Origin of the sequence: Agrobacterium vitis, assembly GCF_013426735.1 — a bacterium.
Lineage (GTDB): Bacteria > Pseudomonadota > Alphaproteobacteria > Rhizobiales > Rhizobiaceae > Allorhizobium > Allorhizobium vitis_D.
The window spans coordinates 288,357-346,027 of sequence record NZ_AP023274.1 but is presented as its reverse complement, the minus strand read 5'-3'; the positions used below and the strand labels follow the sequence as shown (position 1 = coordinate 346,027).

At 56.8% G+C, this 57,671-nt stretch carries 45 protein-coding genes and 8 pseudogenes (2 of these 53 cut by a window edge); 29 read left to right on the top strand and 24 right to left on the bottom strand.

Translation table 11 applies throughout. The features are described 5' to 3' along the window. The 3 genes in view from H1Y61_RS23735 to H1Y61_RS23725 are tightly spaced (at most 2 nt apart) and all read right to left on the bottom strand, a layout consistent with a single transcriptional unit that may run on beyond the window. Positions 1–418, bottom strand: partial view of an FAD-binding oxidoreductase gene (locus H1Y61_RS23735; RefSeq protein ID WP_180575324.1) — the 5' portion only. It extends 1,283 nt beyond the left edge of the window; only the first 418 of its 1,701 coding nucleotides appear in the window; the start codon lies at positions 416–418; its stop codon lies off the left edge, out of view. 2 nt (positions 419–420) lie between these two features. Further along, positions 421–1,737 carry a (Fe-S)-binding protein gene (locus H1Y61_RS23730; protein WP_180575323.1) on the bottom strand — a complete coding sequence of 439 codons (1,317 nt, stop codon included), beginning with the start codon at positions 1,735–1,737 and terminating at the stop codon, positions 421–423. Beyond that, complete coding sequence (locus H1Y61_RS23725; protein ID WP_180575322.1) at positions 1,737–3,212, bottom strand: FAD-binding oxidoreductase; 1,476 nt, start codon at positions 3,210–3,212, stop codon at positions 1,737–1,739. Before H1Y61_RS23725 ends, H1Y61_RS23730 begins: the two co-directional genes overlap by 1 nt. Positions 3,213–3,739: 527 nt before the next feature. Here H1Y61_RS23725 and H1Y61_RS23720 point away from each other — a divergent pair. The 3 genes from H1Y61_RS23720 to H1Y61_RS23710 all read left to right on the top strand — a co-directional run bounded on the left by H1Y61_RS23720 (position 3,740) and on the right by H1Y61_RS23710 (position 7,362). Then, positions 3,740–4,228 (top strand): MarR family winged helix-turn-helix transcriptional regulator, encoded by a 489-nt coding sequence (locus tag H1Y61_RS23720; protein ID WP_180575321.1) that lies wholly within the window; start codon positions 3,740–3,742, stop codon positions 4,226–4,228. A gap of 361 nt (positions 4,229–4,589) precedes the next feature. Further along, complete coding sequence (locus H1Y61_RS23715; protein ID WP_071203481.1) at positions 4,590–5,783, top strand: MFS transporter; 1,194 nt, start codon at positions 4,590–4,592, stop codon at positions 5,781–5,783. A 184-nt stretch (positions 5,784–5,967) separates the two neighbouring features. Beyond that, complete coding sequence (locus H1Y61_RS23710; protein ID WP_156555645.1) at positions 5,968–7,362, top strand: carbohydrate porin; 1,395 nt, start codon at positions 5,968–5,970, stop codon at positions 7,360–7,362. A 231-nt stretch (positions 7,363–7,593) separates the two neighbouring features. Here the strand turns inward: H1Y61_RS23710 and H1Y61_RS23705 are convergent, their stop codons facing one another. The 4 genes from H1Y61_RS23705 to H1Y61_RS23690 are packed head-to-tail and all read right to left on the bottom strand — an operon-like array spanning position 7,594 to position 10,587. Then, the gene (locus H1Y61_RS23705) at positions 7,594–8,127 is read right to left on the bottom strand and encodes a MarR family winged helix-turn-helix transcriptional regulator (RefSeq protein WP_180217080.1); all 534 of its coding nucleotides are present in this window, start codon (positions 8,125–8,127) and stop codon (positions 7,594–7,596) included. Then, entirely contained in the window at positions 8,124–9,362 is a 1,239-nt protein-coding gene (locus H1Y61_RS23700; protein ID WP_174113738.1) for an NAD(P)/FAD-dependent oxidoreductase, read from the bottom strand. Before H1Y61_RS23700 ends, H1Y61_RS23705 begins: the two co-directional genes overlap by 4 nt. Further along, positions 9,359–9,682, bottom strand: coding sequence for a 2Fe-2S iron-sulfur cluster-binding protein (locus H1Y61_RS23695; RefSeq protein ID WP_174113739.1), 324 nt, complete (start codon positions 9,680–9,682; stop codon positions 9,359–9,361). The genes H1Y61_RS23700 and H1Y61_RS23695 overlap by 4 nt, the downstream gene beginning before the upstream one ends. An 8-nt stretch (positions 9,683–9,690) precedes the next feature. Continuing rightward, a complete protein-coding gene (locus H1Y61_RS23690) occupies positions 9,691–10,587 on the bottom strand; it encodes a cytochrome P450 (RefSeq protein WP_235680971.1) in 897 nt (298 codons plus the stop codon). Positions 10,588–10,733: 146 nt separating this feature from the next. Here H1Y61_RS23690 and H1Y61_RS23685 point away from each other — a divergent pair. Further along, positions 10,734–11,908, top strand: a protein-coding gene (locus H1Y61_RS23685; RefSeq protein ID WP_235680773.1) for an IS3 family transposase whose coding sequence is annotated in 2 segments (ribosomal slippage) — positions 10,734–11,010 and positions 11,010–11,908 — 1,176 coding nt in all. Because the reading frame shifts where the segments join, the coding sequence is not laid out codon by codon here. A 654-nt stretch (positions 11,909–12,562) separates the two neighbouring features. On the opposite strand, the pseudogene H1Y61_RS23680 reads toward H1Y61_RS23685, so the two are convergent. The 4 genes and pseudogenes from H1Y61_RS23680 to H1Y61_RS23665 all read right to left on the bottom strand — a co-directional run. Next, positions 12,563–12,890 (bottom strand): annotated as a pseudogene (locus H1Y61_RS23680) (transposase); the annotation flags it as partial. 192 nt (positions 12,891–13,082) lie between these two features. Further along, complete coding sequence (locus H1Y61_RS23675; protein WP_180575320.1) at positions 13,083–14,510, bottom strand: aldehyde dehydrogenase family protein; 1,428 nt, start codon at positions 14,508–14,510, stop codon at positions 13,083–13,085. Positions 14,511–14,571: 61 nt separating this feature from the next. Beyond that, positions 14,572–16,074 carry an AMP-binding protein gene (locus H1Y61_RS23670; protein WP_180575319.1) on the bottom strand — a complete coding sequence of 501 codons (1,503 nt, stop codon included), beginning with the start codon at positions 16,072–16,074 and terminating at the stop codon, positions 14,572–14,574. Between the two features lie 347 nt (positions 16,075–16,421). Then, positions 16,422–17,438, bottom strand: coding sequence for an AraC family transcriptional regulator (locus H1Y61_RS23665; protein WP_180575318.1), 1,017 nt, complete (start codon positions 17,436–17,438; stop codon positions 16,422–16,424). Between the two features lie 127 nt (positions 17,439–17,565). Here H1Y61_RS23665 and H1Y61_RS23660 point away from each other — a divergent pair, with 127 nt between their 5' ends. From H1Y61_RS23660 to H1Y61_RS23645, 4 genes are read left to right on the top strand one after another with little or no spacing between them, the layout of a single operon-like run. Continuing rightward, positions 17,566–19,164, top strand: a complete 1,599-nt coding sequence (locus H1Y61_RS23660; RefSeq protein WP_174113743.1) for a carboxyl transferase domain-containing protein — start codon at positions 17,566–17,568, stop codon at positions 19,162–19,164. A gap of 7 nt (positions 19,165–19,171) precedes the next feature. Then, positions 19,172–19,972, top strand: a complete 801-nt coding sequence (locus H1Y61_RS23655; protein WP_180575317.1) for an enoyl-CoA hydratase-related protein — start codon at positions 19,172–19,174, stop codon at positions 19,970–19,972. Positions 19,973–19,983: 11 nt separating this feature from the next. Further along, positions 19,984–21,972, top strand: a complete 1,989-nt coding sequence (locus H1Y61_RS23650) for an acetyl/propionyl/methylcrotonyl-CoA carboxylase subunit alpha (RefSeq protein ID WP_180575316.1) — start codon at positions 19,984–19,986, stop codon at positions 21,970–21,972. 10 nt (positions 21,973–21,982) lie between these two features. Continuing rightward, entirely contained in the window at positions 21,983–22,906 is a 924-nt protein-coding gene (locus H1Y61_RS23645) for a hydroxymethylglutaryl-CoA lyase (RefSeq protein WP_180575315.1), read from the top strand. A 583-nt stretch (positions 22,907–23,489) separates the two neighbouring features. Here the strand turns inward: H1Y61_RS23645 and H1Y61_RS23640 are convergent. Continuing rightward, positions 23,490–24,305: a MerR family transcriptional regulator gene (locus H1Y61_RS23640; RefSeq protein ID WP_180575314.1), complete on the bottom strand. Its 816-nt coding sequence runs from the start codon at positions 24,303–24,305 to the stop codon at positions 23,490–23,492. Between the two features lie 139 nt (positions 24,306–24,444). Here H1Y61_RS23640 and H1Y61_RS23635 point away from each other — a divergent pair, with 139 nt between their 5' ends. Beyond that, entirely contained in the window at positions 24,445–25,725 is a 1,281-nt protein-coding gene (locus tag H1Y61_RS23635; RefSeq protein ID WP_180575508.1) for a 4-aminobutyrate--2-oxoglutarate transaminase, read from the top strand. 486 nt (positions 25,726–26,211) lie between these two features. Here H1Y61_RS23635 and H1Y61_RS23630 read toward each other — a convergent pair whose 3' ends face one another. Both H1Y61_RS23630 and H1Y61_RS23625 read right to left on the bottom strand, forming a co-directional pair. Then, positions 26,212–26,847 (bottom strand): nucleotidyl transferase AbiEii/AbiGii toxin family protein, encoded by a 636-nt coding sequence (locus H1Y61_RS23630; protein WP_235680970.1) that lies wholly within the window; start codon positions 26,845–26,847, stop codon positions 26,212–26,214. Between the two features lie 11 nt (positions 26,848–26,858). After that, positions 26,859–27,122, bottom strand: coding sequence for a hypothetical protein (locus H1Y61_RS23625; RefSeq protein WP_174113750.1), 264 nt, complete (start codon positions 27,120–27,122; stop codon positions 26,859–26,861). A 186-nt stretch (positions 27,123–27,308) separates the two neighbouring features. On the opposite strand from H1Y61_RS23625, the gene H1Y61_RS23620 reads away from it, so the two are divergent. From H1Y61_RS23620 to H1Y61_RS26785, 4 genes and pseudogenes are all read left to right on the top strand, one after another. Then, the gene (locus H1Y61_RS23620) at positions 27,309–28,541 is read left to right on the top strand and encodes a putative DNA modification/repair radical SAM protein (RefSeq protein WP_174113751.1); all 1,233 of its coding nucleotides are present in this window, start codon (positions 27,309–27,311) and stop codon (positions 28,539–28,541) included. After that, entirely contained in the window at positions 28,538–30,016 is a 1,479-nt protein-coding gene (locus tag H1Y61_RS23615; RefSeq protein ID WP_180575313.1) for a UdgX family uracil-DNA binding protein, read from the top strand. Before H1Y61_RS23620 ends, H1Y61_RS23615 begins: the two co-directional genes overlap by 4 nt. Positions 30,017–30,040: 24 nt before the next feature. Continuing rightward, positions 30,041–30,325: pseudogene (locus H1Y61_RS23610) on the top strand (transposase); the annotation flags it as partial. A gap of 6 nt (positions 30,326–30,331) precedes the next feature. After that, a pseudogene (locus tag H1Y61_RS26785) lies at positions 30,332–30,461 on the top strand (IS6 family transposase); the annotation flags it as partial. 182 nt (positions 30,462–30,643) lie between these two features. On the opposite strand, the gene H1Y61_RS23605 reads toward H1Y61_RS26785, so the two are convergent. Next, positions 30,644–31,534, bottom strand: a complete 891-nt coding sequence (locus H1Y61_RS23605) for a LysR family transcriptional regulator (protein ID WP_180575312.1) — start codon at positions 31,532–31,534, stop codon at positions 30,644–30,646. 149 nt (positions 31,535–31,683) lie between these two features. Between H1Y61_RS23605 and H1Y61_RS23600 the strand changes: the two genes are divergently transcribed. Further along, a protein-coding gene (locus tag H1Y61_RS23600; protein ID WP_409364010.1) for an IS5 family transposase occupies positions 31,684–32,518 on the top strand; the annotation gives its coding sequence in 2 pieces (ribosomal slippage) (positions 31,684–31,788 and positions 31,790–32,518; 834 coding nt in all). 219 nt (positions 32,519–32,737) lie between these two features. Then, positions 32,738–33,734 (top strand): annotated as a pseudogene (locus tag H1Y61_RS23595) (IS5 family transposase). 75 nt (positions 33,735–33,809) lie between these two features. Here the strand turns inward: H1Y61_RS23595 and H1Y61_RS23590 are convergent. Then, positions 33,810–34,529, bottom strand: coding sequence for a GntR family transcriptional regulator (locus H1Y61_RS23590; protein WP_174113524.1), 720 nt, complete (start codon positions 34,527–34,529; stop codon positions 33,810–33,812). A gap of 403 nt (positions 34,530–34,932) precedes the next feature. On the opposite strand from H1Y61_RS23590, the gene H1Y61_RS23585 reads away from it, so the two are divergent. From H1Y61_RS23585 to H1Y61_RS23540, 10 genes are all read left to right on the top strand, one after another. Continuing rightward, positions 34,933–35,643 (top strand): GntR family transcriptional regulator, encoded by a 711-nt coding sequence (locus H1Y61_RS23585; protein WP_174113523.1) that lies wholly within the window; start codon positions 34,933–34,935, stop codon positions 35,641–35,643. Beyond that, the gene (locus H1Y61_RS23580; protein WP_180575310.1) at positions 35,640–36,551 is read left to right on the top strand and encodes a dihydrodipicolinate synthase family protein; all 912 of its coding nucleotides are present in this window, start codon (positions 35,640–35,642) and stop codon (positions 36,549–36,551) included. The genes H1Y61_RS23585 and H1Y61_RS23580 overlap by 4 nt, the downstream gene beginning before the upstream one ends. Next, positions 36,544–38,061 (top strand): aldehyde dehydrogenase, encoded by a 1,518-nt coding sequence (locus H1Y61_RS23575; RefSeq protein ID WP_180575309.1) that lies wholly within the window; start codon positions 36,544–36,546, stop codon positions 38,059–38,061. Before H1Y61_RS23580 ends, H1Y61_RS23575 begins: the two co-directional genes overlap by 8 nt. Further along, a complete protein-coding gene (locus H1Y61_RS23570; protein WP_180575308.1) occupies positions 38,058–39,404 on the top strand; it encodes an NAD(P)/FAD-dependent oxidoreductase in 1,347 nt (448 codons plus the stop codon). Before H1Y61_RS23575 ends, H1Y61_RS23570 begins: the two co-directional genes overlap by 4 nt. A 79-nt stretch (positions 39,405–39,483) precedes the next feature. Next, complete coding sequence (locus tag H1Y61_RS23565; protein WP_180575307.1) at positions 39,484–40,335, top strand: glycine betaine ABC transporter substrate-binding protein; 852 nt, start codon at positions 39,484–39,486, stop codon at positions 40,333–40,335. A gap of 91 nt (positions 40,336–40,426) precedes the next feature. Next, positions 40,427–41,518 (top strand): quaternary amine ABC transporter ATP-binding protein, encoded by a 1,092-nt coding sequence (locus H1Y61_RS23560; protein ID WP_180575306.1) that lies wholly within the window; start codon positions 40,427–40,429, stop codon positions 41,516–41,518. Positions 41,519–41,529: 11 nt separating this feature from the next. Beyond that, positions 41,530–42,378: an ABC transporter permease gene (locus H1Y61_RS23555; protein ID WP_180575305.1), complete on the top strand. Its 849-nt coding sequence runs from the start codon at positions 41,530–41,532 to the stop codon at positions 42,376–42,378. Next, the gene (locus tag H1Y61_RS23550) at positions 42,375–43,232 is read left to right on the top strand and encodes an ABC transporter permease (RefSeq protein ID WP_174113517.1); all 858 of its coding nucleotides are present in this window, start codon (positions 42,375–42,377) and stop codon (positions 43,230–43,232) included. The genes H1Y61_RS23555 and H1Y61_RS23550 overlap by 4 nt, the downstream gene beginning before the upstream one ends. A gap of 19 nt (positions 43,233–43,251) precedes the next feature. Next, a complete protein-coding gene (locus H1Y61_RS23545) occupies positions 43,252–44,250 on the top strand; it encodes a 4-hydroxyproline epimerase (protein WP_180575304.1) in 999 nt (332 codons plus the stop codon). A gap of 53 nt (positions 44,251–44,303) precedes the next feature. Further along, complete coding sequence (locus H1Y61_RS23540) at positions 44,304–45,302, top strand: GlxA family transcriptional regulator (RefSeq protein WP_180575303.1); 999 nt, start codon at positions 44,304–44,306, stop codon at positions 45,300–45,302. Between the two features lie 172 nt (positions 45,303–45,474). Here H1Y61_RS23540 and H1Y61_RS23535 read toward each other — a convergent pair. Beyond that, a pseudogene (locus H1Y61_RS23535) lies at positions 45,475–46,122 on the bottom strand (IS6 family transposase); the annotation flags it as partial. Between the two features lie 171 nt (positions 46,123–46,293). Between H1Y61_RS23535 and H1Y61_RS23530 the strand changes: the two are divergent. Continuing rightward, positions 46,294–47,286, top strand: a complete 993-nt coding sequence (locus tag H1Y61_RS23530) for a glycerophosphodiester phosphodiesterase family protein (protein ID WP_180575302.1) — start codon at positions 46,294–46,296, stop codon at positions 47,284–47,286. 232 nt (positions 47,287–47,518) lie between these two features. After that, positions 47,519–48,547, top strand: coding sequence for an IS110 family RNA-guided transposase (locus H1Y61_RS23525; RefSeq protein ID WP_180575301.1), 1,029 nt, complete (start codon positions 47,519–47,521; stop codon positions 48,545–48,547). 411 nt (positions 48,548–48,958) lie between these two features. Here the strand turns inward: H1Y61_RS23525 and H1Y61_RS23520 are convergent. Both H1Y61_RS23520 and H1Y61_RS23515 read right to left on the bottom strand, forming a co-directional pair. Further along, positions 48,959–49,126, bottom strand: a pseudogene (locus H1Y61_RS23520) (IS3 family transposase); the annotation flags it as partial. A gap of 75 nt (positions 49,127–49,201) precedes the next feature. Beyond that, positions 49,202–50,553: pseudogene (locus H1Y61_RS23515) on the bottom strand (IS3 family transposase). 90 nt (positions 50,554–50,643) lie between these two features. On the opposite strand from H1Y61_RS23515, the pseudogene H1Y61_RS23510 reads away from it, so the two are divergent. Next, a pseudogene (locus H1Y61_RS23510) lies at positions 50,644–51,001 on the top strand (SDR family oxidoreductase); the annotation flags it as partial. Between the two features lie 45 nt (positions 51,002–51,046). Further along, entirely contained in the window at positions 51,047–52,681 is a 1,635-nt protein-coding gene (locus tag H1Y61_RS23505) for an FGGY-family carbohydrate kinase (protein ID WP_180575300.1), read from the top strand. An 89-nt stretch (positions 52,682–52,770) separates the two neighbouring features. Here H1Y61_RS23505 and H1Y61_RS23500 read toward each other — a convergent pair whose 3' ends face one another. The 5 genes from H1Y61_RS23500 to H1Y61_RS23480 all read right to left on the bottom strand — a co-directional run. Beyond that, entirely contained in the window at positions 52,771–53,877 is a 1,107-nt protein-coding gene (locus H1Y61_RS23500) for a Fic family protein (RefSeq protein ID WP_180575299.1), read from the bottom strand. A 214-nt stretch (positions 53,878–54,091) separates the two neighbouring features. Beyond that, a complete protein-coding gene (locus H1Y61_RS23495; RefSeq protein ID WP_180575298.1) occupies positions 54,092–54,526 on the bottom strand; it encodes a low affinity iron permease family protein in 435 nt (144 codons plus the stop codon). Between the two features lie 414 nt (positions 54,527–54,940). Then, entirely contained in the window at positions 54,941–55,828 is an 888-nt protein-coding gene (locus tag H1Y61_RS23490) for a ribokinase (RefSeq protein WP_180575297.1), read from the bottom strand. Beyond that, positions 55,825–56,700 carry a MurR/RpiR family transcriptional regulator gene (locus H1Y61_RS23485; RefSeq protein ID WP_156551202.1) on the bottom strand — a complete coding sequence of 292 codons (876 nt, stop codon included), beginning with the start codon at positions 56,698–56,700 and terminating at the stop codon, positions 55,825–55,827. Before H1Y61_RS23485 ends, H1Y61_RS23490 begins: the two co-directional genes overlap by 4 nt. Next, on the bottom strand, positions 56,697–57,671 hold the 3' portion of the coding sequence (locus tag H1Y61_RS23480; protein WP_015918470.1) for an ABC transporter permease. It continues 3 nt past the right edge of the window; 975 of the gene's 978 nt are visible here — the last part of the coding sequence; the start codon falls outside the window, past its right edge — the gene reads right to left on this strand; the stop codon is at positions 56,697–56,699. The genes H1Y61_RS23485 and H1Y61_RS23480 overlap by 4 nt, the downstream gene beginning before the upstream one ends.

Here is a 57,671-nt window from a genome sequence, read left to right as displayed (position 1 = left end):
CGATATGACAGTTGAGCCCCACTTTCATGGCTTCCGCTTGCAACCGGCCTGCTGTGACGTAAGGCTCGATAACAGCCATCTGATTTGCGGCATCCATCTTGATCAGACGGTTCATACGGCAAAGGTCCATCACCACCACATTTTCGCTGGCGCTGAGATAGGTTCCACCATTGCCGGAACTTAACGGACGAAAGGAAAGCCCACGTGCAAGACAGCATTTGATGATAGCTGCCACATCCTCTGCGGAGTTGGGCATAACCACGGCAATCGGCCAGTTTTTAAGAAATTTTGGCCCCGGCATTGAGCCGACACCGCCATTCCAGGCGTAACTGGCGATAAAGCTCGGATCATTGGTGGCATTGTCTTGCCCAACAATGGATTGAAGCGCTTGCAAAACTTCGTTGCGATCGTGAGCCATGGTCATTCTCCAGCCTTATGGGATGCGTCTGGGGCGGATGCGGTCTGCCGGGCGTGGAGATATTCAACCAATCCATAGACCCGGACCGAAGACCCCGCCTCCTGCGCCACCTCTTTCATGTGGCTGCTGCACGCGGTGCAACTGGTCACGAGGAACTCTGCCCCGGTGCTCTCGGCTTCCTGAAGCCGGTTGCGGGCAGCTGCGCGAGCAAAATCGGGGCTTGCCTGTTTGCCACCACCGCCTGCACCGCAGCAGAAGGCGAATTCCCGAATGCGCTCCATTTCCACAATCTCGGCATCCACAGCCCGCAGCAATTGTCGAGGCTCTTCATAGATGCCATTGACCCCAAGGTAGAGCTCGCCTTCCGGCACGCGCATCGGAATGGAATTATAGGCCATCACCGTCTCGCCCTCCCACGGATGGCGCTCTTCGCCCAACCGCCCAAGGCGGCAGGAATCGTGATAGGTGACAGTGTCGCGCTTTTGGCCAGCGGCCACGGTGAGCGGGTTTTCGGCCAGCCACTGCGCGATATGGATGACTTTGATGTTGCCAAGGGAAACACCAAGGCGCGGATAAATATTGCGAAAAGCCGAGAAAGCATCATCGCTATAAACAATAAGCGTGCCTGCCCCGCTCTTGCGGAGCCATTCTGCGGTTTTCCGTGCCAGATCGGCTGCGAGGTTCTGGTCGCCGATATCATAGGCAAGACCACCGCTATCCGGCTCGTCCACGCCGCCAATGACGAAATCGACATCGCGCCGCTGAAGCTCAGAGACGATATGACGGATGAAAGGCCATTCGTCGCGGTCGAAAGCCACATCGCCAACGTGAAAGAGAACGGGTGCCTGATGGGTTTTGGTCTGTTTCAGGGACAGGCCAGCGAACCATTCAACGCGCATTGCGGTGGGCAGACCCCTTGCATTCCCCAGCGTGCGCAGATGCGCCAACATCTCGCGCAGCGGCTCTGGCGCATGCCCGTCTGCCGTCACCTTCTGGCGCAGCGCATAGAGCGAATCGAGCGGCTCAACGAAATCGGCAAGCAATGTCTTGCAGCTGGTATCGCAGCCGCCGCACATGGAACAGGAATAGACATTCTGAATGAAGTCAGGTGTATATTCGACACGGTTATGCAAAAGTGCATAGGCCGCAATGAGCTTGCCACCGGCCGTATGCGAAAAGAATTTGCCGTGCTGAACGCTGGGACAGATTTCCGCAAAATCCTGACTGCGGACTTCCGGGACCCATTTGCAAAAGGTGCAGCGCGTGCAAGAGCCAAGCTTGTCGTGAAGCTTTTCGAGGGTTGGGCTGATATGGGTCATTAGAAGCAAAGCCTCCCTGGATTGAGAATACGGTCCGGATCGAAGATGGATTTCGTCTCGCGCAGCAATGGCTTGACGGTGGGATTGCGGGCAAAGGCCATGTCAGCCCATGCGCCATAGGGGCGGCTGAAAAAGCCGCCCGCAGCGCTACAGGCTTTGGCAAGCTCATCGGCAAGTGCATCAGCTGCCGATGCCTGCTCTATGGATGCCGGATCAAAGGGCAGTACCAATTCCACATGACAGTTGCGGCCATGCAGGCGAGGCTGGACGTAAATTGCAACATTTGCGCCCAAACGTTCCCGCGCCAACGCAATAAATTGCTCTGCACGATCCATTTGGCTGAGAAAAAACACACTGCGATGGCCACCCGCGATGCGGTCCTTGTAGTTGCTGGCCGGCGGATTGGCTTGCAGCTCCGCAATCCGGCTGGCGGAATGCCCGGCCAGATCGGGGCTTGCCGACAGTCCTGCATCCGCGCAGAGTTGGGTGACATCGGCCAGTTGATAGGCAATCTTGTCATCGGGAAAATCACAAGACGCGGTCAGTTGGATGTAGAGCGTGTAAGCGGGCAGGCGCGCAGCAAGATCGGCAATGCGGTCTGGCTCACTCTCCAGCACAGCTGCAAGGTGCAGATTGCTGGCGATAAAACTGGCCATGCCGATACGCCGCCGATGCAGTTCTGCTGAGAGCCGTGCCAGTGGAGCGATACTGTCGGCTCCCACAAAGCGGGCCTCTTCGCGTGCTGGCAGGCGCTCACACAGAATGGCCGCCCAATTGAGAATGGCAAGCGTGCCTTGCGAGCCTTGCACAACGCGCAGAAAATCCGTGCCTGCTGGCCCCATGGCGGTGAGATAGCGCAACCCCGCCTTCCAATGTTCATCAAGGGTACCGCTGATGGCCGCACTGCCGGTGCGAAAGACATCGCCGGTGCCAAACACCAACTGCGCACCGCCGAAGGGGTCCAGCACATCCCATTGCTCAGACGATTGCAGGTTGGGTTCGCGATCCAAATAGCTTGTCAGCACGGATTTTGACGCGCGTGGCAACAGCGGCTTGAAGGCGCGCAGACCCTGGGGTGCCAGCAGCGCATCGATAGCGCCGAAGGTGACGCCCGGCTCAATCACCGCCACCGCATCCTGTTGATCGATCTGTAACAGATGGTTCATGCCACTGAGATCGACAAACACGGTGGGCCGTTCTGCCGTTGCACCGCGCAGCCGCGCGCCGCTGCTGGAGCTGAACGTGGTCAGGGCCGTGCCGGTTTTCCGCGCCCAGCCGATAACGGCAACGATCTCCTCCGTGCTGCGCGGTCGCACGACCGCCAGCGGCGGAGCCTCGCGGCCCGATGGGTTTGCGGGCATGTAGGGTGCGAGGCTGGCCTCCTCGGCGTCAAGCCCAATCGCACGCAGGCTTGCCACATCGGCACGCCGGATAAGCTTCTGCCGCACAGCGGCAAGGCTAGCAGTTGCTGCCATGGTGTGATGTCCTTATATTTTGGATAGGGTGCAGGTGCCCGCCCCGCAAAGGGGAATGATGGCAGGTGCCGCATAAGGTTTGGGTGTCGCGCCGGGCGGGGCTTGCATATTTTTCAGCACACAGATAGCCGCCCGCGTCCCTCGTAAAGGGCCACAGCACATTTGACTCTCCTCCCATTTCAAGCCAATGGCACTCTTTATAATTGTTGCCTCATGATAGGCATGCCGCTTGAATATAGTCAAGTGACTTGACCATAAAATCATCAAAGCATGCGTTGAGATTTCCAATCGAAGCCATTAAAGACGAAAAGGAAAGTACGGCGAGGGTGCGGCCAGCAGCCTTAAATGGCCGAACATCTCCATCATAAAACCGACCCGCTCACCTTAACGCCTTGCAAATCAATGGGAATCACAGAGGACTGACGAAGCAACCTCCAAGCAGGCCACGCAACTTCACCGGCAAAAGCCTCTCGAAGAAGATTCCGACGGCAGCAGCAATGACAAGCAAACAAAGGGTAAATGCACGAATGAATTCGAAAACCCCTCCCTTACTTCCGCGTTTTCTGCGTGCGATCTACTGGTTTGACGAAGCGCTGAGAGCTTCCCAAGAGTTGCAAGGGCAAACACCGGTCACACGGGCGCAGGCCATGCTTCTGATCAATATCGCCCTTGGGGAGCGGCGTCCGACGCGCTTGGCGCGTACCATGGGCGTCACCAAACAAGCGGTCAGCCTTATGCTGGGAGACCTGACCGCAGCGGGCTACATTTTTATCAAGCCAGACCCAGAAGATGCACGCGCATCACTCATTGAGTTCAGCCCGCAAGGTCAGACTGAATTGGAGAATATCTTTGCCACGCTGGAGCACCTCGAAGACCATCTGGCAACGGTTTTAGGTCAGGACCGAATGTCCGTCCTGCGGGCCGCATTGGGGATGGACTGGGGCACGCCACCCGCATTGGGATCCAAAGAGGCCCACACGCCTGATGCGACGGAAAGCGCGATCCAGAAAAAATGATGCCGACCGGCTTCATGGAATTGGGAGCGAATAGGGCTATTGCCGTGAAGTAAATATTATAGTCAATCTAATTGACTATTTTCAAAATGCCGATATCTTCTCTGTGAGATGTTTTTGAAACACACAAAAACATACCTCTGGGAGGAGAAAAAATGTCTGTGTTTCTACGGTATGATGCCGCGCCCTTTGGCGCGGGCGCTAAAGTTTTGATCTGTCCCCGTTTGATATTGCAATGGGCCGGTCTATTCCGAACGCTTGATTTGCGGCAGCTTGGCAAGCGGTTGGCAGCGATGCTCTGTCCCCAGCAGCCTATATTGGCTCAGCGCCCGATTGGTGAACTCTCCGCAGGCGGGAGGATCGCATGACCAATCTTGATACAAAGGGTACCCGCACAGCCCTTATTGTCGGTCATGCGGCCGGTATGATCGATATGGTCTCTCTTCCCATTTGGGTCGGTGGACTGGTCGGTGGCTATGGCTATTCATCCGCTCAAGCCGGAGGACTTGTCACCACATTTCTGATTGGGGTGGTGATTGCCAGTTGCGGCCTTGCGCCGCTTTTCCATCGCTTTTCCATGCGTTGGGTGCCCGGTGCAGGCTTTAGCGGGGCTGCGCTGGCGTTCGCAGCACTCTGGATGGCATCAGGTTTCGGCAATTTTCTCGCACTTCACCTCTGTGCCGGTCTTTGCATCGGCACGGCTTTGTCAGCGGTTCATGGAACCATTGGCCGCACAAGCAATGCTCATCGCACATTTGCTTATGCCACCATTGGCTTTGGCATCTTCAGCGTTATCTTCATGGGCTTTGCCACGCAGGTGATTGCCGCAACGCAGCCACGCAACCTGTTCTTGATTTTTGCCGGGGTTATGGCGATCGCTGCCGCAGTCAATTGGTTGCTTTTCCCCCACAGCGCCACCATGCCGAAGGCGGAGAAAAAACCATCGCCCAATTCCGGTCGCGTGCCGCGTTTTGAACCCGTCGTCTGGTTTCTCATCGCCGCTCTGCTGGGCATGAACTTCAATCAGGCCATGAATTTCAGCTTTGTTGAGCGCATTGCCAGTGACCATGATTGGCCAACATCCACCATCAACGGCATTCTTGTGGGCGTTGCCTTTCTCAGCCTCATTCCGGCCCCGCTCGCAGTGTTTTTTGAAAAAAAGCTTCATCCGGTTTATGTGGGCATAGTAGGCGTGCTGCTTCAGGCCGCTCTTTCGCTGGGCATAACCCATGCGCTCGACGTTCCCGGTTTTGCCGCCTCGGCAATCTTCATTCCCTTTGTCATGATCTTCTCGCACACATTTCTCTTCGGACTCATGTCGCGCGTGGAACCAACTGGCCGAGCAGTGGCGGCCAATCCGGCCATTACCATGGGCGGCGGAGCGCTTGGGCCTCTGGTTGGCGGCATTCTGGTCCAGACAATGGGCTATCATGGCCTCAGCCTTGCAACCGGTCTGGTGGCCACCTGTGTTGTGGCCGGACTAATGCTGGTGCTGATGCGCCTGTTGGCGTCGCACACCAACGCCACACCGGCCATTGTGACCCGTCACGACCAATAGGCTTAAGCCTGCAAGGCAAATGCCGCGTGTCCAAAAGCCACGCAACAACAAAGACATCTGGAGTGAGCCGGGCCGAAGAAAAACCTGACGGATTCCAGACCTGAACTTCACACAAACAGCAGCGTCGAAACGTCCCGGTATAACCCGGCGGCGCATCCTATCCATTTGTCTCTGGGGGAGAAAAATGAAAACCCATCTCAAGCAACTTGTTATCCTCAGTGCTGCATACGGAGTGCTGGCAAGCGGACTTACCGCTGTGGCAGCCGATGCCAATACACCTTCCGATCCGTCCGTCGCGAAGGCCACGGATCCGCAGGCCCCTCCTCCCGGCCCCTTGAGCGGCCTTGGACACACGCTCCATGACGCCGGTTTTGATGTCCGCATCAATTTCGTCAATCTCTATGCAAATGCGTCAGATTTCGGGTTTGATCCGGGCCATTCTGGCAACTTCGGCTTTCTGATGTTCGACACGACATACCATCTATCCGACATGTTCAAGATCAACTGGCAGGAAACGGTTAACATTCCCAGACACAATGCCAATCAGTATCTGTTTCAAGTCTCGAATGCCTTTTACGCTACGGACCCTTCTCTCGATAGTTCAACCGATCTTACACGCCTTACCCTTCAGGGGGATTTTTTTGACGGAAAGCTGGAGGTCGAGGGCGGTCGGCTCAACATGTGGCCGGAGTTTTTCAGGTCAGAGTTCTGCGGTGGCAAGGGGTGCATCTCGCAAACCCGTGCGTTGGTGTTAAGCGCTCCCGGCAACACCGTTGCGCAATGGGGTGGCCGCGTTGGCTACAATTTAACGCCGGATCTCTCCCTCGGTGGCGTCATCACCGAGAACAACACAGAAAACTGGCAGACAGGATCGGGCTGGAACTGGGGGAGAGGCGATTCTGACGGTTATACCGCCGTGGTCCACCTCGCCCAGCGGCAAAATTTTCTGGAGACAGCGAAGCCGCTTAACTATGAAATTGGTGGTTATCGAAGCTCTGCATCCTACACGGACGCGCTATACGGCACAGGCTGGGGCAATCCAACCTTTGGCGCGAACCAGACAGTGATCGAACATGACGGGGGATCAAACGGGGTTTTTGCTCAGGTTCGAAAAGTTCTCTGGAGTGATCCCGATGGAAGCCCCTTCCCCGAAAACATCGCGGTCTCAGGCGGCATCTTCCACACGTTCGGAGACGGTCAATCCTATCCGTGGGAAGCTTATGGCAGCATTGAATATGGCGGCTTCTGGAAAGCTAACCCCCTGACATCGATTGGCGCGACGGTTCACTATATTGGCCTCAGTGAAAAACGTGCCCAATACGAAACCAACGCGCGCCGGTTTTTGACAGGCATCTACGACCGGCAGCCGCGAGATACCTTCCAGTTCGATCTGCACGGGCGCACAGGAATAGGCCCCGCTGGATTTCTTGAGTTTGGGGCATCTTACGTCAAGGATCCCAACACAACCTATCTTGCAGACTATTCCACCTCAAGAATGAAGAACGGCTGGACCATCTATGCAGCCATTGTCTTCGACCTCGGAACCACTCTGGGGCTATCACCCCCGCCCCAACCCTAAACCTTTCCGCTCTCTTCCCAAGCCTGCAACAAGAGGTCGGACTGTCATTTGTCTTCACTGGCAAGTTCACTCGCGGGTTTCTAAGCCAGGCTTAGAAACCCGCGAGTGAACTTGGAGAAGCCGACACATCGTCCGCTCCGAAAACTGCAGGCAATGAACACCTACTTCAATTTGCATCCTTGGCGAAGAACACGGGCGTTTGGGCTCACTATGACCGCAGGGGCTGGGTGCTTACAGGTTCTGCACGTTTTTCAACATGATCCGCATCACCCGGATGGTTGCCTCGAGGTCCTGGGGATCTGCACCCTCAATCAATGTTTCCTCACGCGCGAGCGCGGTCCGCATGATCTCTTCGTGAAGGTCATAGCCCCTCTGGTTCAGGCGCCAGCGCTTCTTGCGCGGGTCCGTCTCCGAGACCTCCGAGTCGAGATAGCCCTGCTCATCGAGCGTCGCTAGAGCGCGGCTTGCGGCGGCCTTGTCAAGATTGATGACATCACAGATGCGCCCCGCCGTGATGTTGGGCTCGATCGCCAGCATGGATACCGCGCGCCACTCGCTGATACCGATGCCGAAGCGCTCACGGTAAACGCTTGAGGCCCCACGCGACAGGGCATTGTTGATGCTGGACAAGAAGAAGGGCGTGTAATTCGAGATATCAAGAATTTCGACGCCATCGCGTGTGGTCGTCGGACTGGATATGCGGTCTTGCGGGCAGCGTGCTCCAGCTTTCACCCGCACGCTTGTTGGCCTCTTGGCAGATGTCATGCGGCGCGTGCTTTCCTCGATTTCGCCAGTGCCGTGATATCATAGTTGCATTGCACAAGCTCATCGGCTGTCACCCCTTCTGGCGACTTTAGAAGCTGACGTGCGGCCATGTGCTCGGCTGCGGCATTGACCGTCTCCACTGCACGCAATTTGCCCGATTTGAAGCGAAATACAAGCCTTCGCCCGTTTTCACCTTCAAGGGGATGATCCTCATCGCCCGATACCGCAAGACCTGCAATCTGCAACTTCCATGGCCCCTGATCGCTCCAGAACCAAGGCAAGGCCTCATAGGGTTCGGATTTTCCCGTGAGCCGGCGGGCTATTGTTCGGGCGTGGTCGGTGGCGGCCTGGACGGATTCAAGCCGCGTCAACTCCCCCGTGACCGGATCTGGAAAGGCTGCACAGGCGCCGAGGCCCGAAATGGCTGGATCGGCGGTGAGAAGATACGCATCCACAGCGATACCGTTGGCAATCTCAAGCCCAGCGTTTCTGGCAAGTTCCACATTGGGTCGCACGCCAACAGCAAGCAGCACCATGTCACCGGGAACAATTGCTCCGCTAAGAAGGCGAACACCCACAACTCCGCCATTCGCACTCCGCAGGATCTCATTGACGGGGTCCCCGAAGTGCAGCGACACGCCGTGCATCTCGTGGAAGGTCTGAAAGAATCCGGACATAGCGCGAGAAACGGCACGAGCCATAAGGCGTTCCGTTGCCTCGACGACGGTGACGGAGTGGCCGATGGATGCCGCAACAGCGGCGAATTCGAGGCCGATAAAGCCGCCCCCGATCACGACAGGGTGGCGACGACCCCGCGCGAGAGCTTCGCGCAGGGCATCCGCATCGGCTGCGGTGCGCAAGGCGAAGACGTCGCTCCCCTCCAGGCCACGGATCGGCGGGCTGAGGTTACGCGCGCCGGTTGCCAGCACGAGCTGGTCATAGCCGATCCGGGCACCGCTCTTGGTCGCTACAGTTCGCGTCACCCGATCGATATGAATGGCCGGGTCCCCGGCTATCAGGCCGATTTTGTTTCGGTGAAAGAAGCTGTCGGGCTTCAGCTCAATGCTCTCGGCACGGCCATCTTTTAAATAAGCCTTGGAAAGCGGCGGACGCTGGTAAGGCAGGCCTGTTTCCTCTCCGATCAAGGTGATCTCCCCGGAAAACCCCTCCTGACGAAGGCTCGCAGCCAACTGGAACCCTCCCTGACCGGAGCCAATGATGACCACCTGGTTCATGTTTGGCTCTCCGGAAGATGGATGACGAGACCATCGAGATGTGGTTGGATGCGAATCTGGCACGAGAGACGGCTGGATGGCCTTACTGCGCAGATGGCGCTCTCCAGCATATCCTCCTCTCCATCAGCGCGAACGCCAACGGTTTCGACCCACCTGTCATCGACATAGCAATGACAGGTTGCGCACATCATGGAGCCGCCGCATTCACCGATGATGCCATCGATATCGTTCGTAAGTGCCACGCGCATGACGCTATCACCGTCGGCGGCATCGACAACCGATTGCGCGCCGTTATGGGAGATGAAAGTGATCCTGGTCATGTGATCTCCTATTTCGCGATGAATTTGAGGGGCATGCGGTCGAGGGCATGAATTGCGTTGTTGGGACGCCAGACAACCTCTCCGTCGAATTCAATGCGGTCCACTTTCGCCGCCATCACCGTGAGCAGTGTTTCGAGTTCCAGCCGCGCGATGTTCTGCCCAACGCAACCGTGGATGCCCGCCCCGAACGCCATATGTCCTACCGGCTTGCGGTCTATGCGGAAGCTTTCCGGGGCCTCCCATTTCTCTGGGTCCAGGTTAGCAGCCCCAAGGACGCAAATGATCTTGCTGCCTTCGGCGATCTTCAAACCTGCGATTTCGGTATCGACAGCGGCGGTCCGACCGAATGTGTGCACCGGAGATGTATACCGCAGAACTTCCTCGAAGCAGGGGCGTGCCAGCGAAGGGTCGGCCTTGAGCCGTTCATATTCCGCCGGATTGGATGCCAGGCACCAAAGGGCATTGCCGATCCCGGTCACGGTCGTGTCGACCCCGGCTGACAGGAACGAGCGGATCAGCAAACCGGCTTCTTCCTGCGTGATGTCTCCGGCATCCGCCGCTTCGTAAATGATCGCCCCCATGCCGTCAGGGCGCAGCCGCGAGCGGGCGCAGGCGGACATGATCCAGGGAACGATTTCGGAAATCATGGCACCAGCCTTGCGGCGCAGCGCGTTGTCCGGCCCCATGGAGTTGAAAACCATCGCGCCGTAATCCACCAGGGGACGCGGGTCGTGATCCACCATTCCGAGCGCCTCGGGAAAAACAGCGGTTGGAAAAGCCTCTGCAAGTTCCACCACCGCTTCGAAACGTCGCTTTTCCAGAAGCGCATCCACGATCTCCACGGCCTTCACGTGGAAATCCTCCTTGAATTTCGAGATGGCCTTGGGGGACAGAGCCCGCGCCATGACCTTGCGTGTGCGTGCGTGCTCCGGCGGGTCCACTTCCAGGATGATTGACGGCGGACGCCAGGGCGTGCCATAGCGGAAATCATTCTGGACTTGCCCGGAAGAAGTGGAGAGCGAATCCCTAACCTTTGATAGGATTTCGCCCTATGACGAACACGAAGAAGAATTCACCCGGCCGCCACGCCAAGTTCACAGATGCTTTCAAAGCTGAGGCTGTCCGACTTGCGCGCACCAGCGGCAGGCCGTTGCGTGCAATATCCGATGATCTTGGCGTTGGGCTCTCGACGCTTGGGAAATGGGTGAGCGCCCACAAGGAAGCCGACCTGCTTTCTGGACCACACGAAGATACTGCCAAGGAACTGGCGCGTCTTCGCAAGGAAAATGAAATTCTGCGTCAGGAGCGCGATTTATTAAAAAAAGCAGCCGCCTTCTTTGCAAAGGAAACCATGAAATGAAATTCAAGGTCATTGCGGCAGAGAAGGCCAATGTTCCTGTTCAGCGTGCCTGCACGCTTCTGGGTGTCAGTGAAAGCGGATATTACGCTTGGGACATACGCAAACCAAGCCTGCGGCAAAGGACGGACATGGTTCTTTTGGCTCATATCCGGGCTCAGTTCACCACCTCACATGAAACCTATGGAAGCCCACGCATGACGGTGGAACTGAAGGAAGACGGGGTTTGCGTCGGTCGCCACAGGGTTGCTCGCATCATGCATGACAATGGTTTGAAGGCATTGCAGAAACGCCGATTCAAGAGAACAACTGACAGCGATCACAAAGGGCCTGTTGCCCCCAATATTCTGGATCAGGACTTTGCCGCCACAGGTCCAAATCAGAAGTGGGGTGTTGACATCACCTACGTTTGGACGACGCAAGGCTGGCTCTATCTGGCCATTGTTGTCGATCTCTATTCTCGACGTATTATCGGCTGGGCCACCAGTGATCGAATGAAGCAGGACCTGGCATTGACGGCATTACGACGGGCCATAGCCATCCGCAGACCGCCGAAGGATGTCATTCACCACTCCGACCGTGGTAGTCAATATTGCGCGACCGACTACCAAAAGCTTCTGAAAGCTCACGGGTTCATCCTGTCGATGAGCGGCAAGGGCAATTGCTATGACAATTCCATGGTGGAAACCGTGTTCAAGACAATCAAGTCAGAACTGGTTTGGCGAACTGTATTCAAAACAAGGACCCAAGCTGAAATCGCCATTGGACAATACATCGACGCCTTCTATAATCCAAAAAGAAGACATTCCTCCTTGGGCTACAAATGCCCAATTCAGTTCGAGAGCATCCCTCTCAAGCTGACACCCTGAAGAAGCCTTCGCTCTCCACTTTTTTCGGGCAAGTCCATTCAGGCCAACTCCCCTTGAGGAGACGAAGCGCTCGTGGTCGGAAAAAATTTCCTTCGTCTCCTCATAGCGGCCGGATGCGAGAATGGAATATTTCGGAATATAGACCAGCGGCCCCTTCGCACGCAGCTCTGCATAATAGGCGTTCGGATCAGCGAGGACCGCCTCGTCGTAAGGATCAATATCCCAGACGGGGATGCCTTCGGCAGGTTCGAAAACGCGATGCCCTTCGATCATGTTCACAGCGATGTCCTCCTCGCGCCTTGGAGCAGCTGCCGCCGACCTTCGAGGGCGTCAATCCAGCTGTTGCTCGCCCATGGCAAGGCTATCGCGGCCGCAAAAACGGCGCGTGTAATCATGTTCATCTTGAAATCCTCCCAAAGTTCGTTGACGCCCGCCTCCTCCTCAGGCGTCAGGGCGTCACGAGTTGTGTTCGCAACTCTCTTAGTGTGCCGTTATGAGTTGTGATGTCAACCAGAAACTTGAGTGCGGGGCCCTCAATGAGTTTAATTCCGAGAGGCGCAGTGCCCCCGGCCGCTTCCGAGCTTTCGACGGTTTGTCGCGCCGATCAGTCACCAAAGGCTGGTGGTCGTTGCCTCTGACTGATGGCTCTCAAATTCTGGCCCTCCGGCTTAGCGTGGTGTGCTCGGGCACAGCCAAATCCGTCGCCATCATGTCCGAAACAGAGTTCAAAAGACCCTTCCCTTGGCGCAAACACAATTCGAATCTCATACCCAGCATCGGCGTGGTTTCGATCGCCAGATCAATATAGCGCGGCTGGCCACCATGCGTCTTGCGGCATCGGGCAGCCAAACCCGCCAGCGCTTCTGGCGCTACCCAAAGGGTTAAACTGCCACGCGGCGAAGGCCGGCTTCATATTCCGCCCAGTTCGCCACTTTCAACTTCATCTTACCGATATGCGGGCGGCGTTATGTTTGTGCGGCATGCTGAATCAATCAACCTATTTTTGATGCTGGCAGCATAGATCCAAAACATTGACATTTGGCCCGTGCGCCAATCCCGCACTTCCTGCAATCAGATCCCACAATGGCCGTGAAATCGACTTCGCTCAATGAATAGACATCGCATAAAGCAGCGCGGCCCTCTTCAAGCCGCGCCTATACCTATGGTGAAACGTTCAGGCGGCTGCGTTGATGACCAGCGTTTGCGAATTGGTATATTCGCTGAGGCCTTCAAGGGCATTTTCAATGCCGATGCCGGATTGCTTGTGACCACCAAAGGCCACATGGGGCGAGAAGCTGTGAATCTCGTTGACCCAGACGGTCCCGGCTTCAATCCGCTCGGCGATGCCGCGTGCCGCAGCAATGTCCTTGCCCCATACGGAGGCGGCAAGGCCATATTCCGTATTGTTGGCGCGATGGATCACATCATCGATATTTTTGAACTTCAGAAGCGGCAGAACTGGGCCAAAGGCTTCCTCGACAACCACACGGCTGTCCTCCGGTGGATTATCAATGATGGTCACAGGCACGAAGAAGCCCTTGCGATCCTCAACTTCACCGCCCAGCAGAAAGTGGAGGCCTTTGTCCTTTGCATCAGCCAAAAGGTTTTTCAGCTTCTCGAACTGCATACGGTTCTGAATAGGGCCGAGATCCGTTCCCTGTTCGGCACCGTCGCCAACCTTCACGGTTCTGGCATAGGCCACCAGAGCTTCCGCCAGTTCATCATAAATGTCTTCGTGGATGTAGAGCCGCTTGGCCGCGACGCAGAATTGGGCGCTGTTCTGGAAGGCCGCCCAGAATAGCTTTTCGGCGGTTTCCTTGACGTTGACATCCGGCAGCACAATGGCCGGGTCGTTGCCGCCAAGCTCCAGCGTGATCCGCTTGAGATTGCCTGAGCATGCCTCCATGATCTTGCGGCCCGTGGCCGTGGAGCCGGTGAAGCTGATTTTGCTGATGTCCTTGTGCTGCGTCAGCCAGGAGCCGAGGTCGTTGCCGCCAGAAACCACGTTAAGCACGCCCGGAGGCAGGATATCGCGGACAATCTCGCCCAGTTTCAGCGTGCACAAAGGCGTATAGGGCGAGGGTTTCAACACCATGGTGTTGCCAGCAACCAGTGCAGGCGCGATCTTCCACACGGCCAGCAGGATCGGAAAATTCCATGGCGTGATGCCGCCGACAACACCGAGCGGAACGCGCCGTGTCTCCACCGTGCGCCCATCGGTTTTCTCAGCCACATGAAGGGGCAGCTCCTGCTTGGCAATTTCCCGGCACCAGAAGGCAGAGCCGCCAACCTCCCATTCAGCCCCCTTGAACGCCTTGCCCTGTTCCCGGGTCAAAAGGCGCATAAACTCTTCCGCATGGGCCTCGATGGCATCGCCAAGGCGGGCAACAAAGGCCTGACGCTCGCTCAATGGGCGGGCAGACCATGCCGGAAAGGCTGCCTTTGCTGCCGATACGGCCGCCTCCAGCTGCTCACGGCTGGCGTCGGGGGCCTTGGCAATCACCTCTTCGGTGGCGGGGTTGAAGACCTCAAAGCTGGATGCCGCACTGACGGCCTTGCCGTCGATGGTCATCGTATAATCCCCATTGAAATTGATGGACATGATGGAACCTCCCGTTTCCAGCGCGCAAAACGCGCAAATATTGACAAATGCCGACCGCCGCTCAGGCGGGGACGTTGGCCTCTCGCAGCGAGCGGCGTAGAACTTTTCCGGTGCTGTTTTTCGGCAGATCTTCGACGAAAATCACCCGTCGCGGAATCTTGTAGGATGCCAGATGCTTGCGGCAGTGGTTGAGCAACGCCTCCTCGCTCAATGTCGTATCGCGGTGAGGCACAACGAAGGCCTGGGCAATCTCACCCTTTTCCTCATCGGCAATGCCCGCAACAGCCACCATGGCCACAGCCGGATGCATGGCAATCACCTGCTCAAGCTCTGCCGGATATACATTATAGCCAGCGGTGATGATCATGTCCTTCTTGCGATCAACCACGAAGATATAGCCATCCGCGTCGGTGCGGGCGATGTCACCGGTCGCAAGCCAGCCGTCAGGGTCTATCGCCTCAATGGTGGCAGCCTCGTTGCGCCAATAGCCCTTTGTGACCATGGCACCACGGACCAGCAATTCACCGGGTCTGCCGGGCGTGGCCTCGCGCGTTGGCTCCTCCAGATCGGCAAGACGCACCTCCAAACCCGGCATCGGCAATCCGATTGATCCGGATCGCGGGCTCCAGTAGGGCGAGTGCGTGATGGCAGGGCCTGCAACCTCGGTCATGCCCCACAATTCCAGAAGCGGGCAACCAAAGCGGCTTGTCACGGCATCAATCTTGGCAGTCGGCATGGTCTGGCCGCCAACGGTGCAGCGCGTCAGGCTTGTCAGGTCGGCGTTTGCAATGTTCGGATGGGCGAGCATCTGGTAGAACATGGTCGGCACACCCTCGAAAAGCGTGGCTTTTTCCGCGCTGATCAGCCGTAAAGCCTCGGCGGCATCGAAGCGCGGCGTGGTAATCAGCCGCGACCCGACGAGGAACGTCGCATTCATGACGATATTGCCGTAAACATGCGGAAACGGCAGAGAGGTCAGCACGGCGTCGCCATCGTGACGCACATGGATGGTGGCCGTGCCCGCAAGACTGGCAAAAAGCCCGGCATGGGTCATTGTGGCACCTTTCGGACGCCCGGTTGTGCCAGACGTATAGCCGATGGTGAAAAGATCGTCCGGGCGGCGCTCGACTGGCGGCCTATACTCTCCATCGAGAAGTGTTGTGAGTTCTTCCGCCTCCGGGGCCTCGCCAAGCGTAAAAACATGGGCTTTGGTTTGGAAGGATGCGCGGTGATCAGCAGGAACAATCAGGGCTGCGGCCTCGGAATTGTCCAGAATAAAGGCGACTTCCTCAGCGCTGAGGAGAAAATTCGCAGGCACGACCACCGCACCCAGTCTGGCAATGGCGTGATAGGCAACCACCCATTGCCAGCCGTTGGGCAAATGCAACACAATGCGATCACCTGCTTGCAGACCGCGCGCCGCAAATGCTCCGGCCATGCGCCCTGCCAGATCGTCTATGTCTTGAAAGCTGAAGGAACGCAGTCCGGGAAGGGTCAAGGCGGTCTTATTGCCAAACCGTTGAGCTGCGTTATACGCCAAATCGCTGATGCGGGATTGTTGCATTGTTCGCCCCCTCTATGCCATGGCTAGAATAGGGACGGCTCTCAGAACAAGCGCTTCGCCTTTTCCGCACACGACTGCGGCATTAAAACGGATCATGCAGGCCTCCCTGTTGCATAATTTTCTCTTTAAACCTGAAACGGCTTAAAGAGAAAATTATGCAACAAATTTAAAATGTTATAGCGACCTTTGCGCACCATGTATGGTGCGCGGCGCTATAGCAGCCGCCCGCTCCTCCAAGCGGCTGTCTTGATCTTCGCAAAAGCTACAACCGAATGAGGATCAAATCCTGCCAAAGAATTGATGCATTCGGACAACGGGAATTCTGCCACACGGGTGAGATACAGCTTTCACGGCTTATGCGATGATGTACCCTGCCTTGCCGCAACAGCGAAGGCTCTTGGGGTCTGGCCACTCCAGGACTTGAACGCACGCACAAAACTTGCCTCGGCGTCAAAGCCGCATTCGCGCGCGATTCGCTTGATCGGCCACGGCGTGGACGCCAGCAGTCGCTCTGCCAGCCGTTGGCGCGAAAGGTCTTTCAGCGCCTGAAACGATGTGCCTTCCTGCTTGATATGGCGGTGAAGGCTGCGGGTTGACAGATTGAGCTTTTCTGCCAGGTCATCGACCCCTGCTGCTGGCATGTCATTCAGCAAGCGGAGAATTTCGCGCGAGAGCAGACGGTCACGCCGATATTGAAGCACCATCAGCGGCAAGGGCCGCCGAAGCATTTGTCGCAAGGCAGCATCATCGCGCAGAACGGGCAGGCCCAGATAGGCTGCATCAAAACGCAGGCTTGCCTGATCTGCGCCAAACGACGCAGGGCCGTTGAAGAGATAGCGATAACTCTCAGCATGCGCTGGTGCGTCGAATGGAAACGCAACATCAACCAAGGGAATGCGCGTATCGCCGAGCCACGAGGCCACGCCCTGAAGATTGCGCAGCAGGCTGACCAGACAAAATTCGCGAAAAGCGCCAAGTTCGCTTTTTTCTTCGATCCGCACCTCAGCCAGATTGCGTCGCGTTTCGAGACTGAACGTCACATCCTGCGTGATGAGGTTATGATGGCGACACCAACGCGCGATGGCAATGCCCAGCGTGGCCGAGGGCAGAGATGCGCGGCACAGCATGCCATAACTTCCCCACGGCAGGCGGTGGGAAAACCAGCCAAGCGCCTCATCGTCCAGCTCGCGCATGGCGTGATCTGACAGGCGTTCGAGTTGGTCTGCGGTGATTCTGCCATCAGCATGCAGGGTGGCGGGATCAATGCCTGCCGCGAGCAGCGCTGGCTGCGCTGTCATCCTGCGCTTTTGATAGGCCAAAACAATAGCCGATGCAAAACCGGACGGCGTTCTCGCCTGCGTCATTCACCTGCCTCCCTCTGGCACTATCCATCAATTCTTTGACGGGATTTGCCCATCTTCAATCGCTAGACTGCCACAAAGTCAATAATGACCGGCGCGGCGGAAACGCTTGCGGTAGAGGAGGCCGGGCGTGAATCCATTGTCAACAAGCATCAATTCCGGCTCGGCAGAATTTCGCGCCAATGCCGAGACGATGGCGGACGCTGTCGCCGATCTCGCCTTGAAAACGGCTGAGGCGGCACTGGGTGGTGGCGAGGTGGCACGCAAGCGCCACACCGGGCGCGGCAAGCTGCTGCCCCGTGAGCGGATTGATCGCTTGCTCGATCCCGGATCGCCATTTCTCGAAATCGGTCAGCTTGCGGCCCACGGCCTTTATGATGGCGAAGCCCCGTCTGCGGGTATCGTCGCTGGCATTGGCAATGTCGAGGGCCGCCGCTGCATGGTGGTTGCCAATGACGCGACCGTAAAGGGCGGCACCTACTACCCGATGACGGTGAAGAAGCACCTGCGCGCCCAGAAAATTGCTGCGGAAAACCGTCTTCCCTGCCTTTATCTCGTGGATTCGGGCGGTGGCTATCTGCCGCTACAGGATGAGTTTTTCCCCGACGAAAATCATTTTGGCCGCATCTTCTACAATCAGGCGCAGATGTCGGCGGCTGGCATTGCACAGATCGCCGTTGTCATGGGCTCCTGCACAGCGGGTGGGGCTTATGTGCCCGCCATGAGTGATGAGACGGTGATTGTGCGCGAACAGGGCACAATTTTTCTCGCAGGTCCGCCATTGGTGAAGGCGGCAACAGGTGAGATTGTCACGGCGGAAGATCTTGGCGGTGGCGATGTGCATACCCGCATTTCCGGCGTTGCCGACCATCTGGCAGAAAATGATTCCCACGCCCTTCACATCGCCCGGCGGATCGTCTCGACATTGCCCGTGCAGGAAGACGCCGCCAACCAGTTCGACGAGCCGATTTATCCAGCCGAAGAGCTTTACGGCATCATCCCATCTGACACGCGAAAGCCTTATGACGTGCGTGAGGTGATTGCCCGTCTGGTGGACGGCTCGCGGTTTGATGAATTCAAGGCGCGCTATGGCACAACACTTGTGACGGGCTTTGCCCATCTTTATGGCATGCAGGTTGGTATCATTGCCAACAATGGCATATTGTTTGGGGAAGCGGCTCTGAAGGGGGCGCATTTTATTGAGCTTTGCGTTCAGCGCCGTATTCCGCTGCTGTTTTTGCAAAACATTACCGGCTTTATGGTTGGGCGCGCTTATGAAAATGAGGGCATTGCCAAGCACGGCGCAAAACTGGTGACGGCGGTGGCCACAGCCGCTGTTCCAAAACTCACACTCGTCATCGGCGGCAGCTTTGGTGCCGGAAACTACGGCATGTGCGGGCGCGCCTACAGCCCCCGCTTCCTGTGGATGTGGCCAAATGCGCGGATCAGCGTCATGGGTGGCGATCAGGCGGCGTCCGTTCTGGCCACACTTCGACGCGACGGCGTTGCCGCCAAAGGCGAAACATGGCCGCAGCAAGAGGAAGATGCGTTCAAAAACGGCATCCGCGCCCAATACGAACGGCAGGGCCACCCCTATTATTCGACCGCCCGTTTGTGGGATGACGGCATCATTGACCCCGCGCAAACCCGCCGGGTTCTTGGCCTTTCCCTGTCAACGGCGCTCAATGCGCCCATCGGTGAAACCCGCTTCGGCCTTTTCCGCATGTGAGATTGCCATGATCTATAAAACCCTTGATCTCGAATTGAACGGTGCGGTCGCAACGGTGTGGATGAACCGGCCAGACCTGCACAATGCCTTCGATGAGATGCTCATTGAGGACATGACGCTGGCCATCGAAGCGCTGTCTGAAAACGATAGCGTGCGCGTCCTTGTGCTGGCGGGCCGTGGGGCCAGTTTTTCCGCAGGCGCTGACCTTGCGTGGATGAAACGCCAAGGTGCTGCCAGCGTTGCGGACAATGCAGCGGATGCCGCCGCCATGGGGCGGATGTTCATGGCACTGCGCAATTGTCCCAAACCGCTGATTGCCCGCATTCAAGGCGCTGCGATTGGGGGTGGAATGGGGCTGGTGGCGGCCTGCGACATTGCCGTTGCCGCTCCCGATGCCGTGTTTGCCACTTCAGAGGTTCGCCTCGCGCTGATCCCTGCGGTTATCAGCCCGCTGGTTGCTGCTGCGATTGGGGAGCGTCAGTGCCGCCGCTATTTCCTCACCGGGGAGCGGATGGGGGTTGAGAAGGCACATGCGCTGGGCCTTGTGCACGAGATTGCCGAAAAGGATGGTCTTGACGCTGCTGTGGCGCGGATTGTTGCCGATGTGCTGAAGGGCGCACCGGGCGCAGTAACAGAGGCGAAGGCGCTGATCACGCAGATTTCCGGCCGTCGTTTCGACGAAGCATTGGTGTCTGAAATGGCAGAGCGGATTGCTGCCCGCCGAGGCACGGATGAAGCCCGCGAGGGCCTTTCGGCCTTTCTGGAAAAACGCAAACCCGGCTGGATCGCGGATCGGAAAGAAGGGTGAAGGATCAAACCATGTTTCAGAAAATCCTGATCGCCAATCGCGGCGAAATCGCCTGCCGCATCATCCGCACCGCACGACGCATGGGCATTGCCACCGTTGCCGTCTATTCGCAGGCCGACGCTGGCGCGCGCCATGTTCGGCTTGCGGATGAGGCCATTCTCATCGGCCCTGCACCGGCGCGCGAATCCTATCTTGTTGCCGAGAACATTCTTGCCGCAGCCCGTCGCACGGGTGCTGAGGCCATTCACCCCGGCTACGGCTTCCTGTCGGAGAATGAAGACTTTGCCGAGGCCTGCGCTGCCAATGGCATCGCCTTTATCGGGCCGCCCGCCGCTGCTATCCGTGCCATGGGATCAAAATCGGCTGCAAAAGAGCTGATGGGCAAGGCCGGGGTGCCGCTTGTGCCCGGCTATCACGGTGTGGACAATGATCCGGCACGGCTGCGGCGAGAGGCTGATCACATCGGCTATCCCGTATTGATCAAGGCCTCCGCAGGCGGTGGCGGCAAGGGCATGCGGCGGGTTGATCGCGCAGACGATTTTGCCGATGCGCTGGCATCCTGCCAGCGTGAAGCGCGCAATGCCTTCGGCGATGATCATGTGCTGATCGAGAAATACATTCTCAAGCCACGTCATATCGAAATTCAGATTTTTGCCGATTCGAGTGGCCACTGCATCCATCTTTATGAGCGCGATTGCTCGGTGCAGCGCCGCCACCAGAAGGTTCTGGAAGAGGCACCCGCGCCGGGAATGACCGCAGAGCGGCGCGCAGCCATGGGTGCTGCTGCCGTGACGGCGGCAAAGGCGGTTGGCTATGTCGGGGCGGGCACTGTGGAGTTCATCGTCAATAGCGATGGGTCTTTTTACTTCATGGAGATGAACACCCGCTTGCAGGTTGAGCATCCGGTTACAGAAATGGTGACCGGGCTGGACCTTGTTGAGTGGCAGCTGCGCGTTGCCGCAGGCCACCCCTTGCCCTTGCGGCAGGAGGATGTGCCGCTGATGGGGCATGCCATCGAAGCCCGCATCTATGCCGAGGATGCAGATGCAGGCTTTCTGCCGTCCATCGGCACCCTCCGACATCTGGGATTGCCAGAGCAGAATGCACATGTGCGCATCGATAGCGCCGTCGATGCAGGCGACGCGATCTCACCCCATTACGACCCGATGATCGCCAAGCTGATCGTGCATGGAGCAAACCGCAAAGAAGCGCTAGACCGCATGAGCGAAGCCCTTGGTGCCATCCAGATTGTTGGCCTGACGGCGAATATCGGCTTTCTGCACCGCCTCATAAAGACCCCGTCTTTCGCTGAGGCCGATCTCGACACCGGGCTGATTGAGCGCGAACAGGAAAGATTGTTTGCCCTATCCCCCGTGCCTGCCGGTGTCTGGTATCTGGCGGCTCTGGAGGAGCTTTTGCGAGACATTCCTGCCGAGCTTGCATCGCCTTGGGCATTGGCTGATGGCTGGCGACTGACCGGCCGGGCGGAACGCCGGATCGCGCTGTGCTGCAAAGGCGAAACGGTGACAGTCACCGCCGTTTTCTCCGGTGAGGGTTGGACTCTGGCCCTGTCCGGCACGGATGAGCCATCGACCTTTGCGCAAGGCCGTGCCAGCCAAAACGGCCCGGCAACGGCGCTTGATGTGCGGATCGGAGAGCGGCGTTACGACGCGACGATCATGATCGATGGGAACCATCGTCATGTGTTCTATACCGGGCAAACCTTTTTGGTGGAACGCTTGCCCGACCTTCAACGTGCGACCGACAGCAACAGTGGTGGCGGTGGCCTTCGCGCGCCGATGCCCGGCGCGATCATCGCGCTGCTTGCCGAACCGGGAGTCTCCTTGAAAACGGGCGAGCCATTGCTGGTTATGGAGGCGATGAAAATGGAGCACACAATTGTTGCGCCATCCGATGGCACGCTTGCCAGCTTCCATTTTGCGGTTGGCGATCAGGTGGTGGCAGGCGCAGAGCTGGTTGATTTCCAGCCCGCCGCATAAGGACAAGATCATGCACCAAACCAGCGACGACAACATCGTCATTGTCGAGGTCGGCCCAAGAGACGGTTTGCAAAACGAAGCCACTATTGTTTCGACCGATGTGAAGATCGAATTGGTGAAACGTCTGGCCAGAGCTGGCCTTGATCACATTGAAGCAACCGCTTTTGTGTCGCCAAAATGGGTTCCGCAAATGGCCGATAGTACCGATGTTATGAGGGCTTGCGCCTCGGCAGCGGAGCTTTCGCATGTCACTTTCTCTGCCCTCACGCCCAATCTCAAAGGTTTCGAGGCCGCCATTGCTGCCGGAAGCCGCGAGGTGGCGGTGTTTGCCTCTGCCTCCGAGACCTTCTCCCGGCGCAACATCAATTGCTCGATTGACAACTCCTTCACACGCTTCGAGCCGATTTTCGAGGCGGCGCGGGCTGTGGGCATTCCGGTGCGCGGCTATGTTTCCTGCGTCATTGCCTGCCCTTATGAGGGCGCGATTGATCCGCGTGCTGTCGCGCGCGTCAGTCGTCTTTTGCTGGAAAAGGGAGCACGTGAAGTCTCCCTTGGCGACACAATTGGCGTTGGAACACCTGCCAAGGTCAAGCGCATGATTGAAGCGGTGGCGACAGAGGCGCCCATCTCGGCGCTGGCAGGACATTTCCACGACACCTATGGCATGGGGATCGCCAATATTCAGGCCGCACTCGATGCGGGCATCCGTGTGTTCGACAGCTCCGTCGGTGGCCTCGGCGGCTGCCCTTATGCCGCAGGCGCGGCTGGCAATGTTGCGACAGAAGAAGTGGTCTATCTGCTGCAAGACCTCGGCCTGTGCCGTGATATAGACCTGCCCAGACTGGCTGAAACTGCCGCATGGATCAGCCACATCACCGGACGAACGGATGTCTCGCGTGTAACAAAAGCTCTGATGGGCAGTTCAAAGAGCTGACATGGCCTCAGCCAGAGAACGATGCACGGACCATCGTTGAATCCGGGCAGACCCACGCATCCATAAATTTCAGAAAAAGCGGACGTCGCGAGCCTTGTTGAACGAATGGTATCGCGAAGTTATCTATAATTACGTCTTGTGCGCTCACGCGACGATTTTTCTACTCCATCCTTCAGAAAACGTCACTCGTTAGCTCGAGTTTGATGGCATTCACAAATGGGGTCGGAACAAGAGCAGTTCAAAACCCTGCGCTAAGGTTCAACGTAGCGTGAACTGCGTTACGAATTCCCAAAAGGGTCCACCCGCGGATCGTAAACTAAAGGCGGCAACGTGCATGGTAATCCCGCCGTTTTTAACGGGGGCTTGAGCCAACAAAGTCAGTCACAGAGCCGTTAGGGAGAAGAAACCTAGTGCACTGACGCATTCACTTCGTTCATGCTGTCGTTCACCCGTCTTTTGGTTATGCATCGATCCAAACGGAGGCTTCAGCCGAGTTTGGATCGATGCACCAGTGGTCCGATTCCGACATTTGCCTCCGTCTCCAGCACCCTCGAGAGCAAATGTCGGAGTCTTAAGGACCCCACTAGAAGGTGGGCGGGGTATTAATCCAGATCAACGTGGCCTGCACGTCCGCCGGATTGCGCCAGGAATGCGGACGGCTGCTCTCAAAGTAAAAACTGTCGCCGGTCCGAAGGTCATAAAACTGGTCTCCGTCGAGAACGATTTGCAGCGCTCCCGCAAGAACGAAGATAAATTCCTCGCCCTCATGCCGGTAAGCACCTTCGCTGGACGCGCCGGGCGCCAAATCAAACCGATGGCATTCCATCTGCCGCGCCCCGGCGGCAAGCGAATGGATGGAAACACCCATCGATGTCGTCGGCCACGTCATCCACTCGCCGTCACGCACCACTGACGCGCTCTGTTGCTGGATTGGATGACCGTTCAGATCGGCAACCGTCGTGCCGAAGTGCTTGGCGAGGTCGTGAAGAACCGTGATGGAAATACCTTGAGATGTGCGCTCGAACGTCGAAAGCTGCGAGACAGAGGCTCCTGTTGCCCGGGCCACCGCGTCCAGGGTTTGGTGTGACAGCCTGCGCATTTGCCGAACTCTCGTGCCAATTGCCGCCGTGTCCGTCACCGGTTCAGCCACGTCTAACCCCTTCTGGCCTGTTTCAGGATTCCCCAGTTCCTCTTTGATGGCAGCCGGGTTCAGCCCTCTTTGGCTCCGCAACCAGGCAATCCTGGCAATGCGCTCCAGAACAGCAGAATCATAAAGCCTCTGCCCCGATGGCGTACGGGCTGGCTCGATCAGCCCCTGCTGTTCCCATAGCCTCAGAGTCGATTGCGAAACACCGGACATCCGGGCAGCCTCGGCGATTTTAAGGTGGGTGTTTTGCATCGTATTTCCAGCATGACTTAAGTGCGTTGTTTTTTCTAACGGCTGTGTGATGGGCATTGCAAGTCTACCGAAAAAATGTAGAGATTTTTCGACATTATCCTTGCAACTTCCGATAACCCCAGGCTCGAAGGTGTTTTCAATGCAGAATTCGCAACTCGCGGCACGCCGCACGAATGCCATCTCCCGCGGCGTCGGCGTGACGACCCAGATCTATGCCGAACGGGCCGAAAATGCCGAGATCTGGGATGTCGAAGGCCGCCGTTATATTGACTTTGCGGCCGGGATCGCCGTCGTGAATACCGGTCATCGCCATCCCAAGGTGATCGCTGCTGTCAAGGCGCAACTTGATTGCTTCACCCATACCTGCCATCAGGTCATCCCCTATGAGAACTATGTGCGCCTTGCCGAGCGCCTCAACCAGGCAGTGCCGGGAAATTTCGAGAAGAAGACAATTTTTGTGACGACCGGCGCCGAGGCGGTCGAGAACGCCGTCAAGATCGCCAGGGCGGCAACCAATCGCTCTGCGGTCATTGCCTTCACCGGCGCCTTCCATGGACGCACCTTCATGGGCATGACGTTGACCGGCAAGGTTACCCCCTACAAGGTCGGCTTCGGGGCGATGATGCCGGATGTCTTCCATGTCCCCTTCCCAGTCGAACTGCATGGTCAGACGGTGGAGGATTCGTTGGCTGTGCTTGACAAGCTCTTTAAGGCTGATGTCGATCCGGAGCGCGTTGCAGCCTTCATCATCGAACCCGTGCAAGGCGAAGGTGGATTTTACGAAGTACCCCGACTTTTCATGCAGAAGCTGCGCCAGATTGCCGACAAGCACGGTATCCTGCTGATCGCGGATGAAGTCCAGACAGGCTTTGCGCGCACCGGCAAGCTTTTCGCCATGGAGCATTTCGGCGTCGTTGCCGATATCACCACAATGGCCAAGGGCCTCGGCGGCGGCTTCCCCATCGCGGCGGTCACTGGCCGGGCGGACATCATGGACGCACCGGGCCCAGGTGGTCTCGGCGGCACCTATGGCGGCAATCCGATTGGCATTGCAGCCGGCAATGCCGTCCTCGATGTAATCGAGGAAGAGCAATTGGCAGATCGCGCCACGTCGCTCGGCAACCGCCTTAAGCAAAGACTTCATTCGCTATCCGATGCCGTGCCTGAGATCGCCGACATCCGCGGTCCCGGCTTCATGAACGCCGTGGAATTCAACCTGCCCGGTTCCAAGACACCGAATGCCGATTTCACCAACAAGGTGCGGACCATGGCCCTGGAAAAAGGGCTGATTCTTCTGACCTGCGGTGTGTATGGCAATGTCATCCGCTTTTTGGCGCCCCTGACGATCGACGAGAAAACCTTCAGCGAAGCGCTCGATATCCTTGAAGAGACATTGCGCGCCTGCTCCAGGGATAGTTGACGCTATGATGTCCGGCAGGCGCCCGTTCAGGCCTGAGGGATCAGAGCTGGCTTGGGAAAACTGAACACCCAGCCTATTGATTTGCATGTGGCAGCTGACCGGAGATCCAAGGTCAGCTGCCAGTGCAAATCAACAGTGTCTGGGCTTGGCACAAATAATAAATAATAAAACAAGGCCGCCAGATTACAAATGAAATGCATCTTCGATGGAAAGTCTGACGCAGAACCTGTTCAATGTACTGACGAGCCGTGTTAACCGGACGCGATAGAGAGGGTGGATGCATCGGTTTTTCCGGTTTCACGTTGGGCTCAACGAAATGGCACTCGAGCACCCAACCTATCCGGCTTGTAACACTATAGCGGCCTGCCTCAATGCAGCGCTCCACCGTTCCCCAGGCCCCTGAGAAATCAGCGCGGGGACGCAGAGGAAGCGGGGACGCAGAGGAAGGAGTGGCCGACGTCGCTGGCGCGTACTCGCTCACCGCTCTCAGAAGCGAGATTGTCGTTGCCTGCGCCGTTTTCGGGATATCCGCATATCCCTCTCTGTACTGAAGTTTCCCATAACCGCGCGAGCGAAACCTGCATCCATTCGCTCCGCCACTGCCAAGGCAGCGGTGGCCTTGTTTTTGAATGGCAGGAGAGCTTCGATAACGTAAGTGTCGCCATATGCCTTGGCGACGCAAGCAATATCAAACATGTCGCGTGGTTGAAGAGAGGCGCCTCGATAGTGAACCTTCTTGACGATAATCTCGCCCGGCGTCTCAAGATCAACATTGCTCCCCCGCACCGTCACACGGGATGCCGGATTGTCGGTCAGGCTTGAGGCACAAATAAAGTTAATTTCACCAATGCCCGCAAACACGATCTTGAGCGCATGCGTCCCATCGGAAACATATTCATCTGGGTTGGCCTGCAGGGTGTAGCCTTGCGTTGTCGGATTGAGATATGGGAGGACCTGCGGATCATCGATGAAAATATCGATGTCGAAGCTTTCACGATGGCGGATCTGGAGCATGAGAGCGGTGCCTCCGCCGAACGTCCAGCTATCGAGGATTTTGAATGACGAATTCGCCTGATTGATAATCGACACGCACTGGTCGAAGAGGCTTTCCCATTGGCTCATCAGCCCAGCCCTCAAGCGGCTAGGGCGAGCGGGTATCCGGCAAGCTGCGAGAATTTTTGGGCGATCTCCGATGCAACTCCGTGATCAATGTCCATCTCATCCAGAAACTGTTGCTGGAGGTCTGCCTTCACTTCGGAATAGAATGAGAATGCGGAAGCATCAAAATTCTCAACACTCGCGAAATCGGAAATCTTGCATGCGAGTTGCGCAGCCGAAAGGTCCGTCCCGTAAGGGGCGTTCACAGTCGACAGTACCTTAAACGCAACGCTCGACATCGTTATCACCACCATTTCCAATCAACTATATAAGACCTATCCGTTAAAAACGCAAGAAACACCGCAAACGCATGGCCTTCGGGCTATCAGTTGTGCAGAAACGGGGTCGGAGCCTCACGCTAGGATATCGAACTGTGAACCGCGCAAATATTGACAGATACGATCAGAACATTTAGTGAACATTCTATGAAAAAGTCACTCAAAGAACGCCTCGCTATCCTCTCGGATGCCGCAAAATACGATGCATCTTGCGCCTCCAGCGGAACGACAAAGCGGAACGCGGCAGCCGCGGGCGGGCTGGGATCGACGGAGGGCTCCGGGATCTGCCATGCCTATGCGCCGGATGGGCGATGCATCTCTCTCCTTAAAATCCTGATGACAAATTTCTGTATTTACGACTGTGCGTATTGTATCAACCGATCGTCCAGCAACGTTGAGCGAGCAAGGTTTTCGGTCGAGGACGTCATCTGGCTGACGCTCGAATTCTATCGCCGCAATTACATCGAGGGTCTTTTTCTGTCCTCTGGCATCATCCGCTCTTCCGATTACACAATGGAGGAGATGGTCCGCATCGCCCGCGAATTGCGCACGATACATAATTTCCATGGCTACATTCATCTCAAATCTATTCCCGAGGCGTCGGCCCAACTGATTGAGGAAGCCGGGCTCTATGCTGATCGCCTTTCGATCAATATCGAATTGCCGACCGATGCGGGCATCGGGAAATTCGCACCGGAAAAGCGGCCCGACAATATTCGCCAGTCGATGGGCAATTTGCGCTTGAAGATCGAAGAAATGGCCGACCCGACCCTACAGACCAAGCGGCGAAAGAGGTTCGCGCCCGCCGGGCAAAGCACCCAGATGATCGTCGGCGCCGACGCTGCCGACGATGCGACCATCCTTGGCACCAGTGCCAGGCTCTATGGCAGCTACGGCTTGAAGCGTGTCTATTATTCCGCCTTCAGCCCGATCCCGGATTCGTCAAAAAACCTTCCGCTGATCAAGCCGCCGCTGATGCGGGAGCATCGACTGTATCAGGCAGACTGGCTCTACCGTTTCTATGGATTCGGCATCGCAGAGATCACGGCGGCACGGCCAGACGGCATGCTCGATCTCGACCTCGATCCGAAACTCGCCTGGGCGCTTGGCCATCGTGATCGATTTCCAGTCGACATCAATCTCGCCGACAAGGAAGCGCTTCTGCGTGTGCCGGGCTTCGGCACAAAGACCGTCACATCCATTCTCTCAACACGGCGGTTCAAGCGGCTGCGGCTTGAGGATATCGGGCGTCTCGGCGTGTCGCTCAAAAAAGTCCAGCCGTTCATCACTGCTGAGGGCTGGACGCCGCATCGCTTGATCGATCGTGCCGACTTGCGGGCGATGTTCATGCCAAAGCCGGAGCAATTATCGTTATTATGACTGAGACCTGCTTTCTCGAAGGCCGCGGTGATCTGCCTGAATGGCGCGAGGCCGCGCGACGGTGCTTGCAAGCTGGCATCGAACCAAAGGCAATCGACTGGCGGCTTATCGGTGATGAGCAGGGGTTGTTTGGTGCGGATGCCAGCCGATCCAAAGAGGGCAGCACGACAAGCCCGGCCGAACACACAGGTGAAACGGCACAGATGTCCGTGCCGGCAACCTTCCTTCGGCTCGCAGAAGCCGTTGTGTGTCATTCCGATCCCGGCCGCTTCGCTTTGCTTTATCGCCTTCTCTTTCGGTTGAGGCGGGAACGCCATCTTCTTGAGGTGAAGACGGATGCCGATGTGGCGCTGGCGTACCGGATGCAGAAGTCAGTGGCCCGCGATTATCATAAGATGACGGCCTTCTTGCGCTTCAAGGAAGTGCCACTGCCTGTTGGTGTTGCAGGTCGGCGGCGCTTTGTCGCCTGGTTTGAGCCTGACCACTTTATCTTAGCGCGCGTCGCGCCGTTTTTCCAGCGTCGTTTCAATGACATGGACTGGATTATTTTGACGCCCCGCGGGTCCGCCTCCTGGGATGGCCAGACACTTCTGACGTCGACCGAGCCAGCAGTAAAGCCCGATATCCGCGATGAAACCGACGGTCTCTGGCGCATATATTATGCATCCATCTTCAATCCTGCCCGCTTGAAGGTGAAGATGATGATGACGGAGATGCCAAAGAAATATTGGAAGAACCTCCCGGAGGCAGAGCTTATTCCCGGCCTGATCGCCGGGACGGAAGCCAAGCTGATCGATATGGCGCGTCGGCAAGCCAGCGAACCGCTCCTTTTCCATCATCGCCTCCAGGACGCCGCTGCGCGCGTGCCGGCAGCGCCAGTGGCCGAAGCGGACACGATAGATGCGCTGCGTCAGGACGCGCGACGCTGCAATCGATGTGATCTCTCCTGCCGGGCAACACAGACCGTGTTCGGCGAAGGGCCTGTCGATGCAAAGATCATGGTCGTTGGAGAACAGCCGGGAGACCAGGAAGATCTCGCAGGCCGGCCATTCGTCGGACCGGCGGGCCGCGTGTTCAACGAGGCTCTGGCGCAGGCAGGCCTGGACCGGCGCGCGCTCTACGTCACCAACGCGGTGAAGCACTTCAAGTATGAGCCACGGGGAAAGCGCCGCATCCATCAGCGCCCGAATATCGCAGAGGTGCAGCAATGCAGATGGTGGCTCACCCAAGAGATCGATATGGTGAAACCCAAGCTGATTGTCGCCATGGGCGCAATCGCGCTGTTTTCGCTCACGGATCGAAAGGACCGCTTGGAGGATGTCCGCAGCCGGCCAATTGTCATGGACGACACGCTACATCTATTCGTGACCGTTCATCCGTCCTACCTGCTGCGTATTCCGGACGAGTTCAAGAGAAACGAAGAACTCGCGCGTTTTCGAGAGGATATAAGCCAGATCGGTAGACTTGTTTGTTGATTTTCACTGAGAACTGCCCCGGTGGGTGCACGTCAGGCTCTCAAAACCGTTCTCAGACGCTGGCCGTGGCTCAGGCACATCTTTGCGGATGGCGGCTATGCCGGTCCGAAGCTGCGGGCCGCATTGAGCAAGGTCGCGAAGTTCACGTTGCAAATCGTCAAGCGAAGAGACAAGGCAAAAGGCTTCGAAGTCGTCCCGCGTCGCGGGGTCGTGGAGCGCACATTCGCCTGGCTGGGCCGATGCAGACGAAGGGCAAAGGATTGGGAAAAATCAATCGCTTCCGCTGAAGCCAGCGAGAGTGGATCATGAAGTGACTTCAAGACAAAACGGCATCTGCAACGCTTCGTTTCCGTCCATGATGCGATTGCCAACCTCTTCCACATCCTGCGCCACGACATACCCCAACAATCATCGCGAACTGCGCACAGCGGCGATGAACCTCTGAACGAAGATCACTCGGGCATGAGCAGTGCACGCGGCGTGCGTAACGCTTTTGCCTCGCGGCTGTCAACTTTACGACGCCGCTCCTACTAAAAAGCTCTTCCTAGTAGAGCTTGGATCGTGGCGAAGTTACAAACTGGGTCAGACTCTGCCGATAATCAACGGCTATATCCTGAGAACTTACACCTAGTACACTTTCAAGGCACGTGACATGAAGTCGATGAACAGACGTGTGCGCCGTGGCAGGAAATTGCTCTGCGGGTACATGGCATATATCGTCAGCGGTTCCATGGTCCAGTCGGAGAGCAGTTCCACCAAGCGTCCTTCCGCAAGCTCTCGGGACACATAGGGGCGCGGGATACGAGCAATGCCCATACCTGCCATGGTCAGCGATTTGATCGCCTCGCTACAATTCGATTTATGCTGAGCACGGACGCTAACATCGCAACTTTCCCCCTGAGCGGAAAAGCGCCATTTCTGGTCGCCGATATTGGCACCGTGCACCACGAGTTGATGATCCTCTAGATCCTTCGGGCTTTTGAGGCTTTGCGATTTCTGCACATAACTGGGCGCTGCGCATATGGCATAGGTCACCGAGCCGATGCAGCGCGACATCAGCGTCGAATCCTCCAGGCGTTGACTGGCCCGCACAGCCACGTCGAAATTTCCCTCAACAAGTTGCTGCCTCTCTTCGCTGAGGCAAAGATCCAGCGAACATTCGGGGTTTTCCTCATTGAACTGCGGAAGGACCGGAAGGATCAGATGCAGTCCCAATGTCACAGGCATGGTCACGCGTAAGGTCCCGCGAAGCTCTGCCCCGCTCTGGCTGGCAACTTCATCGGCTTGTTCGTGACGCCATAAAAGCTCGCTCACAATCTGGTAATATCGCGATCCTGCCTCGCTGGGCATGACACCGCGCGTGGTGCGATTGACCAAGGTCACCCCAACATGGGCCTCAAGCTCGCGAATATTCTTGCTGATCGCGGGACGCGAGAGTCCAATATTATTTCCAGCTTTAGTAAAGCTTCGAGCTTCGATAACTGCGCAAAATACTTTCAACGCGGTAAATCGATCCATTAGCGCATTCCTTGAAAATCTTTATTTTTAAATACAACCGAAAATTTGTTGTGCAATACCACATTTCTTAGAGGCAGCCTCAAAAAGAGGTGGGTGATTTCAAGAGGTAATGCTTCCTTCGGATTTGCGAAGATTCGATGGAGTTCACAATGGCCTGGACAGAAATCACCCGTCGGCACTATGCCCGGCGGACGTCACGCTATGCAAGCGACATGACAGATCGGGAATGGGCACTGGTTGCGCCTTTTCTACCGCCCCCCCCGCCGCCTGGGTCGCCCTCGCACCACTGATTTGCGCGAAGTCGTCAACGCTTTGCTTTACATCGCCATGACCGGCTGCCAGTGGCGCATGCTGCCGAAGGATTTTCCACCCTGCTCGACCGTCCAGCGCTATTTCTATGAATGGCGGGCGTTGGGGCTCTGGCCACGTATCAATCATCGGCTGGTGATGGAGGCCCGCGAGTTGGAGGGCAAGGAGGCAAGTCCGACGGCCGGTGTGATCGATAGTCAGAGCGTCAAAACCACGGAAAGCGGCGGCATCCGGGGCTATGATGCGGGCAAGCGGACCAAAGGCCGCAAGCGCCACATCATTGTCGATACGCTCGGCCTGATGGTCGGCCTCATTGTGCATGGTGCCGATGTCCAGGATCGCGACGGTGCTCCCGATCTCCTGAAATCCATCCGCCACAGGTGGCCATGGTTGCTGCACGTCTTCGCCGATGGCGGCTATGCGGGTGATAAGTTGAAGCGGCGACTGAAGAAGATCGGGCGCTGGACGATTGAGATCATCAAGCGCTCCGACAAGGCGAAAGGCTTTGAGGTTCTGCCGCGTCGATGGGTGGTCGAGCGGACCTTCGCCTGGCTCGGCAGATGCCGAAGACTGGCAAAGGATGTCGAAAAATCCATTGCCTCTTCAGAAGCCTGGATCATGATCGCCCACAGTCGCCTCATAACCAGACGGCTCGCAAGGTATCGATATCCTTGAGGGCTTTTCGAGTCAGACCCTAATTCCAATCCGCGGAGGAGCATTACATATCTTTATGGCGAATACACTGACGAATTCCTCACCCAGGTTGTTGGGCGTTGGAGCGAAACTGTACTTCAAAATACATTTCGTGAAGGGAGTTGGTGCACAGGCCATATTTCAACGTTCTGCATCTATGCGACAAGGATCAAAAATAGCTTGATTGATCCCACACCCAGCATGCTGCACAAACATTACGCCGCCCGCCGCCATCACATCGATAAGATGAAGTTCAAGGTAACGAACTGGGCGGACTGTGAGGCAGGGCTTCGCTGTCGTGGCAGCTTGACCCTTTGGATGACGCCGGAGGCGCTGGCGGGCTGGGCAGCTCCACGTCGCGAGACACCTGGTGGCCAGCCACTCTATTCGGATATGGCGATCGAAACGACGCTGATGCTGGATATGGTGTTCGGATTACGGTTGCGCCAGAGCGAAGGGCTTCTGAGTTCGGTGCTTGATATGATGCGATTGGATTTGCCTGTGCCCGATACCACCACGCTGAGTAGGAAGGCCAGAACATGGAGGCCATCTGACAGAAGCAACGACCGTCAGCCTGTTGCGGACGGAACCATTCATGTGCTGGTGCGACAGCACTGGGCTGAAGATCTATGGTGCGGGCCAATGGCTGGAAGAAAAGCGTGACGCAACGTCCCGGCGTGGCTGGCGAAAACTGCATCTGGCTGTTGATGCCGACAGTGGCGAGATCATTGCCCATAGCCTGATAGATCAGGAGACCGGCGATGCCTCGCAGCTGGAGCCGTTACTGGATCAGATCGAAGATGAAATCGACCAATTCAACGCCGATGGACCTTATGATGGTACTCAAATCTACGACGCTGTTCTTCGTCACAGCCAGGCGCAAGGGTCGTCATTCCACCACGCTCGAACGCGATTGAACGGCCCAACGCCCACGCATGCTGGCAGAGAGATGGTCACATAGCATCCATCCAGATCGATGGTCGGCTGATGGCAGACGTCCACCGGCTATAGCAAACGGGCCATTGTTGAACCAGAGATCGGCCGATACAAGGGTATCATCGGGCTGCGTATGCGTGCTCGTTCACTCTTTGCGCAGCAGACAGAATCTGCGATCGGCGTCGCCATTTTGAACCGAATGCTTGCCTGCGGACGCCCGAAATTGGCTCAACGCCAAGCCTCGGCGGGAGCAATTAAATAAGTGACGCATCAAAGACCGAATGATCACCTGTCGCTGCACAAACGCCATACGACAACGCTAACCTGCATTGGAACTTCAATCCTTTTCTATGCCCATATTTCCCGGCAAGTTACGAAATTTAACAGGTAAATCTGCCTTCATATTATCGGGCACCACATACAGTTCCATATTCTCCCGCGACAATTCCCAATGCTGGAAAACGAGATCAACCACAGCATTTTCATCATGGCTTTTAATGGATGCAATAAAGCCATCATGATGTTGGGTTGCCAACCGAAGACGCTGCTGCATGTCATCATTTCGCGGACGGAAGAAGGTTTGCCCTATCCGGGCATGGTCCACGAGAAGACGTCTTAAGCTCGGTTGCAGGTAAACGTTACCGGACATTTCGCCCATGATGGCGTGGAATCTATTATTCTCCAGAACCATCGCCAGGGTGTCAGCGTTGTGGCTAGCGGCACGAAATCGTTCCTGTGTGTCACTCAGCTCGGACAGTTGCTTGGGTTTGAAATTTTGAACCGCCAGCCGACCGATGGCCGCGTATATCATCGGCGCGACGAGGAAGAAGTGACGCAGCGTCGAATGGTTCAAGGGAGCGACCCGAGCGCCTCTGTTTTCTCGAATGTCGATATAGCCTTCACCCGCAAGACGGCGGAAAATGTCACGCACAGGTGTGCGAGACAGTCCATATTTCTCGCTGATGCTGACTTCGTCCAGATCCTCGTCCGGATCGAGTTCCATCGTCAGAATTTGGCGTTTGAGATCGTCGTAGAGACTGCTCTTCCCGACTTTCATTTCACATCCTCGTCACACGTAAGGTCATTGCAATTCAATCGCTTTGCGACCATTCGGGAGATCAATCAGCGTCCGCCTGCCCGTGCCGACACGCCAACGCACGGACAAATCGCGGTGCAGGCCATGGCATAGCCTCCATGGTTCTGATTGGCAATGTTTAGGGTGCGGATGCAAAGACACCGTTCTCACTGAAACGGTTGCTTCGCATGGCTTTCGCATTGACGGCATCTCAGCAAATTTATCTTCGTCCCTCATGACAGTTTCTGGTCTGTATTCTTTTGTTTGAAAAAATTGTGTACTTGTAAAATACAATATCGTTGACATAACCCGGACGTCATGCAAATTTTGTTGTCATAAACCAACGGCGCCCATTGGGCGGACAAGTTGATGACGGGGAACTGGGATGAAGGGTGGCAAAGGCGAGCTCTATGATGATCTCAAGCGCCAAATTCTGACGATGGAACTCGATCCGGACGAGGATCTGGACGAAGTATCGCTGAGTGAAAAATACGGTCTCTCGCGGACGCCCGTCAGGGAAATTTTCCGGCGTCTGGAAGGGGAAGGCTATGTCGATATCCGCGCCAACAAGGGCGCGCGGGTTATCCCGATGAACCATTCGACGCTACGCCACTTCTTCCTTGTTGCACCGATGATATACGCCGCCGTTGGGCGACTTGCGGTCCAGAACTTCAAGCCCGAACAGCTTTCCGACCTTCAGATCACCCAGGAACGGTTTCGCGAGGCGAGCATTGCGCAAGATGCTCTGGCCATGACGCTTTCGAACAACCGGTTTCACGCGATCATCGGCGAGATGTCGGGCAATGAATACCTTCAGCCAAGCCTTGGCCGGCTGCTGATCGATCACGGCCGTATCGGCCATACCTTCTTTCGACCGCGCAATGCAGACATGCATGAGCGGCTGCAAAAATCAGTCGGACACCATGACGGTTTTATCGCCGCGATCAGCGCGCGTGACGAGGACGCCGTCGTCGATCTCGTGTTCGAACACTGGGAATTGTCACGCGAGAACATGGAAATGTTCATCGCTCCCCAAGCGCTCAAGGCGGACGCATTGGTCGATACGCCAATGCAATCGATGGAGAAATCATCATGAAATTCGAAGGTATCTACACCCCGGCGGTCACACCGCTTGGACCCGATGGGCAGATCGACCGTGCAGGGTTTGCGGCCGTCCTTGAATCGCTCATCGAAGCGAAGGTTCATGGTATCATTGTCGGCGGTTCAACGGGTGAATATTACGCCCAGAGCGCGCAGGAGCGCCTCGATCTTGCGGCCCATGCAAAAGACGTGATCGGAACCAGAATTCCGCTGATCATCGGCACGGGCGCAACCAGAACGGAAGATTCCGTTGCCTACGCCGTTGCTGCCAAAGATATTGGTGCCGACGCCATCCTGGTGTCGTCTCCGCCCTATGCGCTGCCGACAGAACGCGAGAACGCCGTCCATGCGCTGACGGTTGATCGCGCTGCGAACCTGCCGATCATGCTCTACAACTATCCGGCCCGTATGGGTGTGGTGATGGGGGATGAGTATTTCTCCCGGGTTGGCAAATCCAAAAATGTCGTGGCGATCAAGGAAAGCTCTGGCGACATGGCCAACCTTCACCTTCTGGCCCGGAAGTTTCCGCATATCGGCCTGTCTTGTGGATGGGACGACCAGGCGCTCGAATTCTTCGCCTGGGGAGCAAAAAGCTGGGTCTGCGCTGGCTCAAACTTCCTGCCGCGCGAGCATGTCGCGCTTTATGAAGCCTGCGTTCTGGAGAAGAATTTCGACAAGGGCCGCGCGATCATGACCGCGATGCTGCCGCTGATGGATTTTCTCGAATGCGGTAAATTCGTTCAGTCGATCAAATATGGCTGTGAACTGATCGGCCTGAAGACCGGATCGGTACGCGCGCCGCTACGGCCACTGAATTCGCAAGAAAAAAGAATCCTTGAGACCGTCGTCACGACAGTGAAGCGCACGGTTGCCCAGATCACCTCGGGAGCCAACAATGCATGAACCTTTGACCGTGGCCGAATACAAGGCCATCGCTGCCAGTCTTGAATTGCCGACCAATGCTTTCATCGACGGCGCATTTCGTCCGGCAAAATCCGGCAAGACCTTCACCTCGATCAATCCCGCAACTGGCGAGACATTGGCGGAGATTGCCGCCTGTGATGTGAGCGACGTCGATGATGCGGTTGCCAAGGCGAGACAGGCGTTCGACGATGGCCGCTGGCGGCATCAAGCTCCCGGCGATCGCAAGGCTGCCCTGTTGAAGCTGGCAAAGCTGATCGAAGAGAACCGCCACGAGCTGGCTGTCATGGAAAGTCTCGACAGCGGCAAACCGGTGCGCGAATGCCAGACAGTCGATGTGGCCGATACGATCCACACCATCCGCTTCCATGCCGAAGTCATCGACAAGCTATACGACAATACCAATCCGGTCGGGCCAAACGCGCTGGCAATGGTGGTACGCGAACCGATCGGCGTGGTCGGCTGCGTTCTCCCCTGGAATTTTCCTCTGCTGATGCTGGCCTGGAAGATCGGTCCGGCGCTGGCTTCGGGATGCTCCGTCATTGTCAAGCCAGCACAGGAAACCTCGCTCACCACGCTGCGGGTCGCCGAACTCGCAATTGAAGCAGGGATTCCGGCTGGCGTCTTCAACGTCGTCACCGGTGGCGGCAAGGAGGCCGGCGAGCCAATCGGTCTGCACATGGATGTCGATATGGTGGCCTTCACCGGATCGACGGCGACCGGACGTCGCTTCCTGCGCTATGCGGCAGATTCCAACCTGAAGAAAGTGGTTCTCGAATGCGGCGGCAAAAACCCCGCCGTCGTTCTTGCCGATGCCGAAGACCTCGATCTGGTGGCCGAGCAGGTCGTTAACGGTGCGTTCTGGAACATGGGCGAAAACTGCTCCGCGACGTCCCGCCTGATTGTCGACAGAACGATCAAGGACGAATTGCTAGAGCGGATCGGTGCCTATCTGCGCGAATGGAAGACCGGCAATCCGCTCGATCCGGAAAACCGCATCGGGGCGCTCGTCAGCAAAACCCACTTTGAAAAAGTGAAATCGTTTCTCGATGATGCCAAAAAAGAGAAGCTCTCTGTTGTCTATGGCGGGGCGACGCATGGCGGCATTTATATTGAGCCGACTGTTGTCGATGGGGTCACGCCCTCAAGCCGCCTGTTCAAGGAGGAGATTTTCGGACCGATCCTGTCGGTGACCGCCTTCGATACATTGGCCGAGGCCGTCGCGCTGGCCAATGACACCAATTACGGCCTTACCGCATCGGTCTATACCGGCAGCCTGCGTCAGGCGATCCGGTTGTCACGTGACATTCGTGCCGGGCTCGTCACCGTCAACTGCTTTGGCGAAGGTGATGCCTCCACACCGTTTGGTGGCTACAAGGAATCGGGCTTCGGTGGCCGCGACAAGTCAATCTTCGCGCATGACAATTATTGCGAACTGAAGACAATCTGGATCGATATTTCCGAGCGTTCTGTGGATGAGACGATCCGATGAACAAAATATCGGTCAAACGTTTGCCCGTTGAAAATGGTGTCTCCGGCTGGGAGGCGATCAGCACGCGTTCGTTTCCCCTCCGTAGCCTCGAAGGCAACGTGACTGCGGATTGGCTGATTGTCGGTGCGGGCTTTGCGGGTCTTTCCGCTGCCCGTCGTCTGCTACAGCTTCGACCAGACGACAAGATTGTCATTCTCGACGCAAGCGAAGTGGGAAAAGGCGGCTCGGGACGAAATTCCGGTTTCATGATCGATGTTCCGCACGACCTGTCGTCTGGCGAATATTCAAGCGGCAGTACCGACGATACCCGCATCGAAATGGCGCAGAACCGCACGGCGATTGCCTTCGCAACGCAAGCTGCGGCGGAATACGGAATGTCACGCGAGACGTTCGATCCGTCCGGCAAGATCAATGCGGCGGCAACCGAGCGCGGCATGAAGCTAAATGAGGATTTTGGCAAATCCCTGCTGAATGCGGGCGAGAAGCACAGTTTCCTCGATGCGGCACAAATGCGGGAGATCACCGGAACCGATTTCTACCTCGGTGGCATCTACACGCCGGGGGCCGTGCTCATCCAGCCCGCCGATTATATTCGCACCTTCGCAGCCGGGCTTTGGCAGCAGGTCGATATCTTCGAACGCTCGCCTGTCACGTCCCTGATGCGGGAAAACAGTCTATGGAAGGCGACCTCACCACGGGGCAGTGTCTCTGCGCCCAAGGTCATTCTGGGCGTCAACGGCCATATCAATGACTTTGGTCATTTCAACGGTCGTCTCATGCACTTCTTCGGTTATGCCTCAATGACGGCTCCGTTCCCGGCAGAGGATTTCGGGCGCAAGGCAAGCGGGCATGATCGATGGGCTCTGTTGCCTGCCGATCCCATGGGAGCAACGGTTCGGAAAATTACATCGAACGGCCAGTCGCGCATCGCTTTGCGGACCAAGTGGACCTACGATTTCAGCCTGCAACTGACAGATCAACGTCTGCGAAAAATGGCTCGGGAACATCGGGTGTCGCTGGACAGGCGTTTTCCCGCATTGAAGGACCTGCCGTTCGAACATTGCTGGGCAGGCCGTATTTGCCTCACCCGCAACCATGTGCCGGCCTTCGGCGAGGTGGAAGAAGGGCTGTATTCGGCTTGCTGCGAAAACGGCCTTGGCACGGTGAAAAGCACGCTGGCTGGCATGCTGACAGCGGAACTCGCCACCGGAAATACCTCGACACATCTTGAAGAATTCAACGATCACGCACAGCCGAGCAGGCTTCCACCGGAGCCTTTCACATGGCTCGGTGCCAACACCGTGATCAAATGGCAGGAATTGCGTGCAGGCCGCGAGGGATAAAACGTCGCCGCGCAATGGGGAGACCGCGCTTAAGCGCGAGGCTTCAACGATAATGGGAACGTAAAACTAGGAGCGAAAAATGAAGACTCTGTGGAAGGCACTTTGCGCGGCGGCGATGGTCGGAATGACCGCCCTGTCTGCACATGCGGAAGAAAAAACCGTCACCATCGGCACGATGTCTTGGGAAGACCTCACCCCGATCACCGGCATCACCAAGAAGGTGCTCGAAGATTCCGGCTACACCGTGAAAGTCGTACCCTTCTCTGAATGGGGCATCGCCTATGCCGCATTGAGCAAGGGCGATGTTCAGATTTTGGCGTCGCAAACCGATTATGTCGCGCAGGATTACTGGAACAAGAACAAGAAGCGTCTGGAAAAAATCTCGCCGGTCTCGCACGGCCTGTATCAGGCGATCGCTGTTCCGAAATACGTCCCAATCGACTCTGTCGAACAGTTGAACGAAAATGCCGACAAGTTCGGCGGCAAGATCGTCGGCATCGAGCCAGGCTCGGGCCTGATGAAGGATGCGGCCAACGCCGTCAAGGACTACGGCCTTAAGCTTCAACTCGTCGAGGGTAGCACGGCTGCGATGACGGCGGCTCTCAAGTCTGCATCCGACCGCAAGGAATGGATTGCCGTGACGATCTGGGAACCATCATGGATGGCACAGAAATACGACGTCAAATTCCTCAAGGACCCCAAGGGCGTGTTCCCGCCAGCGCAGAGCTACTACTGGATCGGGCAGAAGGGCTTCTCGGCTCAGAACCCGCATGCGCGTGAAGTGATTGCCAGCGTGTATGTGCCGCTTGCCGACATCGCCGCAATCAACAGCGCGGTTAATGACGGTAAGACCATGGATGAGGCCATCAAGAGCTGGACGGACAGCCATGCCGATCTCCTGAAGCGCTGGGAAAACATCAAGTCGGAATAAAATGAGAAGGCCGGGCTTTCGTGATGGCGGCGGCCCGGCCCTGACGTCCACAAAAGAGAATGCCGGTCAATACCGGCGCGCGGGGAACGCGATGACCACGTCAATGCATGATGCCAGTGAAGTCCTCATCGACTGCCAGTCTGTCTGGAAGATATTCGGTGCCCGGTCAAAAGCCGCCGTCGAGGCGGTCAAGACAAGGGGCCTCTCCAAGAAGCAGATCCTGACGGAATACGATTGCGTCGTTGGGGTCTCAGATGCCAGCCTTCAGGTTCGACGCGGCGAGATTTTCTGTATCATGGGATTGTCGGGCAGCGGCAAATCGACCCTGATCCGCCTTCTGAACAGATTGATCGAACCGAGCCTTGGCACGATTCTGGTCAAAGGCAAGGATATCTCTGCCTTGAACGCCGCCCAGCTGCGCGACATCCGCGCGCGCCATATCGGGATGGTCTTCCAGAGCGTGGCCCTGTTGCCGAACAGGACCGTGCTTGAGAATGCCGCCTTTGGTCTGGAGGTCAGAGGTGTCGGCAAGGAAGAGCGATACAAGACTGCCCGTGCGGCGCTGGACAAGGTCGGCCTGTCGGACTGGACGGCGCGCTATCCCTCCGAGCTGTCGGGCGGCATGCAGCAACGCGTCGGTCTTGCCCGCGCTATTGCCGCCGACCCCGAGATCATTCTGATGGACGAGCCGTTCAGCGCGCTCGACCCGCTGATCCGTCGCCAGCTTCAGGACGAATTCCGGCAACTCACCAAGTCGCTTGGCAAATCCGCCGTGTTCATCACCCATGATCTGGAAGAAGCAATCCGCATCGGCGATCGCATCGCCATCATGAAGGACGGTGTTATCGTTCAGGTCGGTAATGCAGAAGAGATCGTTACGCAACCGGCAGACGACTATGTCGCCGAGTTCGTCGCCGGTATTTCCAGAGTTCATCTGGTCAAGGCGCATTCTGTTATGATCCCGGTTGAGGTTTATAAGCGTGATCATCCCGGCTCAGACATCGACACGCTTTTGCGCGCCACGCCGGAGGCGGATATTGGTGCGCTGATCGCCTTGACCATGCAGTCTGAACGCGATGCCGTGGCCATTGCCGAGAACGGCAACGTCATCGGCATTGTCACCACGCGCGGCCTGCTCTGCGGTGTCGCAGGCAGTCCGGCCCAGCCGACCGCAGCGGCATAGGGGGCAATGTCATGGACACCTCCGTTATTACAGACAGCTTTGATGAACACATTGACGACACGCTCAACTGGATCAGCGATCATGCCTCATGGCTGTTTGATTCGATCAGAGCGGTGCTGGAAGGCACCTATGGAGGCGTTCTCTGGCTGTTTCAGCTTGCGCCATTCTATGTGGTTGCCTTGATTGCAGCCCTTCTCGGATGGCGGTTGATCAACAGCAAGGCCGGTCTTTTGATCGGTGTCGCCATGCTGGGTTGTGCGGTCATGGGTCTTTGGGCCGAGACCATGAGCACATTGGCGCTGGTGATCACCGCCACCTTCATGGCGCTGGTGATCGGCATTCCCCTTGGTATCGTGGCGGGTTTCGTCAAAGCCTTCGACAAGATTGTCGAGCCGGTGCTCGATCTCATCCAGACGCTGCCACCTTATATCTACCTTCTGCCAACCATTGCACTGATGGGATATGGACCTGCCACGGCCCTTCTTGCCACGGTCATTGTCGCCATGCCACCGGCGATCCGGTTGACATCTCTCGGCATTCGCAGAACGCCCAATGATTTTATTGAACTGGGACAGGCCAACGGCCTGACGTCCTGGCAGATGTTCGTCAAGATCAGACTGCCATTCGCGATACCGAGCGTCATGGCCGGGATCAACCAGAGCCTGATGATGGCGTTCGGCATGGTGGTGATCGCCGGTATCGTCGGTTCTGGTGGGCTTGGTGAAACCATCTATAGTGCCGTCAGAACGCTGAATATCGCAACCTCGATCAATGCTGCAATTGCCATCGTCATCTTGACCATGGTGCTCGACCGACTGACACAAAGTGCGGCACACCGTAGCAAGGGAACGAAATCATGACCCCGGAAACAGTTTGGTTTTCTCCCGGTGCCTATCTCGCCCCCGTCGTTGATTGGCTGAACGCCAATTTCCATCCTTTTTTCGATATCGTGACAAAGGTCATCGAAGCCGTTCTTGGAAGTATCGAAACAGCTCTTCTCTTTTTGCCTTTCTATGCCGTCATCCTGGTCGTCGTTGCCCTGGCTGCCGTCTTCGTCAATATGCGCGTGGCGGCAACAAGCGCGATTGCCTTGTCCTTCTGCGTCTTGTCAGGTCTGTGGGAGGCGTCTATGCAGACCCTTGCCCTGGTCACGGTATCGGTGTGTATCTCTGTGATGATTGCCTTTCCGCTCGGCATTCTGGCGTCCCGGCATCGAAGGGTCGAGGCAATCATTCGCCCGTTGCTCGACATCATGCAGACGGTGCCACCATGGGTCTACCTGATCCCCGCCGTGATGATTTTCAGCCTCGGGCGGGTCCCTGCGATCATCGCGACGATCGTCTACGGCATACCACCGATGTTGCGGCTCACGACGCTGGCGTTCAATCAGGTGCCCAAAGACCTGTTGGAACTTGGACAGGCCACAGGTGCCTCGCCGCGCGCCATCCTGTTCAAGATTGAAATTCCTGCGGCAACGCCCACGCTGCTCGTAGGGTTAAACCAGTGCATTCTTCTGTCACTGGCCATTGTTGTTCTGGCCGGTCTTGTCGGGGCTGGCGGCTTGGGAGCCGAGGTTACACGCGGACTGACCCGCATGGAAATGGGTCTCGGCCTGCGGGCAGGACTGGCGATCGTCGCGGTGGCGATTTTCCTTGATCGACTGTCACGCGGCGCATTGCAGCGAGGCCGGACACCCGGCGCAGCCAGCACCTGACACTTGATAAGGAACGATCATGCGGCACAGCTTCTTTTGTATCGACAGCCATACATGCGGCAATCCGGTTCGCCTCGTTGCCGGAGGCGGTCCACTTCTACCGCATTTGCCGATTGCTGAGCGTCGGGAACTGTTTGTCAGGGACCACGACTGGGTGCGAAAAGCCCTGATGTTCGAGCCACGTGGCCATGACATCATGTCCGGCGCGATCATTTATCCGGCCTACCGCGACGACTGCGATTTCGCAGTCATTTTCATCGAGGTCAGCGGATGCCTGCCGATGTGCGGAGCTGGTACGATTGGCTTGGTGACAGCCGGTGTCGAGGAAGGCCTCATCACACCTAGAGTCGAGGGACAGCTTTCCATCGAAACTCCGGCTGGTCGGGTGGATATACACTATGAAAAGCCCGGTGCATTCGTGGAATCCGTTCGTATGTTCAACGTGCCGAGCTATCTCCACGCAGCAGATGTCGAGGTTGATATTCCCGGCATCGGGCGTCTTATTGTCGATATTTCCTATGGCGGCAATTATTATGCCGTGGTGGAGCCGCAGGCATCGTGGTCGGGGCTCGACGGCATGTCCGGCAGTGACATCGTAGACCTCAGCGTGAAGCTGCGGGACGCATTGGCGGATATCTGCGATCCCCAGCATCCGGACGATGACCGGATTCGAGGCGTTCATCATGCCCTCTGGTGCGATAAACCGACAAGCGATGCGTCAGACGGTCGTGGAGCCGTATTCTACGGCGACAAGGCCATTGATCGCTCCCCGGGCGGGACCGGCACTTCGGCAAGAATGGCACAGCTTTACGGCAAGGGTCGATTGAAGGTGGGTGAGGCGTTTCGTCAGGAAAGTATCATCGGCACTGTTTTCGAAGGTCGGGTCGAGGAAGAGGTCATGGTCGGTTCCTTCAAGGGGATCAAGCCGAGCGTTGGCGGATGGGCCCGGATCATTGGTCACAACACCATCTTCGTGGACGATCGAGATCCTCTGGCTCACGGCTTCCAGATCAAATAAAGTAGGGCTTACAGGCACCTCGCGATACATGCCTGCCCCGATTGGAGTTTAGAATGACGCCCTCCGATACCAACGCCCCGGTCGACCGCCTGAAAATCGGCTTCGTGCTCGCGAGATCATTCACACTTTCGGCTTTCGCATTGTTCGTGGACACGCTGCGTCTCGCCAGCGATGAATTCGATCGTTCGGGTCGGGTTCTGGCCGACTGGGATGTGCTCGGCAGCACGCGGCACCTCATCACCTCCAGCTGTGGTGTTCAGGTCGCTCCGACCTCAGACTTGGTAGAAGATCCGAGCCAGTTTCAATTTATTGTCGTCGTCGGCGGGTTGTTGAACAACGAACAGCCAATCGACCGGGAAACGGCTGCATTTTTGAAAAAGGCCGCCACAAAAAACGTCAAACTGATTGGGGTCTGCACCGGTTCTTTTATCCTGGCCGAACTTGGCTTGATGAAAAGCCATCGCACATGCGTAAGCTGGCTGCATTATAACGCATTTCGGGAGCGTTTCCCCGATCTTCAGGTTCGCTCCGACCGTATTTTCAATCTCGACAGAACACGGGGCTCGTGTGTGGGCGGGAGTAGCGCCGCTGACATGGCGGCGTTGATCGTTCGCCGTCACATCAGCAAGGACGCCGAAAGAAATGCTCTCGAGGTTCTTCACATCGAGAAAGCCCGATCAGCCCTTGCCATTCAAACACGCAAACCGCTGTCCATCGAATGCAACGATCCTAGGATCAGAGCGACGCTCATTATGATGGAACAGCACATCGAGGGTAATCTGCCGATCCAGGATCTGGCAGCAGCGGTTGGCCTGTCCAGAAGACAACTTGAACGTCTGTTTATAAGCGAAACCAAGAATTCTCCGGCAATGATCTATAGAAGAGTGCGATTGGAGCGCGCAAAACATCTTCTTCTCCAGTCCAAAGCGCCTTTGGTCGAAATTGCGCTTGAGGTCGGGTTCGGAAATGCGTCGCACTTCGCCAAGGTCTTTGCTCAGACGTTCGGCCAATCGCCAACTGGCTTAAGAACAGCAATCCGAGCGGCACTGTAATGTCTGGATGGCCCCGTTTGGCAAGGTGATTTGAGGTGATGTTTGAGCTTGGCGGGGCGGGTGCAGTCATGTCTCCGGCCTGTAAGCGCGGTTTGAGATGACCGCTGCTCCTGATATGGGCATGTCGCAAACTTCCACAGATGCCGCAGCTATCCCTTGAACGGCGCCATTTTCATGTTTTGTTAACCTTTGTACGTCCGAAGAGGCGCGCAACCAAATCATTCTGATCGCTGACTGTCCATCCGCCGGAAAAACCGAAGCCTCTCCTCAGCCATAGCATCGCCTCGAAACCGGCAATCGTTCGCCGCGCGGTATTGAAGGATTGGAAGCCACCAATCTTCGGCATGTTCTTCTTCACACGGAAATGGTCGCTCGCAATGCCTTGTTGCAGGTGCTTGGTGACATAATGCACGTGATCGGGCCGTAGAAGCCCGTCTTCAATCGACGTTCTGATCGCCGAAGAGACGGTATTGGCGCCATCCGTGCCGATCTTGTTCGACGACAACAAAGGCCGATCTTTCAGCATCTTGCGGGAAAACCGCTTGGCGGCTTCGAGAGCTCGCTTTGCGGAAAGCAGGAAATCCACCGCATTGCCATGCTTATCGATTGCTCGGTAGAGATAGCGCCATTTGCCGCCGATCCTAACGTAAGTCTCGTCAATCCGAACCGATCCGCAATACGGCCAGCGAAACTGGCGAAGACGCTTCTCGGTCATCGGCGCATAGCTCAGTACCCAGCGGTTTATCGTGCTATGATCAACCTCGAAGCCGCGCTCTTCGAACATTTCTTCCAGGTCTCGATAGCTCAACGGATATCTCATAGAGGTCGGAACAAGGTCTGTTCCCACAGACACGCTAAGACAGCACGAAGCATGAACGTGCATCACGGACTGGCGGAAAATTTCCACTTACATCGTTTCGATGGGGTCGTTCTCGCCGTAAATCGGTCATGATCAGTAACGAGCTTCGGTGTGTTTGGGGATCGAACCGTTATGTCGAAAGCATTGAAGAAGATTTCGATTAGTTTGTTAATTCTGGTTGCCGTCGTTTCATCGACGATATTCCTTCTCAACACCAATCTTCTCGCCGCGCGTCCAGCAGGTGAGCCTATCCTTCTTGCACATCGCGGGATCGCGCCTCGATACGATATGACGAACGTCAAATCTGACACATGCACAGCAACGCGAATGTTGCCGTCCGGCGACGTTTTCGTCGAGAACACAATCGCCTCCATGAAAGCCAGTTTCGAGGCGGGTGCGGATGCCGTCGAGTTTGACATTCATCCGACGACGGACGGAGAATTTGCGGTATTTCACGATTGGACCCTCGATTGCCGAACAGACGGCCATGGTGTCACCCGCGAGCATGCGATGACTGACCTTCGAAAGCTCGATGTCGGATACGGTTATACGGCGGATGGCGGAAAGACGTTTCCGTTCAGAGGCAAGGGGATAGTCTTGATGCCGACGGTGAAAGAAGTGCTGGAAACCTTTCCAGGCAAACGCTTTCTCGTGAACATCAAGAGCAATGATCCGAAGGAAGGAGATCTGTTTGCTTCCTACCTCAAGGCTTTTCCTGCGGAGGTGACCGACAAGCTTTTCGTCTATGGCGGAGAACGCCCGATTGCAAAGCTTAAGGCATTGATGCCGGGTTTGAAGACAACGACCAGAGTGTCGGCGATGGCATGCCTGAAGGAGTATGCGAAGTGGGGATGGACCAGCATAGTGCCATCGCCCTGCAAAAACGGTGTCGTCTACATTCCGATCAATATGGCGCCTGATATGTGGGGATGGCCTTATCGCCTGCTTGACCGGATTAGAGACGCCGGCAGCGAGGTGTTCATTATCGGACCCTACCATGGCGGAAACTATTCCAATGGCGTCGACACAATTGCCGACCTCAAGTCGCTGCCTGATGACTGGTCTGGCGGGCTCATGACAAATGAACTTGAACTGCTCGCACCAGCCATGGGGCGTAAACAATAGTTGCGTGTCACGCCGCGCGAAGAAGTCGGCCTGGAAGTCGCAGCGGCCTGAAGCCATCCGGCTTCTGCTGCTCGGTATCCCAAGAATAGATGCCGGTGAGATTGATATGCTCCCAACTGAGCGGCGAGACGTGTTTCAGCGGTTCGTCAGGAAGGCTCTGATGATGTAACCGCCCTCCGACGACCTCAATGTGCGAAGGTGGGTCTCCATGGGTCCACACAGGAGAGCGGTTATGTCGAAGATTGTCACAGTCGGGCTGGATCTGGCGAAGAATGTGTTTCAGGTGCACGGGGCTGACGAGACAGGCCGCGCTGTGTTGCGTAGGAAGCTGCGCCGAGATCATGTGCTTTCGTTCTTCAGCCAGTTGCCTCGGTGTATTGTTGCGATGGAGGCCTGTGGCGGGGCCCATTTCTGGGGTCGTGAGATTGGCCGCCTGGGTCATGAGGTCCGGTTGATCTCGCCGGCCTACGTCAAGCCCTTCGTGAAGCGTCAGAAGAACGATGCTGCGGATGCTGAGGCGATCTGCGAAGCAGTGACACGCCCGACGATGCGCTTTGTTCCGGTAAAAAGCGAGGAAACTCAAGGCGCAGCAATGCGCTTCCGCGTGCGCGAACTTCTGATCCGGCAGCGAACGCAAATCATCAATGCCTTGCGCGGCCATCTGGCAGAATTCGGACAAATCGTACCGCAAGGTGCAGCCAACGTATCGCGGCTGGTTGCAATCATAGAAAGTCCGGAAAGCGACCTGCCAGCGGATGCGATCACCACGCTGGGTGTATTGGTCACGGTGCTCACGAACCTTGAGGCGGAGATCGGTAAACTTGATGCCGAGATCGCACACACAGCCAGGGAGAATGAAGTGGCGCGGCGCCTGATGACGGTTCCGGGCATCGGCCCACTGATTGCCACGGCGATCGCAGTCCTGGCTCCGCCGCCGCAGACTTTCCGTAAAGCACGCGACTTTGCAGCCTGGCTTGGCCTGACACCCCGGCAGCATTCCACCGGCGGCAAGCAACGGCTCGGGTCAACGACGAAGATGGGCGAGCGCTCTCTACGACGCCTGCTGATCATCGGGGCCAATAGTGTCATCATAAAGCGGCGCGTCCATGCCGAAGCGCGACCCGGCACTTGGTTGGGCGCAATGCTGACGCGCAAGCCGCCACTGCTGGTGCGGGTCGCACTGGCAAACAAAATGGCGCGGATCGTCTGGGCTTTGATGGTTCGAGGCAGCGTCTACCAGTCTCCGGCCGCAGCCGCGTAAGCGTCTTCGGTCGCGAGGGCGTCGGAGCAAAAGAGGGCAAGGAGTCGTTTGGCGCAACGGTCGTGAGACGGGATCGGGACAACCAGCTTGCAACAGAGTGCCTTTGAGCACGCGGCTCTGATGTGGACCCGATCTGCGAACACCATATGGGCCCGCGGCATGTTGATCGCCGCATCAGAGGCCGGATACATGTCAGCACCCGACAACGCGTCAAAACAGGCTAAAATACCCTCTTGCGCATGGGGCGGTTATACATGTTGCAAAGATTCTTTGTCGTAGAATGAAATTTCAAACGACGTCTGCGTATGGACGGAAAACCTCTCGCTCAAACGACAATCATCCAGTCATGCACCATCTTATTTGGCTTTTCAAAATGGACTTGCCCGAAAAAAGTGGAGAGCGAAGGCTTCTTCAGGGTGTCAGCTTGAGAGGGATGCTCTCGAACTGAATTGGGCTTTTGTAGCCCAAGGAGGAATGTCTTCTTTTTGGATTATAGAAGGCGTCGATGTATTGTCCAATGGCGATTTCAGCTTGGGTCCTTGTTTTGAATACAGTTCGCCAAACCAGTTCTGACTTGATTTGTCCGTCTGCGAAAGATTTGAGACAGATTGGCGTTGCGAAGATCGGAGTTTCTGGTCCGTCGTTATGTTTGTTTTAAGCCGCTCGCTGACGATGTTGCAAGCGGCGCTGTTTGATGGTGTCGCGTTTGATCCTTTCGCGTTCGAGTAGGATGGTATTGCCGCGTCCGAAGTAGACGTCGGCCGGGGTCAGATTGCTGAGACTCTCGTGATATCGGCGATGATTGTAATGATCGACGAAGGCTGCGATCTGGGCCTCAAGGTCCTGCGAGAAGTAATAGTTTTCCAGCAGAATGCGGTTCTTGAGCGTCTGGTGCCAGCGCTCGATCTTGCCCTGGGTCTGGGGATGGCCCGGCGCACCATGCACCTGTTCGATGGATCGCTGTTCGAGCCAATCGCCAAGATCGGCAGCGATGTAGCATGGGCCATTGTCAGATAGCAGGCGTGGTTTGTGCTCGACTCTCGCCGTGTCGCATCCTGAGGCCGTCAACGCCAGCGTGAGCGTATCGGTGACGTCTTCGACCTTCATTGTGGTGCACAGCTTCCAGGCGACGATGTATCGCGAGAAGTCATCCAGGATGGTCGACAGATAGAACCAGCCCCAGCCAATGACCTTGAGATAGGTGAAGTCAGTTTGCCAGAGCTGGTTGGGCCGGGTCGTCTTGTCCTTGAACTCGTCGCCGGCCTTGATGACGATGAAGGCCGGCGAGGTGATGAGATCATGGGCTTTGAGCAGACGATAGACCGAAGCCTCTGATACAAAATACTTTTCCGTATCAGTGAAGCGAACGGCAAGCTCGCGCGGCGACAGTTCGGCCTGCTCCAGCGCCATGTCGATGATCCGGCTGCGAACATCGTCGGGAATGCGGTTCCACAGCCGAGACGGCGCTGAATGCCGATCCTCAAGTCCATCGACACCATGGGTCAGGAACCGATCATATCAGCGGTAGAACGTGGGTCTTGGAATACCGAGCTTGTCGAGTGTGGCCTTGATCGGCAGGTGTGACTGCTCGACGATCCAGATGATCTCAAGCTTCTCGGAGGCGGGATATCTCATTCCTCGTCGCCCCCATCCGCTATCATGCTTTTTTTGAGAAGCCGCAGTTCCAGCGCTTGCTCAGCCACGACCTCCTTCAGATCGCGGGTCTCACGGCGAAGAACCTTGACCTCATCAGAGGTGGCAGCACGCGCCGTATCGCCAGCCAGGCGCTTCTTGCCAGCTTCGAGAAATTCCTTCGACCAGCTATAATAAAGGCTCTCGGCAATGCCTTCGCGGCGGCACAGCGCGGCAATGCTGTCCTCGCCACGCAGGCCTTCCAGCACGATGCGGATTTTGTCCTCCGCCGAGTGGTGCTTGCGCGTCGCACGCCGGATATCCTTGATGACCTGTTCGGCCGCTGCTTTCTGCGGCCCGGATTTCTGTCTCATCTTCGCTTCCTTTGATAGGGCTACGATGAACCAGAAATCCTCCCTTCTCAATTACCAGTCATTTGTCTCAAAGGCGCTGATGGCGGACAGCCGCATCTGATTGCGCAAAAAATCCGGTGATATCCTGTTTACCAGCTCCATCGCAGGCGTGGTGCCTGTGGTGTGGGAGCCGATTTATACGGCCTCGAAATTTGCCGTTCAGGCCTTTGTCCATTCCACCCGCAGGCAAGTGTCGCAACATGGCGTGCGTGTTGGGGCTGTGCTGCCAGGTCCGGTGGTGACGGCTCTGCTGGATGATTGGCCAAAGGCCAAGATGGATGAAGCGCTGGCCAATGGCAGCCTGATGCAGCCGCAGGAAGTGGCCGAAGCCGTGCTCTTCATGCTATCGCGTCCACGCAATATTACCATCCGCGATCTGGTGATTGTGCCCAATAGCGTCGATCTTTAATCGACGTCTCCATCATTATCCCATCTATATTGAAGAGCATTTGCCATGATCGAAGCACCTGACACCATCGCGACCGGGCTTGAGCGCTACATTATCGGCGTCGACGTCGGCACCGGAAGTGCCCGCGCAGGCCTGTTTGATCTCCGCGGTGCGCTTATTGCCGTTGCCAAACGCGATATTGCCCTATTTCGCGAAGCGGGCAGCATTGCCGAGCAATCCAGCGCCGATATCTGGGAAGCGGTTTGCACCGTGGTGCGGCAAGTCGCGGCGTCAGTGGGCGATCCGGCGCAAGTGATTGGCCTTGGGTTTGATGCAACATGTTCGCTGGTGGTGCTGGGCGAGGGCGGGCAACCTCTTGCAATTGGCGCGTCCGAACTGCCAGAGCGCGATATCATTGTGTGGATGGATCAACGCGCAGTGGGTCAGGCCGAACGCATCAACGCCATCGGTCATGATGTGCTGCGCTATGTCGGTGGCAAAATTTCGCCGGAAATGGAGACGCCCAAAATTCTCTGGCTAAAGGAAAACCGGCCTCAGACCTTCCAAAATGCCTGGCAGTTTTTTGATCTTGCCGATTTTCTCACCTGGAAGGCAACGGGTGATCTCTCCCGTTCCACCTGCACAGTGACCTGCAAATGGACCTATCTGGCCCATGAGCAGCGTTGGGACCCAAGCTATTTCCACGCCATTGGGCTTGGCGAACTGGCCGATGAGGGCTTCAGCCGCATTGGCCAGCGCATTGTCGAACCCGGAACGCCGCTTGGGCAGGGTCTGACGGAAACCGCCGCTGCCGCCATGGGTCTGAGAACTGGCACGGCCGTGGCGGCGGGCATGATTGATGCCCATGCCGGTGGCATTGGCACGGTTGGCATTGGCAGCGGGCCAAAAGACAATATGGCCTATGTGTTTGGCACCTCCTCCTGCACCATGACCTCAACCGTTGAGCCCGTGTTTGTGCCCGGCGTCTGGGGGCCATATTACTCGGCCATGGTGCCGGGCATGTGGTTGAATGAGGGCGGGCAGAGTGCTGCCGGTGCGGCGATTGATCAATTGCTGGCCTTTCACCCGGCAGCACCAGAGACCGCCGCAAAGGCGCGCGAACAGGGTATTGCCCTGCCGGTTCTGTTGGCGCAGGCGGCAGCGGCCAAGGTCAGCGCCCTGCCCGATGTCGTGCATTTGGCAAAAGGTCTACACATCGTGCCGGAATTCCTCGGCAACCGCGCGCCTTTTGCCGATCCCCACGCACGTGCCATCATTGCTGGTCTGGGCATGGATCGGGATTTTGATAGTCTGGTTGCGCTCTATATCGCGGGCCTGTGCGGCATTGGCTATGGCCTGCGGCAAATCATCGAGACACAGGCCGCATCGGGCGCCCTTATTGTGCGAGTTGTGATCAGCGGTGGCGCTGGCGAGAGCGATCTGGTGCGGCAGGTATTAGCCGATGCCTGCGGCAAGCCTGTGGTGGCCGCGGGTCTGGATGAGCCGGTGTTGCTGGGCTCCGCGATTTTGGGTGCCGTGGCGGGAAAGGCCTTTTCAGGTGTCAGCCAGGCAATGGAAGCTCTAAGCGGCGTAACAAAGACCTATCATCCGCAGGTCGGCGCTTTGGCCAATATCCACAAACGCAGATACGGCCATTTCACAACGCTACAGCAACAGGGTAGAGAGCTACGTAACGTATAGATGGACTGAATATCCTTGGGGTTGTCCGACACCTGGACGAAACGACGAGCAGATAATCTGATCGAAATTTTGGCCTCTTGAAATGATGGTCAGTTTTGAAGTCGTAGGGTGTACCGCGTGTGTCGCCGCTCTCCGGTGCGCGTGAATGCACCGATCTCGACAAGGTGCTGGAGGTCACGCGTTGCTGTTGCACGCGATGTGGCCGTGATTGAAATGTAATTTTCCGCGCTCAACCCGCCTTTAAAACCAGCAACACCCTCTCGAAAAATACGGACGATGACTTTTTCCTGGCGCTCATTAAACCGGTCCCGAAACCGATCGTAGAATTTTGCCTTTTGAATGAAGAAGGCAATGCGATCAATCGTTGCCTGTTGGGCATCCAGGATTGTCTGCGAAAAATAGACAATCCACCCGGTGATATCGAGCTTTCGCTGATGGCGCTCAAGTTCGCAGTAATAGGCCTTTCGGTCACGCTCAATTGTAAAGGCAAGCGAAATCAGAGTTGGTTGCCCAATGTTCTGTGCTAGCGATTTTTCAGCTAACGCGCGTCCAATTCTACCGTTACCGTCCTCAAAGGGATGGATGCTTTCGAAATAGAGGTGTCCGATGGCTGCGCGGGTCAGCGCAGATAATGGAGTTGACCCGCTTGGCCCCGACCGCTTGAACCAGTCGATGAAAAGTGCCATTTCCGCAGCCACCTGGCGGGATGGTGGTGCCTCAAAATGGATTATGGGCTTGTCCAGGCGCCCTGAGACGATCTGCATGGCATCATTATGGCGTCGGTAGGCGCCAATTGTTTCGATATATCGGTTTCCCGCCATCAGCATCGAGTGCCAACGGAAAAGGTCCTCATGCTGGAGTGGGCCGGACCAATTTTTATAGACGTCGGCCATCATCTCTGCGATCCCACGTTCTTGTGGTCGGATCGGACGATTGTCTGTATTGAGACCAAATTGTCGGCGCAGCGACGACTGTACGCTTGCTCGATCAAGGAACTCACCTTCGATCTCCGACGTTTTAATGGCTTCGTCGCTCAGCAACTCAATCCGCAATTGGTTACTGTCGTCGTCACTGAAATGCCTGACAGCACCGATCACCTCACCGGATGACTGGAGAAACCTTTGCTCCAAAGCGGCCATGTTCTCAATGTCATAGGAGAAGTTTGGCCAATCGGGCAGTTGCCAGTTCCATTGCATGAGTTATAGCCGCCTTTTCTATAACTCAAAATTACGCTGATTGGTGAGCTATTGCAAGTGATTCTATCGATCATCTGGGCTTGAAATCTGCTGTGTACCGTTTGTCAGAGAACCACTTTCATTACTGCTCGCCCTCGAAATGGGACGTACAGGATGGAATTCAAGCATTCCAAAATTCGATAGTCTATAACATCAGTCGGACCCGTAGACCCTCTTACTCTCTCTTTCGCAGTTTTGTCCGGCGATCAAGAATGAGGTGATCGACTTTCTCGGAGAGCGCATGATCGGGATCGCTTTCGGCGGCCTCCTTAAGAAGCCGCGTCAGCCGCTTTAACTCCTTTTCATCCAGGTGTTCGATGCCCATAAACCGGTTTTCCGCGGCACTGGTCAGGATTAGCTCGTCCAGTTTTGCCTGAACGGCCTTGCCGTCTCGGTTCTGAGAGTTTTGCAGGACGAAGACCATCAGGAAGGTGATGATTGTCGTTCCAGTATTGACCACGAGTTGCCAGGTTTCGGAAAAACCAAAGAGCGGACCGCTGACCGCCCAGAGGATGATCCCGGCAACCGCAATGACGAATGTTGCCGGCTTGCCGGTCAGGTCCGCAATCATGCCGGAAAATTTTGAAAAGAGGCTGGGTTTCTCGGACATGGTATTCCTCCAGATGGAATAAGCTTACCATTAATTCTCCGATGGCATGGAAGTTCCGGGGCCGGCTCTTTCGCTCGAAAAGAAGGCCTATCGCGTCATCAGATAATGTCCTTGGGCACCAGAGCCTGGTTCATCAAATCTGCTATCATCAAATGGCGAAGACCTATAAAGGTTGAGGGCAATTGGCGAATTTACTGGACGGACAGCCGAGTGAGGGACGAACTGTACAACGCATCACTATGCACAGTCGTGGATATGGCGGGGATTGAACGAGGTCGCTATGATTTGGCCAGAACACGATATTCATAATCTGGTTCTTGTCTATTCAGCACGCTTGTACATCTTCAAGGAAACATGCAGTCGATGGATCCGCTCACCAAGGGAAAACCGGCTCCCGCTTTTCCCTGATAAACTCTAAAGGCGTTCAGCCTCCGGTGTTGCAACCAGTTTTGCGGCCTCGATATTTGCCAGTGAAAGTGCGTCGCGCATCGATTTTCCCGTGGCGAGGGCTGCGGCCATGACGCCGATGAACATGTCGCCGGCTCCGTGCGTGCTTTCCACTTTCACCTTCACGGCTGGCAGGACGATTTCTTCTCCACCCCGGCTTGCGTAGGCGACACCCGCACCGCCTGCGGTGACCACAACGTCCGGGAAGTTCGCCAACAGCATCCTTGCCGCTTCCAATGCGCCATCGAGCGTTTCGACAACCGGGACACCCGCCAGCATTTCAGCCTCGATAGCGTTGACGACGATGATGTCTATCAGGTTCTGAAGGTCGGCTGACAAGGTGCGCGCCGGTGCGGCATTGATCAGGACGCGGCCGCCAGCCTGCCGGACGGCCCTTGCTGCGGCGACATTGGCGGCGTCGGGGATCTCGTTTTGCAGAACCAGAACCGTTGTCCGGCCCAGCAGTTCGGCTGCGGCTGCGACATCCTCATCGCCAAGCGTCAGGTTGGCGCCGGACACGATAACGGCACCGTAATCGCCCTGCGCATCGAAAATCGCAACGCTCATCCCAGTTGACGCCGCCGCGTTGCGCCGCACGAAGCGATCATCAACCTGTCGGCGTTTGAGATTTTCCAACAGAAACCGTCCGAAGTCGTCGTCGGCAACTGCGCCGATCATGAATGTCGAGACGCCAGCCTGTGCTGCCGAGACAGCCTGATTGCCACCCTTGCCGCCGCTTTTGGGGTGCCAGGACGTGCCTGCAACAGTTTCTCCCTGACGTGGCCGGTCTGGACCGAAGACCGCGATATCATAATGCAAGCTGCCGAAAACGGTGACGATAGGCGAGGATGTCATGGAAGGCGATCTTTGCGTTTGGAGGTGACGGCGGACATGGTGCGGTCGAGATTGCGCTCGGCGGCCTGATAGTCGCGCTGGGCGACGGCGACGAAAATGGCGTCGAGAATATTGAGCTGCGCGATGCGCGCCGCGGCATTCTCCCCCATCAAAGGCGAGCCTTGTGCGGTGGAACACAAGACCACGTCGGCGGACTGGGCGAGCGCGGAGGAACCGTAATTGGTCACGGCAATGGTGCTGGCGCCATTCTTGCGGGCAAGCTGTAGGGCCTCGATCACCGCAATCGTATTGCCCGAATGCGAAAAGCCGATGGCGACATCGGTATCGGCAAGAAGGGCCGCCGACATCAGCATCATGTGTGAATCGTCAAAGACGCTGGCGCGCACGCCAATTCTCAAAAACTTGTGAGCCACATCCCGGGCGATCTGCGCCGAGCCGCCGACGCCGTAGAAATCCCGGTTTCGAGCCTTATGGATCATGTCCGCCGCCTGGTCAAAGGCTGCCATGTCCAGAATGGCAAGCGTTTCCTCAAGGGCGTGGATCGAGGTGCGAAAGACTTTCTGGACGATTTCAAGCGAGGTGTCGTCAACCGACAATTCCTGATGCATTTCAGTGGTTGGCTGGCGGTTATACTGGCTGACGGAAGACCGGAAATCCCGGAAGCCGGAAAAACCGAGCTTCTTGGTGATCTTCACCACCATGGCTTCCGAAACCCCGGCATTTTCGGCGATCTGCTTCAGCGAGGTCTCCTCGCTGAAATCACGCATGCCGAAGACCGTATCCACGACCTTTGCTTCCAGCGGCGTCAGCATTGGCATCATCATGCGAATGCGCGGCCCCACCGCCTTCATGTCAAAGCCATCAGCGTTCATTCCCGTCCCCTTGTCGCGCGATCAATCATCATTGCGACGAGGATTATAAGGCCGGTGGCGAGCAGTTGATAGAAGGCCTGGACATTCATCAGCGTCAAACCATTGCGCATGGCACCCAGGATAATGGCGCCAAGAATGGTGCCGACAATACTGCCCTTGCCGCCCATCAGCGATGCACCGCCAATCGCCGCTGCTGCAATTGCATCCAGCTCCCAGAGATTGCCGAGAATGGGCTCGGCTGCGCCAAGACGGCCAATCAGGATGAGAGAGGCGAGTGCGGCGAGCCCGCCGGAAATCACATAGGCGGTAATCTTGGTACGGGCGATTGGAACGCCTGCCACGTAAGCGGCTTCCTCATTGCCGCCAACCGCCATCAGGTATTCGCCAATGGGCGTCTTCTTCAGCAGCACCCAGGCGGCGACCGACACCCCGGCAACGATCAACACCGGGATTGGCAGGCCGATCAGGGTTCCATTGAACAGCGCCCGAAAACCGGGCGGAATGCCCAGCACCGGATTGCCGCCGGTGAAGATCAGCGCGATGGCTCGGTAGGTGCTCAGTGTCCCCAGCGTCACGATGAAGGGTTGCAGGCCAATATAGGCGACAAGCACACCATTGATGAAGCCGCATACCGCGCCGACGCCAAGCCCGGCGAGAATCGCCAAAGGAATGGGCGTGCCGCCCAGCAGCAGCGTCGCGGTCATTACGGCGGCAATGGCAGCGGTCGGCCCGACCGATAGATCGATGCCGCCTGAAATGATCACTAGCGTCATGCCCAGTGCCAGGCAGGCATTGATGCTGGATTGCTGGAGAATATTGGTCAGGTTGCGCTCCGACAGGAAGCCGGGAACGAGCGCTGCAAATACCGCCATGATGACGATGAGGCCAATCAGCGTTCCGGCATCACGCAACGAGACGGAAAACCGGCGAAAGGTCGGGACCGATTGGCTGGCGGCGGATGAAGAGGCGGT

Coding starts and splice junctions, on each gene's coding strand:
- H1Y61_RS23700 (WP_174113738.1), bottom strand. CDS start 9,362: ATGAACCAGGTGGTCATCATTGGCTCCGGTCAGGGAGGGTTCCAGTTG.
- H1Y61_RS23570 (WP_180575308.1), top strand. CDS start 38,058: ATGAACAAAATATCGGTCAAACGTTTGCCCGTTGAAAATGGTGTCTCC.
- H1Y61_RS23545 (WP_180575304.1), top strand. CDS start 43,252: ATGCGGCACAGCTTCTTTTGTATCGACAGCCATACATGCGGCAATCCG.
- H1Y61_RS23530 (WP_180575302.1), top strand. CDS start 46,294: ATGTCGAAAGCATTGAAGAAGATTTCGATTAGTTTGTTAATTCTGGTT.
- H1Y61_RS23640 (WP_180575314.1), bottom strand. CDS start 24,305: ATGCAAAACACCCACCTTAAAATCGCCGAGGCTGCCCGGATGTCCGGT.
- H1Y61_RS23690 (WP_235680971.1), bottom strand. CDS start 10,587: ATGGCGCGGGCTCTGTCCCCCAAGGCCATCTCGAAATTCAAGGAGGAT.
- H1Y61_RS23675 (WP_180575320.1), bottom strand. CDS start 14,510: ATGTCCATCAATTTCAATGGGGATTATACGATGACCATCGACGGCAAG.
- H1Y61_RS23590 (WP_174113524.1), bottom strand. CDS start 34,529: ATGAAAGTCGGGAAGAGCAGTCTCTACGACGATCTCAAACGCCAAATT.
- H1Y61_RS23560 (WP_180575306.1), top strand. CDS start 40,427: ATGACCACGTCAATGCATGATGCCAGTGAAGTCCTCATCGACTGCCAG.
- H1Y61_RS23625 (WP_174113750.1), bottom strand. CDS start 27,122: ATGTCGAGCGTTGCGTTTAAGGTACTGTCGACTGTGAACGCCCCTTAC.
- H1Y61_RS23620 (WP_174113751.1), top strand. CDS start 27,309: ATGAAAAAGTCACTCAAAGAACGCCTCGCTATCCTCTCGGATGCCGCA.
- H1Y61_RS23665 (WP_180575318.1), bottom strand. CDS start 17,438: ATGACGCAGGCGAGAACGCCGTCCGGTTTTGCATCGGCTATTGTTTTG.
- H1Y61_RS23555 (WP_180575305.1), top strand. CDS start 41,530: ATGGACACCTCCGTTATTACAGACAGCTTTGATGAACACATTGACGAC.
- H1Y61_RS23605 (WP_180575312.1), bottom strand. CDS start 31,534: ATGGATCGATTTACCGCGTTGAAAGTATTTTGCGCAGTTATCGAAGCT.
- H1Y61_RS23505 (WP_180575300.1), top strand. CDS start 51,047: ATGATCGAAGCACCTGACACCATCGCGACCGGGCTTGAGCGCTACATT.
- H1Y61_RS23695 (WP_174113739.1), bottom strand. CDS start 9,682: ATGACCAGGATCACTTTCATCTCCCATAACGGCGCGCAATCGGTTGTC.
- H1Y61_RS23550 (WP_174113517.1), top strand. CDS start 42,375: ATGACCCCGGAAACAGTTTGGTTTTCTCCCGGTGCCTATCTCGCCCCC.
- H1Y61_RS23485 (WP_156551202.1), bottom strand. CDS start 56,700: ATGAACGCTGATGGCTTTGACATGAAGGCGGTGGGGCCGCGCATTCGC.
- H1Y61_RS23525 (WP_180575301.1), top strand. CDS start 47,519: ATGTCGAAGATTGTCACAGTCGGGCTGGATCTGGCGAAGAATGTGTTT.
- H1Y61_RS23730 (WP_180575323.1), bottom strand. CDS start 1,737: ATGACCCATATCAGCCCAACCCTCGAAAAGCTTCACGACAAGCTTGGC.
- H1Y61_RS23580 (WP_180575310.1), top strand. CDS start 35,640: ATGAAATTCGAAGGTATCTACACCCCGGCGGTCACACCGCTTGGACCC.
- H1Y61_RS23540 (WP_180575303.1), top strand. CDS start 44,304: ATGACGCCCTCCGATACCAACGCCCCGGTCGACCGCCTGAAAATCGGC.
- H1Y61_RS23710 (WP_156555645.1), top strand. CDS start 5,968: ATGAAAACCCATCTCAAGCAACTTGTTATCCTCAGTGCTGCATACGGA.
- H1Y61_RS23670 (WP_180575319.1), bottom strand. CDS start 16,074: ATGCAACAATCCCGCATCAGCGATTTGGCGTATAACGCAGCTCAACGG.
- H1Y61_RS23490 (WP_180575297.1), bottom strand. CDS start 55,828: ATGACATCCTCGCCTATCGTCACCGTTTTCGGCAGCTTGCATTATGAT.
- H1Y61_RS23615 (WP_180575313.1), top strand. CDS start 28,538: ATGACTGAGACCTGCTTTCTCGAAGGCCGCGGTGATCTGCCTGAATGG.
- H1Y61_RS23725 (WP_180575322.1), bottom strand. CDS start 3,212: ATGGCAGCAACTGCTAGCCTTGCCGCTGTGCGGCAGAAGCTTATCCGG.
- H1Y61_RS23655 (WP_180575317.1), top strand. CDS start 19,172: ATGATCTATAAAACCCTTGATCTCGAATTGAACGGTGCGGTCGCAACG.
- H1Y61_RS23565 (WP_180575307.1), top strand. CDS start 39,484: ATGAAGACTCTGTGGAAGGCACTTTGCGCGGCGGCGATGGTCGGAATG.
- H1Y61_RS23635 (WP_180575508.1), top strand. CDS start 24,445: ATGCAGAATTCGCAACTCGCGGCACGCCGCACGAATGCCATCTCCCGC.
- H1Y61_RS23705 (WP_180217080.1), bottom strand. CDS start 8,127: ATGACATCTGCCAAGAGGCCAACAAGCGTGCGGGTGAAAGCTGGAGCA.
- H1Y61_RS23630 (WP_235680970.1), bottom strand. CDS start 26,847: ATGAGCCAATGGGAAAGCCTCTTCGACCAGTGCGTGTCGATTATCAAT.
- H1Y61_RS23650 (WP_180575316.1), top strand. CDS start 19,984: ATGTTTCAGAAAATCCTGATCGCCAATCGCGGCGAAATCGCCTGCCGC.
- H1Y61_RS23495 (WP_180575298.1), bottom strand. CDS start 54,526: ATGTCCGAGAAACCCAGCCTCTTTTCAAAATTTTCCGGCATGATTGCG.
- H1Y61_RS23645 (WP_180575315.1), top strand. CDS start 21,983: ATGCACCAAACCAGCGACGACAACATCGTCATTGTCGAGGTCGGCCCA.
- H1Y61_RS23585 (WP_174113523.1), top strand. CDS start 34,933: ATGAAGGGTGGCAAAGGCGAGCTCTATGATGATCTCAAGCGCCAAATT.
- H1Y61_RS23500 (WP_180575299.1), bottom strand. CDS start 53,877: ATGCAATGGAACTGGCAACTGCCCGATTGGCCAAACTTCTCCTATGAC.
- H1Y61_RS23720 (WP_180575321.1), top strand. CDS start 3,740: ATGAATTCGAAAACCCCTCCCTTACTTCCGCGTTTTCTGCGTGCGATC.
- H1Y61_RS23575 (WP_180575309.1), top strand. CDS start 36,544: ATGCATGAACCTTTGACCGTGGCCGAATACAAGGCCATCGCTGCCAGT.
- H1Y61_RS23715 (WP_071203481.1), top strand. CDS start 4,590: ATGACCAATCTTGATACAAAGGGTACCCGCACAGCCCTTATTGTCGGT.